Source organism: Salinithrix halophila (assembly GCF_042650125.1).
Lineage (GTDB): Bacteria > Bacillota > Bacilli > Thermoactinomycetales > DSM-45169 > Salinithrix > Salinithrix halophila.
In genome coordinates this window covers 766,358-820,435 of record NZ_JBHSAP010000007.1, presented here as the reverse complement: position 1 = coordinate 820,435, position 54,078 = coordinate 766,358, and the positions used below count along the sequence as shown (strand labels likewise).

General features: G+C 52.5%; 54 protein-coding genes, 3 pseudogenes and 1 riboswitch (1 of these 58 running past the window's edge). Of the genes and pseudogenes, 36 read left to right on the top strand and 21 right to left on the bottom strand.

All coding sequences use genetic code 11. The features are described from left to right. Positions 1 to 86: 86 nt before the first annotated feature. A pseudogene (locus ACFOUO_RS06155) lies at positions 87 to 692 on the top strand (DUF2797 domain-containing protein); the annotation flags it as partial. 231 nt (positions 693 to 923) lie between these two features. Here ACFOUO_RS06155 and ACFOUO_RS06150 read toward each other — a convergent pair. Then, entirely contained in the window at positions 924 to 1,265 is a 342-nt protein-coding gene (locus ACFOUO_RS06150) for a hypothetical protein (RefSeq protein ID WP_380703209.1), read from the bottom strand. A 534-nt stretch (positions 1,266 to 1,799) separates the two neighbouring features. Here ACFOUO_RS06150 and ACFOUO_RS06145 point away from each other — a divergent pair. Continuing rightward, positions 1,800 to 2,720, top strand: a complete 921-nt coding sequence (locus ACFOUO_RS06145) for a cation diffusion facilitator family transporter (protein WP_380703207.1) — start codon at positions 1,800 to 1,802, stop codon at positions 2,718 to 2,720. 96 nt (positions 2,721 to 2,816) lie between these two features. Here the strand turns inward: ACFOUO_RS06145 and ACFOUO_RS06140 are convergent, their stop codons facing one another. Beyond that, positions 2,817 to 3,095, bottom strand: a complete 279-nt coding sequence (locus ACFOUO_RS06140) for a hypothetical protein (RefSeq protein ID WP_380703205.1) — start codon at positions 3,093 to 3,095, stop codon at positions 2,817 to 2,819. Between the two features lie 270 nt (positions 3,096 to 3,365). Between ACFOUO_RS06140 and ACFOUO_RS06135 the strand changes: the two genes are divergently transcribed. From ACFOUO_RS06135 to ACFOUO_RS06120, 4 genes are all read left to right on the top strand, one after another. After that, positions 3,366 to 4,505: an aromatic ring-hydroxylating oxygenase subunit alpha gene (locus ACFOUO_RS06135; RefSeq protein ID WP_380703203.1), complete on the top strand. Its 1,140-nt coding sequence runs from the start codon at positions 3,366 to 3,368 to the stop codon at positions 4,503 to 4,505. 47 nt (positions 4,506 to 4,552) lie between these two features. After that, the gene (locus ACFOUO_RS06130) at positions 4,553 to 5,857 is read left to right on the top strand and encodes an MFS transporter (RefSeq protein ID WP_380703201.1); all 1,305 of its coding nucleotides are present in this window, start codon (positions 4,553 to 4,555) and stop codon (positions 5,855 to 5,857) included. 150 nt (positions 5,858 to 6,007) lie between these two features. Then, complete coding sequence (locus ACFOUO_RS06125; RefSeq protein WP_380703199.1) at positions 6,008 to 8,410, top strand: heavy metal translocating P-type ATPase; 2,403 nt, start codon at positions 6,008 to 6,010, stop codon at positions 8,408 to 8,410. 146 nt (positions 8,411 to 8,556) lie between these two features. Continuing rightward, positions 8,557 to 9,234 (top strand): DUF421 domain-containing protein, encoded by a 678-nt coding sequence (locus ACFOUO_RS06120; RefSeq protein WP_380703197.1) that lies wholly within the window; start codon positions 8,557 to 8,559, stop codon positions 9,232 to 9,234. An 826-nt stretch (positions 9,235 to 10,060) separates the two neighbouring features. Here ACFOUO_RS06120 and ACFOUO_RS06115 read toward each other — a convergent pair. Then, positions 10,061 to 10,900: an alpha/beta hydrolase family protein gene (locus ACFOUO_RS06115; protein ID WP_380703195.1), complete on the bottom strand. Its 840-nt coding sequence runs from the start codon at positions 10,898 to 10,900 to the stop codon at positions 10,061 to 10,063. A 149-nt stretch (positions 10,901 to 11,049) separates the two neighbouring features. Then, a riboswitch (cobalamin riboswitch) is annotated at positions 11,050 to 11,237 on the top strand. On the opposite strand from ACFOUO_RS06115, the gene ACFOUO_RS06110 reads away from it, so the two are divergent. The 5 genes from ACFOUO_RS06110 (at position 11,202) to ACFOUO_RS06090 (ending at position 15,241) form a co-directional block, all read left to right on the top strand. Continuing rightward, positions 11,202 to 12,332: an ABC transporter substrate-binding protein gene (locus ACFOUO_RS06110; RefSeq protein ID WP_380703193.1), complete on the top strand. Its 1,131-nt coding sequence runs from the start codon at positions 11,202 to 11,204 to the stop codon at positions 12,330 to 12,332. Its footprint overlaps the riboswitch before it by 36 nt. A 56-nt stretch (positions 12,333 to 12,388) precedes the next feature. Continuing rightward, entirely contained in the window at positions 12,389 to 13,372 is a 984-nt protein-coding gene (locus ACFOUO_RS06105; RefSeq protein ID WP_380703191.1) for a FecCD family ABC transporter permease, read from the top strand. Between the two features lie 19 nt (positions 13,373 to 13,391). Further along, on the top strand, positions 13,392 to 14,219 hold the full coding sequence (locus ACFOUO_RS06100; protein ID WP_380703189.1) for a heme ABC transporter ATP-binding protein: 828 nt from the start codon (positions 13,392 to 13,394) through the stop codon (positions 14,217 to 14,219). A 33-nt stretch (positions 14,220 to 14,252) separates the two neighbouring features. After that, positions 14,253 to 14,810: a cob(I)yrinic acid a,c-diamide adenosyltransferase gene (locus ACFOUO_RS06095; protein ID WP_380703187.1), complete on the top strand. Its 558-nt coding sequence runs from the start codon at positions 14,253 to 14,255 to the stop codon at positions 14,808 to 14,810. A 65-nt stretch (positions 14,811 to 14,875) separates the two neighbouring features. Then, positions 14,876 to 15,241, top strand: a complete 366-nt coding sequence (locus tag ACFOUO_RS06090; protein ID WP_380703185.1) for an arsenate reductase family protein — start codon at positions 14,876 to 14,878, stop codon at positions 15,239 to 15,241. An 85-nt stretch (positions 15,242 to 15,326) separates the two neighbouring features. Here ACFOUO_RS06090 and ACFOUO_RS06085 read toward each other — a convergent pair whose 3' ends face one another. The 4 genes from ACFOUO_RS06085 to nagA are packed head-to-tail and all read right to left on the bottom strand — an operon-like array spanning position 15,327 to position 18,770. Beyond that, positions 15,327 to 16,055, bottom strand: coding sequence for an SIS domain-containing protein (locus tag ACFOUO_RS06085; protein ID WP_380703183.1), 729 nt, complete (start codon positions 16,053 to 16,055; stop codon positions 15,327 to 15,329). A 31-nt stretch (positions 16,056 to 16,086) separates the two neighbouring features. Next, the gene (locus ACFOUO_RS06080; RefSeq protein ID WP_380703181.1) at positions 16,087 to 16,809 is read right to left on the bottom strand and encodes a GntR family transcriptional regulator; all 723 of its coding nucleotides are present in this window, start codon (positions 16,807 to 16,809) and stop codon (positions 16,087 to 16,089) included. An 18-nt stretch (positions 16,810 to 16,827) separates the two neighbouring features. After that, complete coding sequence (nagB, locus tag ACFOUO_RS06075) at positions 16,828 to 17,568, bottom strand: glucosamine-6-phosphate deaminase (RefSeq protein ID WP_380703179.1); 741 nt, start codon at positions 17,566 to 17,568, stop codon at positions 16,828 to 16,830. Beyond that, positions 17,565 to 18,770: an N-acetylglucosamine-6-phosphate deacetylase gene (gene nagA, locus ACFOUO_RS06070; protein ID WP_380703177.1), complete on the bottom strand. Its 1,206-nt coding sequence runs from the start codon at positions 18,768 to 18,770 to the stop codon at positions 17,565 to 17,567. The genes nagB and nagA overlap by 4 nt, the downstream gene beginning before the upstream one ends. Positions 18,771 to 18,997: 227 nt before the next feature. On the opposite strand from nagA, the gene nagE reads away from it, so the two are divergent. The 4 genes from nagE (at position 18,998) to ACFOUO_RS06050 (ending at position 23,646) form a co-directional block, all read left to right on the top strand. Further along, a complete protein-coding gene (nagE, locus tag ACFOUO_RS06065; protein WP_380703175.1) occupies positions 18,998 to 20,377 on the top strand; it encodes an N-acetylglucosamine-specific PTS transporter subunit IIBC in 1,380 nt (459 codons plus the stop codon). Between the two features lie 120 nt (positions 20,378 to 20,497). Then, positions 20,498 to 22,141: a thiamine pyrophosphate-binding protein gene (locus ACFOUO_RS06060; RefSeq protein ID WP_380703173.1), complete on the top strand. Its 1,644-nt coding sequence runs from the start codon at positions 20,498 to 20,500 to the stop codon at positions 22,139 to 22,141. Between the two features lie 127 nt (positions 22,142 to 22,268). Beyond that, entirely contained in the window at positions 22,269 to 22,958 is a 690-nt protein-coding gene (locus tag ACFOUO_RS06055) for an SOS response-associated peptidase (RefSeq protein WP_380703170.1), read from the top strand. A gap of 130 nt (positions 22,959 to 23,088) precedes the next feature. Continuing rightward, a complete protein-coding gene (locus tag ACFOUO_RS06050) occupies positions 23,089 to 23,646 on the top strand; it encodes a hypothetical protein (protein ID WP_380703168.1) in 558 nt (185 codons plus the stop codon). Between the two features lie 74 nt (positions 23,647 to 23,720). Here ACFOUO_RS06050 and ACFOUO_RS06045 read toward each other — a convergent pair whose 3' ends face one another. After that, positions 23,721 to 25,325, bottom strand: coding sequence for a bifunctional metallophosphatase/5'-nucleotidase (locus ACFOUO_RS06045; protein ID WP_380703166.1), 1,605 nt, complete (start codon positions 25,323 to 25,325; stop codon positions 23,721 to 23,723). 319 nt (positions 25,326 to 25,644) lie between these two features. On the opposite strand from ACFOUO_RS06045, the gene ACFOUO_RS06040 reads away from it, so the two are divergent. The 4 genes from ACFOUO_RS06040 (at position 25,645) to ACFOUO_RS06025 (ending at position 27,811) form a co-directional block, all read left to right on the top strand. Beyond that, a complete protein-coding gene (locus ACFOUO_RS06040; RefSeq protein ID WP_380703164.1) occupies positions 25,645 to 26,184 on the top strand; it encodes a peroxiredoxin in 540 nt (179 codons plus the stop codon). 135 nt (positions 26,185 to 26,319) lie between these two features. Continuing rightward, the gene (locus tag ACFOUO_RS06035) at positions 26,320 to 26,772 is read left to right on the top strand and encodes a redoxin domain-containing protein (RefSeq protein WP_380703162.1); all 453 of its coding nucleotides are present in this window, start codon (positions 26,320 to 26,322) and stop codon (positions 26,770 to 26,772) included. Positions 26,773 to 26,786: 14 nt separating this feature from the next. Then, positions 26,787 to 27,173: a glycine cleavage system protein GcvH gene (gcvH, locus tag ACFOUO_RS06030; protein ID WP_380703160.1), complete on the top strand. Its 387-nt coding sequence runs from the start codon at positions 26,787 to 26,789 to the stop codon at positions 27,171 to 27,173. 221 nt (positions 27,174 to 27,394) lie between these two features. Further along, positions 27,395 to 27,811 (top strand): hypothetical protein, encoded by a 417-nt coding sequence (locus tag ACFOUO_RS06025; RefSeq protein ID WP_380703158.1) that lies wholly within the window; start codon positions 27,395 to 27,397, stop codon positions 27,809 to 27,811. Between the two features lie 106 nt (positions 27,812 to 27,917). Here ACFOUO_RS06025 and ACFOUO_RS06020 read toward each other — a convergent pair whose 3' ends face one another. Further along, the gene (locus ACFOUO_RS06020) at positions 27,918 to 28,793 is read right to left on the bottom strand and encodes a GNAT family N-acetyltransferase (RefSeq protein ID WP_380703156.1); all 876 of its coding nucleotides are present in this window, start codon (positions 28,791 to 28,793) and stop codon (positions 27,918 to 27,920) included. A 154-nt stretch (positions 28,794 to 28,947) separates the two neighbouring features. Between ACFOUO_RS06020 and ACFOUO_RS06015 the strand changes: the two genes are divergently transcribed. Further along, on the top strand, positions 28,948 to 29,880 hold the full coding sequence (locus tag ACFOUO_RS06015) for a ketopantoate reductase family protein (RefSeq protein ID WP_380703154.1): 933 nt from the start codon (positions 28,948 to 28,950) through the stop codon (positions 29,878 to 29,880). Between the two features lie 292 nt (positions 29,881 to 30,172). On the opposite strand, the gene udk is transcribed toward ACFOUO_RS06015, so the two are convergent. The 6 genes and pseudogenes from udk to pckA form a co-directional block, all read right to left on the bottom strand. After that, a complete protein-coding gene (gene udk / locus ACFOUO_RS06010; RefSeq protein WP_380703289.1) occupies positions 30,173 to 30,799 on the bottom strand; it encodes a uridine kinase in 627 nt (208 codons plus the stop codon). Between the two features lie 238 nt (positions 30,800 to 31,037). Then, positions 31,038 to 31,793: pseudogene (locus ACFOUO_RS06005) on the bottom strand (SDR family oxidoreductase); the annotation flags it as partial. A 144-nt stretch (positions 31,794 to 31,937) separates the two neighbouring features. Continuing rightward, entirely contained in the window at positions 31,938 to 32,201 is a 264-nt protein-coding gene (locus ACFOUO_RS06000; RefSeq protein ID WP_380703287.1) for a YjzC family protein, read from the bottom strand. 42 nt (positions 32,202 to 32,243) lie between these two features. Beyond that, positions 32,244 to 32,603: pseudogene (locus tag ACFOUO_RS05995) on the bottom strand (general stress protein); the annotation flags it as partial. A gap of 142 nt (positions 32,604 to 32,745) precedes the next feature. Then, positions 32,746 to 33,228 (bottom strand): hypothetical protein, encoded by a 483-nt coding sequence (locus tag ACFOUO_RS05990; protein ID WP_380703153.1) that lies wholly within the window; start codon positions 33,226 to 33,228, stop codon positions 32,746 to 32,748. A gap of 252 nt (positions 33,229 to 33,480) precedes the next feature. After that, positions 33,481 to 35,061 (bottom strand): phosphoenolpyruvate carboxykinase (ATP), encoded by a 1,581-nt coding sequence (gene pckA, locus ACFOUO_RS05985; protein ID WP_380703151.1) that lies wholly within the window; start codon positions 35,059 to 35,061, stop codon positions 33,481 to 33,483. Positions 35,062 to 35,278: 217 nt separating this feature from the next. Between pckA and ACFOUO_RS05980 the strand changes: the two genes are divergently transcribed. From ACFOUO_RS05980 to nadE, 4 genes are all read left to right on the top strand, one after another. Beyond that, a complete protein-coding gene (locus ACFOUO_RS05980; RefSeq protein WP_380703149.1) occupies positions 35,279 to 35,662 on the top strand; it encodes a S1 RNA-binding domain-containing protein in 384 nt (127 codons plus the stop codon). 223 nt (positions 35,663 to 35,885) lie between these two features. Further along, entirely contained in the window at positions 35,886 to 37,481 is a 1,596-nt protein-coding gene (locus ACFOUO_RS05975; RefSeq protein ID WP_380703147.1) for a protein kinase domain-containing protein, read from the top strand. A gap of 189 nt (positions 37,482 to 37,670) precedes the next feature. Further along, complete coding sequence (locus ACFOUO_RS05970) at positions 37,671 to 39,281, top strand: protein kinase domain-containing protein (protein ID WP_380703144.1); 1,611 nt, start codon at positions 37,671 to 37,673, stop codon at positions 39,279 to 39,281. A 109-nt stretch (positions 39,282 to 39,390) separates the two neighbouring features. After that, positions 39,391 to 40,218 carry an ammonia-dependent NAD(+) synthetase gene (nadE, locus tag ACFOUO_RS05965; RefSeq protein ID WP_380703142.1) on the top strand — a complete coding sequence of 276 codons (828 nt, stop codon included), beginning with the start codon at positions 39,391 to 39,393 and terminating at the stop codon, positions 40,216 to 40,218. A gap of 356 nt (positions 40,219 to 40,574) precedes the next feature. Here the strand turns inward: nadE and ACFOUO_RS05960 are convergent, their stop codons facing one another. Both ACFOUO_RS05960 and ACFOUO_RS05955 read right to left on the bottom strand, forming a co-directional pair. Then, a complete protein-coding gene (locus tag ACFOUO_RS05960) occupies positions 40,575 to 41,147 on the bottom strand; it encodes a class I SAM-dependent methyltransferase (RefSeq protein WP_380703140.1) in 573 nt (190 codons plus the stop codon). Beyond that, positions 41,144 to 42,157, bottom strand: coding sequence for a TIGR01212 family radical SAM protein (locus ACFOUO_RS05955; protein ID WP_380703139.1), 1,014 nt, complete (start codon positions 42,155 to 42,157; stop codon positions 41,144 to 41,146). Before ACFOUO_RS05955 ends, ACFOUO_RS05960 begins: the two co-directional genes overlap by 4 nt. Positions 42,158 to 42,358: 201 nt before the next feature. Between ACFOUO_RS05955 and ACFOUO_RS05950 the strand changes: the two genes are divergently transcribed. The 6 genes from ACFOUO_RS05950 to lpdA all read left to right on the top strand — a co-directional run bounded on the left by ACFOUO_RS05950 (position 42,359) and on the right by lpdA (position 49,128). Next, positions 42,359 to 42,793 carry a ferritin-like domain-containing protein gene (locus ACFOUO_RS05950; protein WP_380703137.1) on the top strand — a complete coding sequence of 145 codons (435 nt, stop codon included), beginning with the start codon at positions 42,359 to 42,361 and terminating at the stop codon, positions 42,791 to 42,793. A gap of 205 nt (positions 42,794 to 42,998) precedes the next feature. Next, positions 42,999 to 43,880 (top strand): DUF6612 family protein, encoded by an 882-nt coding sequence (locus ACFOUO_RS05945; RefSeq protein ID WP_380703135.1) that lies wholly within the window; start codon positions 42,999 to 43,001, stop codon positions 43,878 to 43,880. A gap of 443 nt (positions 43,881 to 44,323) precedes the next feature. Next, a complete protein-coding gene (gene pdhA / locus ACFOUO_RS05940; protein ID WP_380703285.1) occupies positions 44,324 to 45,397 on the top strand; it encodes a pyruvate dehydrogenase (acetyl-transferring) E1 component subunit alpha in 1,074 nt (357 codons plus the stop codon). Between the two features lie 2 nt (positions 45,398 to 45,399). After that, positions 45,400 to 46,380 carry an alpha-ketoacid dehydrogenase subunit beta gene (locus tag ACFOUO_RS05935; protein ID WP_380703133.1) on the top strand — a complete coding sequence of 327 codons (981 nt, stop codon included), beginning with the start codon at positions 45,400 to 45,402 and terminating at the stop codon, positions 46,378 to 46,380. A 32-nt stretch (positions 46,381 to 46,412) separates the two neighbouring features. Continuing rightward, positions 46,413 to 47,711 (top strand): dihydrolipoamide acetyltransferase family protein, encoded by a 1,299-nt coding sequence (locus tag ACFOUO_RS05930; protein WP_380703131.1) that lies wholly within the window; start codon positions 46,413 to 46,415, stop codon positions 47,709 to 47,711. A gap of 1 nt (position 47,712) precedes the next feature. Next, entirely contained in the window at positions 47,713 to 49,128 is a 1,416-nt protein-coding gene (gene lpdA / locus ACFOUO_RS05925; protein WP_380703129.1) for a dihydrolipoyl dehydrogenase, read from the top strand. A 186-nt stretch (positions 49,129 to 49,314) separates the two neighbouring features. Here the strand turns inward: lpdA and ACFOUO_RS05920 are convergent, their stop codons facing one another. Continuing rightward, positions 49,315 to 49,464, bottom strand: coding sequence for a hypothetical protein (locus tag ACFOUO_RS05920; RefSeq protein WP_380703127.1), 150 nt, complete (start codon positions 49,462 to 49,464; stop codon positions 49,315 to 49,317). Between the two features lie 305 nt (positions 49,465 to 49,769). Here ACFOUO_RS05920 and ACFOUO_RS05915 point away from each other — a divergent pair, with 305 nt between their 5' ends. After that, positions 49,770 to 50,162, top strand: a complete 393-nt coding sequence (locus ACFOUO_RS05915; protein ID WP_380703125.1) for an acyl-CoA thioesterase — start codon at positions 49,770 to 49,772, stop codon at positions 50,160 to 50,162. A gap of 72 nt (positions 50,163 to 50,234) precedes the next feature. Here ACFOUO_RS05915 and ACFOUO_RS05910 read toward each other — a convergent pair whose 3' ends face one another. Continuing rightward, on the bottom strand, positions 50,235 to 50,468 hold the full coding sequence (locus tag ACFOUO_RS05910; RefSeq protein ID WP_380703123.1) for a DUF1128 domain-containing protein: 234 nt from the start codon (positions 50,466 to 50,468) through the stop codon (positions 50,235 to 50,237). A 108-nt stretch (positions 50,469 to 50,576) separates the two neighbouring features. Between ACFOUO_RS05910 and ACFOUO_RS05905 the strand changes: the two genes are divergently transcribed. Genes ACFOUO_RS05905 through ACFOUO_RS05895 form a run of 3 tightly spaced genes read left to right on the top strand, consistent with a single transcriptional unit; the run spans position 50,577 to position 52,283 of the window. After that, the gene (locus ACFOUO_RS05905) at positions 50,577 to 51,017 is read left to right on the top strand and encodes a DUF309 domain-containing protein (RefSeq protein ID WP_380703121.1); all 441 of its coding nucleotides are present in this window, start codon (positions 50,577 to 50,579) and stop codon (positions 51,015 to 51,017) included. Positions 51,018 to 51,033: 16 nt separating this feature from the next. Next, complete coding sequence (locus ACFOUO_RS05900) at positions 51,034 to 51,819, top strand: TatD family hydrolase (RefSeq protein ID WP_380703119.1); 786 nt, start codon at positions 51,034 to 51,036, stop codon at positions 51,817 to 51,819. Positions 51,820 to 51,866: 47 nt separating this feature from the next. Next, positions 51,867 to 52,283 (top strand): DUF2203 domain-containing protein, encoded by a 417-nt coding sequence (locus tag ACFOUO_RS05895; RefSeq protein WP_380703117.1) that lies wholly within the window; start codon positions 51,867 to 51,869, stop codon positions 52,281 to 52,283. 106 nt (positions 52,284 to 52,389) lie between these two features. Here ACFOUO_RS05895 and ACFOUO_RS05890 read toward each other — a convergent pair whose 3' ends face one another. Continuing rightward, on the bottom strand, positions 52,390 to 52,953 hold the full coding sequence (locus ACFOUO_RS05890) for a YdcF family protein (protein ID WP_380703114.1): 564 nt from the start codon (positions 52,951 to 52,953) through the stop codon (positions 52,390 to 52,392). Positions 52,954 to 52,993: 40 nt separating this feature from the next. Then, positions 52,994 to 53,311, bottom strand: coding sequence for an iron-sulfur cluster biosynthesis family protein (locus ACFOUO_RS05885; RefSeq protein ID WP_380703112.1), 318 nt, complete (start codon positions 53,309 to 53,311; stop codon positions 52,994 to 52,996). Between the two features lie 99 nt (positions 53,312 to 53,410). Between ACFOUO_RS05885 and ACFOUO_RS05880 the strand changes: the two genes are divergently transcribed. Both ACFOUO_RS05880 and ACFOUO_RS05875 read left to right on the top strand, forming a co-directional pair. Beyond that, a complete protein-coding gene (locus ACFOUO_RS05880; RefSeq protein ID WP_380703110.1) occupies positions 53,411 to 53,599 on the top strand; it encodes a hypothetical protein in 189 nt (62 codons plus the stop codon). Continuing rightward, positions 53,596 to 54,078, top strand: the start of a protein-coding gene (locus ACFOUO_RS05875) for a sodium:solute symporter family protein (RefSeq protein WP_380703108.1). Its footprint extends 993 nt past the window's final position; 483 of the gene's 1,476 nt are visible here — the first part of the coding sequence; its start codon is at positions 53,596 to 53,598; its stop codon lies off the right edge, out of view. Before ACFOUO_RS05880 ends, ACFOUO_RS05875 begins: the two co-directional genes overlap by 4 nt.

The window sequence follows — 54,078 nt, the reverse complement described above, 5'->3', positions numbered from 1 at the left end:
CCTATTAGACAAAGGCGAGATCACCAAGGGTGAATACGAGTGGGCCAAGGCCAAAATTCAGGGCGGGATACATATAAGAAGTTAAGGGCTATTGTTACCCTTGTTTCAAAAAGCTGGCCGAGTGTGACCTCTGTATCGTAAAACCGGAATTGTGCCATTACGACAAGGGCACCTGCCGTGACAACGCCTTCGGGGAGTCCCACTGTATGCAGCCTCATTATGTCTATCTGGCTATCAGCAGTGATGTTAAAGTGGGCATTACCCGGAAAACCAACGCTATCAAACGTTGGGTGGATCAGGGTGCTGTCGCTGCCCTACCTCTCGCCGAAGTGCCGACCCGGAAAGCAGCCGGTGAGTTGGAAGTCTACCTCTCCCAATACCTCACGGATAAAACCAACTGGCGCCGTATGCTGAAAAACGAGATTGCCGACCGCGATCTGAGGGAAGTGCGGGAAGGGCTTCTCGATAAAATCCCGGACGTTCACCGTCCCCATCTCTTAAAGGAGACGGAGATCCGCCGCTTCCGGTATCCCCACCTCTCCGTTCCAGAGAAGGTGAAGGCCTGGAACCTGGACAAGCACCCCGAGGTAGAAGGAAAGCTCATCGGCATCAAGGGACAGTATTTGATCCTGGACACGGGCGTGCTGAACGTGCGGAAATTTTCGGGGTACAAAGTGGCGTTGGCGGTGTGAGGGGGTGTAGGAGTAGATGTACATAAAAGGTCGGGTGGAACTTCACCTCGACCCCTAACGAAAAGAAGATTATTATTAAAGTGGAACGTGAATGAAAGCAGGTTTGAAACTACTGAAGTTGGATGGGGATAGAATTCCGTCCGGCTTTTTTATTTTATCTTTTTCTTGATCACTGGATCATGTCCCAATAATTAAAAATGCGCCAGCCTTCTACACTACTTATGCACAATGTTACTTTCCATCATAGACGTATCGACATTCCGTGTTATTTTCCTCCTCTTTTAACAAAAGTTTTCGTTCCTCAGGGCGTCTAAAACGATATATCTTCGTTTTTCCTGATAAATCCACCCTTACTCTATTATCATCTAACATCGAATAGTGACCCTGAGTAACGGAATCCACTTGAGCTTTAGATACAAATACCACCCATTTGTCAGCTTCCCAGTCTTCATGAAAAATCATGGTAGTAAAACATCCTGACTGGTTTTTGGGATATAGTAACCATGATCCCTCAACCTTATCGCATCCTGTAAACACTAGTAGAATAAGTACTCCTAATCCATATTTTTTCATTACCTAAGACTCCTTTATAAAGTTTATTCATGTAACATTACAATTTGTCAAACCATTCTGAGTCATTTTAAGGTAACACAATATAACTGATGGGGCCAGCGCTTTACCCAGAATAAGTGGGAGCTGGGAAGCAAACCTTACTTTAGAGGGAAGGGGGTGGAGGAGAATGCCCACCTTCGTCAATACCAATGTTCAGTAATACCAACCTTGCATTCAGATGCTCCAGAACTGTGCAGAGATTTGCTCCATCGCCTCTCGGTATATATCTCGAAATAGCATGTACGCCACACAAATCTGTGGTGTATGTGCGACGATTTGCGAGGCATGTGCACAGGATTGGGGTATTCTGAATTAGAAAGTCGGTCTACAAGTTCCTTATTAGGGATTTGATGGGGTAGTTATCTAAGGAGGTTGGGTCTGATATTTCGGATATTCTCCTTGAAAAAGATTTCGTAAATCGTTACCATTTATATATGAACATATGTTCATGTTAAAGATGAACCTTTCCCTCATAACACGCGAGGAGGAATAATGATGCACCATCATCACGGTCATGGAAATTCCCCTCATTCTTTGGGTCGACAGCGTCAACAGAACCGTATGGGACTCTCCATCGCTTTGGGGATCACTTTTGGGATTATGTTACTGGAGTTCATTGGAGGACTTCTCACCAACAGTCTGGCCCTTCTCGCGGACTCCGGTCACATGTTGAGCGATACGGGGTCGATCGCCCTGAGTCTGGTCGCCATGTGGTACGCAACCAAGCCTTCTTCTCCGAGGAAAACCTACGGTTATTTCCGGTTCGAAATATTAGCCGCCTTATTCAACGCTGTTACGTTATTCGTTATTGCGGGATTTATTGTCCGTGAAGCTATTGCTCGCTTCCTCGAACCGCCAAAGGTGGCCGGTGGATCGATGATGATGATCGCAGCCATCGGGTTAGTGGCGAATATAGCCAGCGCGTTCTTTCTGATGCGCAAGGGGGATGTCAAAGAGAACGTCAACCTGCGTAGCGCCTATCTCCATATCCTCGGGGACGCGCTGGGCTCGGTGGGTGCGATTGTCGCCGGTTTGCTGATGATGCTTTTTTCCTGGTACGTGGCGGATCCGATTATCAGCGTACTGGTCGCCCTCCTGATTCTGCGCAGCGCTTGGGGTGTATTGCGTCAGTCCATCCACATCCTGATGGAAGGCACCCCGATTACGGTCGACCAGCAGAAAGTGGAGGACTCCCTAAAAGCCATCCCGGGGGTAATCGATGTTCATGATCTCCATATTTGGACGATCACTTCCGGTTTGGATTCCCTGGCCTGTCACCTGTGGGTCTCGGAAGAATCGGACGAACAGCACATCCTGCAGGAAGCCATTCGACGCGTGGAGGAAGAGTTTCAAATCAGACACACCACTATTCAGGTGGAAAAGTCTCAACTTCAACATATGGATTGTGAGTTTTGAACGGAAGGAACCCATGAGTTGCAGGAAAAGTATTTCAGCTCATGGGCTTATTATTAACGAAAATTTCGAATAAAATCAGCCGGTGTATTGATGAGTTCAAAGTCCGATCAACTCAAAAGACGCTCCCACACGGCTTGAACTTTTGGGAACCGTTCTTCGATGATTCGAAATACCTGGTCGATAGGGATGGGGCTGGATGCGGATGACCACAGGGAATCTCACACTCCACAACTCCTTCCGAACCTGCTTTAAATCTTCCCTCAATTGCTCTTCCGTTATCCTCTTCTCCTCAGCCATACGAGCGATTTCATTGGCTAGGCTGTTAAAATCAATGGTGCTGGCTTTGGTGAGCGTGACTTTTCCTTCCTTTTCCATAAAGGCGGCCTTATTCCCCTATTTTTTAAATATTAATCGGCCATAATGGGTTGACTTTTGCTTTTATTGGGGGGCTTTGTTGGTTTTTGAAAATATACCACCCTGTCAAACTTATGATTTAGGTGATAATGGCAGGTTAGTTTAGTTTAAAGTTGTTTGTTGGCGTTATTTGACCCCCCTCATATATTGTAGAATTCGTAGCAATTTGCTAATGGTAACATTCATTGCTATATTGGGAAAAGTCTTAATCCTGTTTATAGGAGTGGTTAAATGGCTGTCCAGACTACGCAACAAGGAGCCAAAAACATCTTTTCTTCGGAGCTTTATCAGTCTGTTCGTTTGCCTTGTACCCAGGCAGAAACCTTGCCGGCCTGGTGCTATACCTCTCGGGAATGGTATCAACGGGAATTGGAAAGGATTTTCCTCCCCGCATGGCATTTTTTAGGTCGTTCAGAACAGATACCCACTCCTGGTGATTATCTAACCGAATCTTTTTTCGGTAAGTCGATTATCCTCATTCGAGGAAAAGATCACCAAATTCGTGCCTTTTATAACAGTTGTCGACACCGCGGCTCTAAGTTATTGACGGATAAAGGGAACTGTAAGTTTATTCAGTGTCAATACCATAACTGGACATATCAATTAGACGGTTCCTTATGTGGTACCCCATATATGGAAAAAGTAGAGAACTTCGATAAATGTGATTATGGTCTAGATTCCGTTCGTTGTGAGACAATGGAAGGGCTCATTTTCATCACCTTTAACAGTTTCGCTCCAAGTCTGGATGATTATTTGGGTGACTACCGAGAATTGGTAGCCCAACCTTACCAGTTAAAAGATATGGTTTGTGTAAGAGAGTTTGAATACAAACTAAAATCTAACTGGAAATTTTATGTTGAAGTAGATATGGAAACGATCCATACTCCGAATATCCATAAAAGCTCGATCGGTGTTCAAGAGGTTGAACGGCCTCTTACATGGATTAGCGTTTATCATGAATCGGAAGAAACGGTGGCGCTTCATCCAGGCAAACGGCACTTAGGTTTCCCTCATATGGAGGGTTTGACAGGAAAAGCGGCAAAGGGAACGTACTTTTCTATTTTATATCCGGGGTTTTTTATTGTTACTACCAAGGATGCTATGTGGTGGATACATAAGATCCCTGAGGGACCGGAAGAGACCCGTGTCAAAGTGGGCTTCTGTTTTCCGCTAAAGACTGTAGAGCGACAAGATTTTAAGGAAGTAGCCCAGCGTTATTATGCACGTTGGGGTCAAGTGATTGAGGAAGACAATTGGATTACGGAATTTCAACATGAAGTGATTCATTCCAGTCGGCCAGGCCGCTATTCACACAAAGAGTTTGTCGTTCATGAGTTGGACAACTGGATTTTAGATAAAGTACTAGATTAAAAGAGGGTGTCGCCGATGGCGACACCCTCCATTCGAAAGGAGTTACTATGACAGATCTCTCAAAATTCGGCTTTAATAAGATTCGATGGACCATCTTTACTTTATTGACGTTGTCGTTTATCTTAGGGTTTTTTCATCGGTTTGCGCCTGGGGCCTTCGCGGAGGCGGTGAGGGGAGAGTTTCACATCTCGGCGGCGGCGCTGGGGACTCTGGCGTCGATGCATTTCTATACGTATACCGTGATGCAGATTCCTTCCGGGATTCTCATTGATCGTTTTGGGGCGCGGTTGAATGTGAGCATCGGAGCCGTCATTGCCGGTTTGGGTTCCATCGTGTTTGGGTTGGCTCCCACCTTTGCTGTTGCCAGTCTGGGTCCGTTTATCGTCGGATTAGGGGTTTCCACGATTTTTGTCGGCATTATGAAAAGCAACAGTTTGTGGTTTCGGGAAAATCAATACGGATGGATCAGCGGGATCACCATGTTACTGGGGAATGTGGGATCCGTTTTGGCGGCGGGACCTTTGGCGGTGCTCTTGCAATGGTTTTCTTGGCGAAGCATCTTCGTCGTGGCGGGAATCCTATCGGTGGTGCTCTCTCTCTTAACCTATTGGTTGGTTCGGGATACCCCGCAAGAGGCGGGCTTTCAGCCAGGGAAGGGGTACCTTCCATCCCAAGGCCCCGTTTCACCCAACCATTGGTTGCAAGATTTGAAAACGGTCCTATCCAACAAAACGATTGGGTTCACCCTATGGGCGGGTGTCGGAACCAACGCCACTTTTTATGCCTTTGCCGGGCTCTGGGGTATTCCGGTGTTGCGGGACGGTTTCCATCTCTCTAACAACGAAGCGTCTCTGTATACGACCGTTGCCCTTGCCGCCTATGGAGCAGCCTCTTTGGCCATCGGGTGGTTTTCCGATAAAATCGGTTTGCGCAAGCCGTTGATCATTCTGGGAAATGCGCTTTCTTCAGTGGGCTGGCTGGGCCTGGCCCTTCTACCCTGGAACCCGGGATGGAGCGCATGGCTCCTGTACCTGCTCGTAGGAATCGCTGCTTCTCAGATTGTCGTCACGTTTGCAGTGGTGAAAGAGGTGGTACCCTCTTCGATTTGCGGCATGGCTTTAGCCTTTTTGAATGCCGGCATCTTTTTGGGCGTGGCCCTGTTGCAATCCTGTTTTGGGTGGATAATGGATTTGAGCTGGAGTGGCGCTATGGCAAACGGGGCACCGCAGTACACCTTTCCTGATTATATCGGGGGCCTGTTGTTATTTGCGGCGGTCAGTATGGTGGGGCTGGTGTCCAGTTTTTTTGTCACCGAAACCTATTGTCAAAGTGTCAAAGAGAAAGCCGCTTAAATTCCTTCCGTCCGGAACACCCGGGCGGTTTTATTTGATTCATCCGACGGGTTATTTACATACCTACCGGGGGTATAGTATATTGAGATGGAAGAAAGTCGGGAATAACCAACGTTTAGGGAAGCGTTAGTGCAAGAGGAGGTGACAGGTGTGGAAAAGAAGGCTGTTCTGCAAATCAGCGGCATGACGTGCGCGGCTTGTGCCAGCCGGATTGAGAAGGGGTTAAACCGGTTGGAAGGGGTCCAGTCTGCCTCGGTGAACGTTGCCATGGAAAAAGCCTCGGTTACCTATGATCCCGACCGGACAGACCGATCTCATTTGGAGCAACGGATCAAGGATTTGGGTTATGACACGGTGAAGGAGGAGGCCGATCTTCGCATTGAGGGGATGACCTGCGCCGCCTGTGCCAGCCGAATTGAAAAAGGGCTGAACCGGCTGGAGGGTGTCAGCGAGGCCCATGTCAACTTGGCGTTGGAATCAGGCCGGGTTCAATACAGCCCCGGTCAGGTATCGGTGGAGGCGATCATCCGCAAGGTGGAGCAATTGGGTTACCGGGCTGCGCCCAAGGAGGAACAGGGACCCGAAACGGATCACCGACAAAAAGAGATCGCGGCGCGACAGCGGACCTTTTGGCTTTCTGCGTTGCTTTCCTTTCCGCTGCTGTGGTCGATGGTCGGCCATTTTTCCTTCCTATCCTTCCTGTGGGCACCTGAGTTATTGATGAATCCATGGTTTCAACTGGCATTGGCGACACCGGTCCAATTTATCATCGGTAAGCCCTTCTATACAGGGGCCTATCAAGCGTTACGCCATGGAAGTGCCAACATGGATGTCCTGGTGGCGTTGGGGACTTCCGCCGCGTATTTCTATAGCCTTTGGCTGACGCTTTCCTTCGGAAATCATCCCGGACACGGGGTGGAATTGTACTACGAAACCAGCGCGATCCTGATCACCCTGATCTTGCTGGGCAAACTCTTCGAGGCCAAGGCTAAAGGGCGAACCTCGGAAGCGATCCGCAAGCTGATGAGCCTAGGGGCTAAGAAAGCGCTTGTCCTCCGAGATGGGGAAGAGGTTGAGATCCCGGTGGAGGAAGTGGTGACTGGGGATCTCGTACTCGTGAAGCCAGGGGGGAAAGTTCCCGTGGACGGTGACGTGCTGGAAGGCACGTCGGCGGTCGACGAATCGATGTTGACCGGTGAGAGTATCCCAGTAGATAAACAGCCGGGGGACCACGTGATCGGGGCTACAATCAACAAGAATGGGCATCTGAAAATCCGAGCGACCCGTGTCGGAAAGGATACCGCACTGGCACAGATCATCCAGGTGGTGGAAGAAGCCCAAGGCTCCAAGGCCCCGATTCAGCGGATTGCCGACCGGATTTCTGGGGTGTTCGTCCCAATCGTGGTAGGAATTGCTCTGGTGACGTTTTTGGTCTGGTATCTGGTAGCGAATCCGGAAGATTTCGCTTCCGCTTTGGAAAACGCCATCGCGGTTCTGGTCATTGCCTGTCCCTGTGCCCTGGGTTTGGCTACACCGACCTCGATCATGGCTGGTTCCGGGCGCGCCGCGGAACGGGGCGTTTTGTTCAAAGGTGGAGAGCACCTCGAGATTGCTCATCGGGTGGATACGGTCGTGTTGGATAAGACGGGGACTGTGACACGAGGGGAACCGGTGCTGACTGATATCCTCTCCTTGGACAGCGATGAAAAGGAATGGCTGCCTTTGGTGGGCGCCGCTGAAAAAAAATCGGAACACCCACTGGCGGAAGCCATCGTCAACGGAATCAGAGAAAAAGGGACGGAGCTCCCTCCGGCAGAGGCGTTTACATCCATACCCGGTCATGGGATCCGGGCGGCTGTGGAGGGAAAAGAAGTCCTGGTCGGTACCCGAAAACTGATGCATCATTATGAAGTCAAAGGCCCATCAACCGATGAAACCATGAGCCGCCTTGAACAGGCGGGCAAGACGGCGATGTTGGCTGCCGTGGAGGGCCGGATCGTCGGAGTGGTAGCGGTCGCGGATCCGATTAAGGAGACTTCCGGGGAGGCGATCCGCCGTCTCAAACAGAAGGGGCTGGATGTGATTCTGCTGACGGGAGACAACGAACGGACCGCACGGGCGATTGCTAAAGAAGCAGGGATCGACCGGGTGATCGCAGAGGTGCTTCCAGAAGAAAAGGCGGAAGAAATCAAGAAACTCCAGGCTGCCAGCAAAAAAGTAGCCATGGTCGGCGACGGGATCAATGATGCCCCGGCCCTGGCGACAGCGGATATCGGGATGGCGATCGGTACCGGCACCGACGTGGCCATGGAAGCCGCGGACATTACCTTGATGCGAGGGGATCTGAACAGCATTGTCGATGCCGTTTCCCTCAGCCGTTATACCGTACGCAACATCCGCCAGAATCTGTTCTGGGCACTGGCGTACAACGTGATCGGCATCCCAGTAGCAGCCGCCGGTTTTCTAGCCCCTTGGCTGGCCGGAGCCGCCATGGCCTTCAGCTCCGTCTCCGTGGTCCTCAACGCCTTGCGTCTGCAACGGATCAAGCTGTAGAGTTGTCCCCAACCCCCACTTTGTCAATAACCTGAAAGCCTCCTTGGTGAGGCTTTCTTTTTTATGAGTTCAAACTTTTTCAGTTTGAATCAAAGACTTCTGGAAAAAATACAGGAGGCAGGTTCCGGGGAAGGAGGGGATCAAGCGTGGTGGTTTATAGCCTGAAGGTTTTCGTTTTATTTACATCGGCCATTGTCGGGCTTCATCTAATGGGCAAATCGGCGAGGTTGAAGGTCACCCCCCACGATTTGGTGGCCATTGTGATGATTGCCGCTTTGGCGACGAATCCGATCCTGGTGAAGAATGATATAAAAAAGACGCTGCTGGCGATCATTCTCATCGCCCTCATCCACCTCATATACGCGAAGCTGACATTATATCGACGAACGAACCAATGGCTGATCGGGGAGCCGACGATTCTCGTTAAGCATGGGAAAATCGTTAAGGAAAGTCTTCGGCGTTGTGAGATCTCTCTTGCTGAGCTGTTGTCCCATATTCGTGCCAAAGGTTACCCCGATATTCGGGAAATCCAATACGGGATCCTTGAGCCCACAGGGGAACTGACGGTGTTGCCCAGAGAGGAGCTCTACCCCGTGACACCAAAGGATCTCCAGTTGGAAACCGAGTACCGAGGGGTGGCCCTCTCTTTGATCGTGGATGGAAGGATCCAGCATCATAATCTTCGTCTGATCGGCAAGGATGTTTCCTGGCTGAAGGATCAACTGCGGCGAAAAGGTTGGTCTGATACGGAGAAGGTTCTTTATGCGGCAAAAATGAACGATCAAACTGATATTTTTATCGATAATGGAGAAGGGAGCCGGTGAAACTCGCTGCCTTGCAAAGCCCTAAAGGGGGATTTGTTTGCCTTCCGGGAACATCCTAGGGCTTCGCCTCGTTATTAGGGATAAGCGGGAACTCGTTAAACCGATGGAGTATTTGGGGTAGGCATAAATGGGTTCTGGCCACTTGTTGAGGAACTTGAAAAAGGCTTGTGTTGAGACTCCACACGGCTGAAGCCATGGGATTTTTGGGTAGTTAGCGCCCTCAGTCCATTTCTGTTTCGGACAACTCCCAAGTTCAGGGCTGTCTCATCAGCCCATCCCATGCAGTTAGAGTGTACCCACATGGGCGGAACGCCTGTTACCAGCGTTCTAGTTCCTGATCGCTCACTCTTATGGTTTTACCCAGCGGGAGAGATTCGTTCGCCGCTGGAACCCCATACCATAACGTTTTCAAGGAACAACCCACTACCAGTGGGATGAGCACCGCTCATATGTTCGATTATACTAGGAATTGGTTGATCTTGCCACCCCCAAAGGGGGTTCCGATCAACGCCGTCTTTCATCCCACGATTGAAACCGTGGGCTTTCAAACGGCAACTTACTGTAAATTGGTAATCATCGGCTAACATTTTCCTGTAAAATTGAAGGCTTAAGGGCCTATAATTTATCATTTTATTAATTGACATGTATTTTTAAATCGATTAAAATGAGAGTACTTGAAACGGGAGATGCATCCCGTTCCTAACTCCCCGATCCCTATTCGGAGGAGATGAATGATCGCGATTCCTTCCCTATAATCGATAAATAGGTTTGACCCCCTTGAGACGAAAAGGCCGGCCCATAGGCCGGCCTTTTCGTGTCCAAAAAATCAATTGAAATTTTCCCGAAAGAAGCGGCTGGTTATTTCCAGTACGCGATTGAAATGAGGAGTAGAACCTGCGAAAGGGTGGATGGTGCCGAAAGTGTGGTCGGCGCCAGGGAGAATGTGAAGTTCTGCCTGCTTGGCTCGCTCTTTCAGGGATTCTGCCGTCTCGACGGGGACTGCTTGGTCCGCATCCCCCTGGATAATCAATAGGGGTCGGTTGAAGGACGGAAGACGACCGAGGATATCAAATCGATCCCGGTTGGCCTCCAGATCCTCCAACACCTCCCGATTGATCGGCATGTTTTGTCCGGTGCGGGCGTTGGGGATGAAGGCCCGTCCTTTCTCCCGCAGCTCGGCCTTAAAGTTGTCGGAAAACAGGTCGAGCCGGGCGATGCTGTTCCAGAGGGCAACCCCTTGGATGCGGGATTCATCCAAGGCAAACAGAAGGCTTTCGGCTCCGCCGCGGCTGTGGCCGATGATTCCCAGCCGTTCGGGGTCCATCGCTTCGGCGAGGGGAAGTTCACCGGCGGTGATCTTCTCTAGGAGGAAGGTGAGATCCTCCTGGCCCCGGCTATAGGTGTTTTGGGCAAACTTTTCTAACTCTGTGAACGCTTCAGGGTCTTCCCCCACGCCGTTCATTGAGAAGTTGAAGGTGAGGACGGCAAACCCGATACGAGCCAGGGTGTCGGCAGCGTAGGGAAACATCCCCCAGTCTTTAAAGCCCTTGAACCCATGGCAGAGAATCAGGACGGGATGGGGCCGATCCGTTGCCGGAACGCGCACGTCCCCCCGAATGATCCGGTTCTCTTTTCCAAGACCCAGTTGGAATGTCTGGTGTTTCATCGTCGTCCTCCTCGTAAGGTAATGGGGTTCTGTGAACCCTTCTCCTCCATTGTAGCGGGAGGAAAGGGGAAGGGAAAAGAGTGAGTCTATGAATTTGCCAGAATCCTCCGTGATTGAAGCTTTTTTGACATTCGGATATAATGAAGCCACAAGTAGATAGGTGGAAAGGTCTTTTGCCCACGGGCGAAAGTGAAAAGGGAAGCCGGTGTGAATCCGGCGCGGTCCCGCCACTGTGAATGGGGAGCGAATCCACGATAAGCCACTGTCCGACAGACGGGAAGGTGTGGAGGAGTGTCGATCCATGAGCCAGGAGACCTGCCTTTCCTCCGCGACGCTTGCCGTCTCCTTCGAGGCAGAGGAGCGCAAGGAAGGGTCTTCCCGGCGGTTTTTACCGCCTAGAAAAGGGAACTCGGCCATGCCTTTTGTCTCGTTGGAGCAAGAGGTTTTTTTCGTGCCTGATTATAGAGACGGGAGAGGAACGTGGATGAAGATGCATAAGCGTGTATGGATGGGGTTATTAGCCTTCCTGTTGGTGTTTGGGCTGGCCGGGTGCGGGACGGCACCGGATGCCGGACAACAGGGGCATGAGACTGAGAAGTCGGCGGAAGGGTTTCCCGTCAAACTGAAGGATGACACCGGTAAGGAAGTTACCATCGAGAAGAAGCCAAAGCGAATTGTCTCCCTAATCCCCAGCATGACCGAGACGATCTATGCACTGGGTCAGGGGAAAAAAGTGGTCGGCGTCACGGCCAATGACGACTACCCTGCTGAAGTGAAAAAGGTAGAGAAGGTAGGGGATATGAATATTAACGCTGAAAAGGTCGTCTCGCTGAAGCCGGACCTGGTTCTCGCCTCCCCGATGGTGAAGCAGGAAACGATCGACAAATTGCGGAAGCTGGGATTGACGGTCCTCGCTTATGAGCCCCATGACCTGGCTGGGGTTTACAAGCAGATCCGTGATGTGGGCAAGGCAGCCGGAGCTGAGAAGAAAGCAGAAGAAGTAATCGAAAGGATGGAGAAAGAGAAGAAGGTGGCCGAGAAAGTGGCTGCCAAAGTGTCGGACGAGGAGAAGGCCAAAGTGTGGGTGGAAGTCTCCCCCGACTTGTATACCACGGGTAAAGGAACGTTTATGGACGAGCTCATCACCTTGGCAGGCGGAAAGAATGTGGCGAAAGGCCAGAAAGGCTGGGTGCAGCTTTCCGCCGAAAAGGTCGTGAAATATGACCCGGACGTCATCCTTTATACTCATGGGGCCAAGGCGAAAAAAATCGCCTCCCGCAGCGGATGGAAGAAAATCGATGCCGTGGAGGATGACCGGATCGAAGCATTGGACGGTAATCTCGTCAGCCGACCGGGTCCCCGGGTTACCAAGGGGCTGCTCCATATCTCCAAATCCCTTTACCCGGACGCTTACGCTAAAGTCGCCCAATGAGGGCTGGGAGTTGGGCGGGTCGGCTGACAGGCTGGTCCGCCTTTTGGCTGTCCTTGTTGCTAGTATCCTTGGCTGCTGCGGTCTCCGTGGGGAGCGCGGATATTCGTTTTACCGACGTCTGGCGGGTCGTGGGCTTCCACCTCATGGGAGTGGGCGGGTCGGTCGATCCGGCGACGGACGCCATCGTCTGGCAGTTACGGCTGCCTCGGGTCTTGTTGGCTGCTTTGGTCGGGGCGGCTCTGGCTGGCTCAGGGGCAGTATTCCAGGGGTTACTGAAAAACCCACTGGCTGACCCCTATATTCTGGGAGTTTCATCCGGGGCTGGCCTCGGGGCGGCGATTGCCATCTTCACCGGCTGGGGTGTCGCCTGGCTCGGCGAGTGGGCTGTGCCGGTTTGGGCCTTCCTCCTGGGGAGTTGCGCCCTGGTATCCGTGTTGCAGCTGGCCCGGCTGGGTGGGGCGATGCGGACGGATACCTTGATTCTCGCTGGGGTCGTGGTGCAGGCTTTTTTCGGCGCGATGCTCACCTACGTGATCGCCATGGCATCGGCGGTGGAAATTCAACGTATTCAGTATTGGTTGATGGGCAGTGTCGCTTTACGGGAATGGAAAGATGCTTTGGTCGTTCTCCCCTTTCTGTTCGGGGGGATGGCGGTGGTATGGTTGTTGAGTAAGCCGCTAAACTTGTTTGCTCTCGGGGAGCGGTCCGCCGCTCACCTGGGGGTGTCTGTGGAGCGCACACGGCTATTGCTGCTGTTGGCCGCTACTCTGATGACGGCAGCAGCTGTCTCGGTATCCGGGACGATCGGGTTCGTCGGGTTAATCATCCCCCACATCATTCGGATGATGACCGGGCCCGATCATCGGGTGTTGCTTCCGATTTCGGCATTGGCGGGTGCGGTCTTCCTGGTCTGGGCGGACACCCTGGCCCGGACGGTAATGGACCCCCGGGAGCTGCCGATCGGGGTGATCACCGCGATGGTTGGGGGGCCATTTTTCGCTTGGCAGCTGAAACGATATGCGTTGGGACGCAGGGACTAGGGAAGGGGGGGGAGCGGCGATGCTGGAAGCGGAAGGGCTGAAAAAAACCTACCAAGGCCGGGACGTTGTGAAAGGGATCTCCCTTTCTGTCGCCAAAGGGGAGATTGTCGGCCTGATCGGGCCAAACGGGAGTGGCAAGACGACACTGGTCCGCCTCTTATCCGGCGAGGAGGTCCCCGATGAAGGAACCGTCCGGCTGGAAGGACGCCCGATGGCGGAATGGACCGGGCGGGAGAGGGCCAAGCGGGTTGCCGTCCTCCCTCAGGAAGGGTTGCCGCCGGTCCCGTTTACGGTGGAGGAAGTCGTGGCGATGGGTCGCCATCCCCACCAGAGTTTCTGGCCATGGGCGGACAGAGCCGACCGGCAGACGGTGGATCACGTGCTCCTTCAGACGGGCTTGGAAAAGGACCGGGATCGCCCGGTCCAGACCCTCTCCGGCGGAGAACGGCAACGGGTTGCCATCGCCAAAGCGATGGCCCAGGAGCCTCGCCTCCTGTTCCTGGATGAGCCGACCACGTATCTGGACATCGCTCATCAACTGGCGATTTTGGATCGGATTCGAAGTTGGCAGTGGGAGTGCGGCCTAGCGGTGTTGGTCGTTTTCCACGACCTCAATCTGGCGGCCCAGTATTGTGACCGGCTGGCGATCATGAAAGAGGGGGTCCTGATACGTACAGGCCGACCGGAAGAGGTGATCCAAGCCCCGGTGATCCATCAAGTATACGGGGTGGAACCCCTGATTACCAAACATCCGGTTACCCGTGTTCCTCAGGTACTTCTCCAGCCGGGCGAGCAGGAAAGTCGGAGAGAAGAGGCTTTTGGCAAAACGGTGCCCTTTTCCCTTTGACAGCGGTATACTTCCATAAAGGGGGTTGGATGGATGCGTATCTATACACGGACGGGTGATGAGGGTCAAACTGGCGTCATCGGCGGCCGGGTCGACAAGGATGATATCCGTGTGGCAGCCTATGGGACAACGGACGAGGTGAACGCGTTTGTCGGCGAGGCGATTTTACGGATGGATGCAGAAAAGCATAAAGATATGATCCAGGACCTGACAGAGATCCAGCATGAACTGTTCGATGCCGGGGGGGACCTCGCCCAGGCGGGGAAAAAACGGCAGTACAAAGTGACGGCGGATATGGTGAAACGGCTGGAAGAATGGATTGACCGCTATGACGCCGAAGCACCGCCAATCCAGCGTTTTATCTTGCCCGGGGGCTCAGAGATATCCTCTGCGCTTCATGTGTGCCGGGTACTGACCAGGCGGGCGGAGCGGTTGGTCGTTACATTGGCTCGGGAGCAGGAGACCAACGAGGAAGTCCGCCGCTATCTTAACCGCCTCTCTGACTTTTTCTTTGCCATCGCCCGGGCTGCCAATGCCAGGGAAGGATGCCCTGACGTGGAATACAAACGAGGCGGCCAGGTTTTCCGGTAGGCCTTTCGTGAACCGAACGGAGTTGGGTATACTGGGAATGACCAACCCACGGGAGGATGTAAACGATGCGACACCTAACCGTCTATCTGTACCCGGCCTGCGGAACGTGCAAAAAAGCCAAGAAGTATCTGGAGCAACACGGGATCCCCTTTGAGGAAAAGCACATCGTTAAAGAACCCCCCTCAAAGGACGAGTTGAAGGGTTTCGTGGTCAAAAGCGGCCTGCCGCTGCAGAAATTTTTTAATATCAGCGGGAAGAAATACCGGGAGCTCAACTTAAAAGAGCGGCTGAAAACGATGGATGACGAAGAAAAACTGGAACTCCTCGCCTCCGATGGAATGCTGATCAAACGGCCCATCGCCACCGACGGCGACCAGGTAACCGTTGGTTTTAAAGAAGAAACCTTTGACGACACCTGGAGGAACGAATAGGTTTCCACCTGTTGATAAAAATAAGGCTCTTCCTTTGGGGAACAGTTCTCCGAAGGAAGAGCCTTATTAATAGAATGATCTTGTTTCAAAAGGGGATGCGGTCTCCGTATCGTTCCATCAGGGCTTGGTTGTGGGAATCTGCTCCTTCCAGGTTTCCGCTTTTGAAAATGGGAGGTTCCATGCCGTTTTCCGCGAGCAACCGGACGGTCTCCGCTAGGATACCGTTTAACAGGGCGGCTGCCAGGACGGTGGAACCGGGCCCGAAGGAGACAGGGATTTGCTCAGTTGATAGGAGGCTGTCCCCGGCTGCGGTGCCGTTATCGATGGCCAAATCAACGCAGTCCCATAGGCGAAGGCCGCTGGAGTGGCGGGAAGGCTGTATACGAGAATACGCCAGGGCGGTGACCCCAATGACGAAGGCACCTTTTTCCCTGCCGAATAAGGCCACATCCACCGGAACAGGATTGCGGCCGGAGGTAGAGAAGACGAACAGCACCTCACCGGGTCGGATATCCTGGCTGGTGAGGAAGGAAGCGGCGTAACCTTCTTTCCGTTCAAAGAAGGAGCAACGGCTTCCTCCACGGGAAAGGAGCAGATCTTCCGCCACGATCGGGCGTACCGGGGCCAGTCCCCCCGCCCGGTAATAGCCCTCTTCTGACAGCAGATGGGAATGACCGCTCCCGAAAAGATGCAAGATACCTCCTTCTTGAATACAGCGGACGCATTCGGCGGCGGCTTTTTTCATGCTGGTTGCTTGTTCCTGCTCTAGATTGTCCAATCGCTTTCGGATCTCTTGGAAATATCGGTGCAGCATGGGTGCCTCTCCTCTGTAACGGTACGTATTTTTAGCGACGGATGGTGGTCACAAATTTGTAGCGGTCTGCTCGGTAAGCGGATTTGACGGTTTCGATCGGAGTTCCGTCTTTCAAAAACGTATCCCGTTGGATCAGCAGGATGGGGCAGCCGGCGGGAATGGACAGATGGCGGCTTTCCATCTCCCCTGCGGCGGCTGACTCGATCACCTGGTTAGAGTGGTCGATGGGATAGCGCAACCGCTCTTCGATATATTGATATAACGAGCCAGCCACGATATCCGGGGTAAGCCCCGGAACTAAATTGGCGGGGATGTGGCTGGTCTCTAGAGCCATCGGTTTCCCGTCGGCCAGTCGGATGCGCCGGATACGGTAGACAGGCTCATGTTGACCAACCGACAGGAGTTGTGCGATCGACTCAGGAGCAGGTACGATTTCAAAATGGAGCAATGTACTGCTGGGCTCCATTCCTCTGGCTTTCATGTCTTCCGTAAAGCTGGTTAACCCCTGAAGCTGTTGTTCCAGCTTCTTTTCTGCTACATAAGTACCTTTTCCTTTTTCTCTGCGTAGATAGCCGTCATTCACCAGGTTATTGATTGCCTGACGGACAGTCATCCGGCTAATCCCATAACGCTCGCAGTATTCCCGTTCAGAAGGCAGACCGTCGCCCGGTTTCAAGTTGCCGCTTTCGATCCGTTCCTTGATCTGCTCTTCCAACTGGGCGTAAATCGGGAGGGGCGAATTTTTGTCGATCATCGAGGTCAGAGACTCCTTTCAGGATGGGACCAAGGTGGCCCCGGAAAGCGCTTCGTTGTCTGCAACAATGGTAACACGGGGATGGTGAATCAGGGCGGAAGCAGGAAAATCAGGATTCGGTTTCCCCTCCAATAAATGCTGGATGGCGGGGGCTTTATCTTCTCCAGATGCCAGGAGAAGGATTTGCCGACTGTCTAGAATAGTGGCAATCCCCATGGTGATGGCCTGGGTGGGCATCTCCTCTTCCGAGGGGAAGTAGCGGGCATTGGCCTGTCGTGTCGAGGAAGTCAGGGTAACGACATGGGTACGGGAATGAAGGGGGGTTCCCGGTTCATTGAATCCGATGTGTCCGTTTCGCCCAATGCCCAGTACTTGTAAATCGATGCCCCCAACTTTCCGAATAAGTGTTTCATAGCGTTGACATTCGGCGGCGAGATCTTCTGCTCTCCCGTCGGGCAGGTAGGTTTGGTGTCTATCGATGTCGATCTCCCGGAATAGATGGTTCTCCATATAGTAACGGTAGCTGTTGGGGTGGTCCTCCTCCAAGCCGACGTATTCATCCAGATTGACTGTGGTCACCCCGCGGTAGGAGGTGCCCTGTTCCCGGTGATCCTTGACCAGTTCCCGGTAGGTACCGATGGGAGTTCCGCCTGTGGCCAGTCCGAGGGTCGTTCGGGGAGATTGGCGGATGTGTTGGATAAGGAAGGCGGCAGCTTTTTGACTCATATCTTGGTAGTTATCCGCTCGGATTACGTTCATGGAAGAGGGGCCTCCTTCTTTTCATAGGATAGTTGTCCACGGCAAAACGTGGCGGCAACCGAGAAATTCGGATCGAGGATTACCAGATCGGCATCTTTCCCCGGTGCGATACTGCCCTTGCGGTCGAAGACACCCAGTTGGCGGGCCGGATTGACAGCGGTCATATACGAGATATCTTCTAGGGTGCAACCGGCGTAGCGTATCATATTTTTTACGGCGTCTCCCATCTTCAGGATACTGCCGGCCAACGTTCCATCAGGCAACGTGGCTTTTCCGTCCTCCACAAGGACAGACTGACCGCCCAGATCATAGGTGCCGTTTTTTAGGCATTTGGCACGCATGGCATCCGTGATTAGAATCAACCGCTCTCGTGTCTTCATACGGAAGGCTAGTTCTATCATCTCCTGACGACAATGGATGCCATCTGCGATCAGTTCTGCAGTCAGTTCATCCCGTAGGAGGGCCGCTCCCGCTACGCCCGGTTCTCGATGGTGAATCCCTCGCATCCCGTTATAGAGATGGGTGACGTGGAGGGCTCCAGCCCGTACCGCTTCGTCCATTTCAGCCAATGTGGCATCGGAATGGCCGATGGAAGGGAGAATATCGGCTTCCCGCAGCCAATGGATCAGCGCCAAAGCACCAGGCTCTTCCGGGGCGAGGGTGACGATCCGAATGGCTCCTTCTGCGAGAGCTTGCCACTGTTTCAGGATGGATAAGTCGGGGGGATGTATGTGAGTCGTGGGCTGCGCACCAGCCCGTTTTTTCGAGATAAAGGGGCCTTCCAAATGGATTCCCAGCATTTCTGCTTTTCCGGGGGCGGGTTCTTTTTTTCGATAAGCCGCTGCATTGGACAAGGCTTGTTCGATGCGGTGAGGGGCTTGGGTGAGGGTGGTAGCCAAAAAGGAGGTCGTCCCCTCCCGGGGAAGGGCAGAGGCGATGGTCTCCAGGGCGGTGGGGGTAGCATCCATCACATCTGCGCCGTCCGCTCCATGGATATGGATATCGATCATGCCGGGAACCAGATGATACCCAGGGAGGGAAAGAACCCGGGCACCGGCGGTCCCCGCCCCTTTCCACTCATCAGTCCGGCCCAGTGCTCGGATGGTTCCCCCGGTGAGGATTACATAGCCGGTTTCGATCCGGTCGCTTTCCGTATGGACGGTCAAGTCGCGAAGAACCGTGGTAGCGGGTTGGTTAGACATAGGGACGTCTCTCCTTCTGATTCCTACTCATCCTCTAGTGTACCACCAGCCCGTATAGAGGTCTATACATGTGAGGACCTTTTTTTCGAGTTTTAAGGCTTATAAACGCCGAATGGAAAGATATATGTCTAGACATCTAGTCAAAAAGGTGCTAGCATCGAGAAAACGCCTTCATGATTTCTTTATGGCCTTCACGCCAAAAATCCACATGTAAGGAGAGAAGATGGATGTTCGATTTCTTTCAGCGGATTGGAAAATCCCTGATGTTGCCGATCGCTGTCCTCCCAGCAGCGGCCTTGTTGCTGCGGTTGGGGCAGGATGACTTGCTCGACATTCCTTTCATCGCGGCAGCAGGTAAGGGGATTTTTGATAATCTGCCTTTGATCTTTGCGATCGGCCTGGCCATCGGATTTTCCCGAGACGGAAGTGGTACAGCGGCTCTGGCAGGTGTCATCGGTTATCTGGTCCTGGATCATTCGGTTACGGCGATCAACAAGGAGATTGACATGGGTGTCTTGGGAGGGATTGTTACTGGGCTGGTGGCCGGTCTTCTTTACAACCGCTTTCATTATATCAAATTACCCGAATGGTTGGCTTTCTTTGGGGGTCGCCGTTTTGTTCCGATCGTGACTGCTGCTTCGATGGTGATCCTCGGCGGCCTGTTCGGCCTCATCTGGCCGCCGATCCAGGATGCGATCCATTCCCTTGGGCAATGGATTATTGGTGCAGGTGCTGTAGGGGTGGGTGTATACGGATTCCTGAACCGACTTTTGATTCCCATGGGCCTGCACCATGTGCTGAACAGTCTGGTTTGGTTCGTCTTTGGTGATTTTGGTGGAGCCAAAGGGGATCTAAACCGGTTCTTTGCCGGGGACCCATCCGCTGGAACCTTTATGGCCGGATTTTTCCCCGTCATGATGTTCGGGTTACCCGCCGCCGCTCTGGCCATGATTTTGGCTGCGCCCAAGAAGAGGCGGAAGCAGGTGGCAGGTTTGTTGGGTAGTATTGCCTTCACCTCCTTCCTGACGGGGATTACGGAACCCATCGAGTTTACCTTTATGTTCTTATCTCCGCTGCTCTATGGGATTCATGCGTTGTTAACGGCTAGTTCCTTCGTAGTGACCTACTTATTGGATATCCACCACGGATTTGGGTTTTCAGCAGGAGCGATCGATTTCTTCCTCAACCTCGGGTTGGCCAAAGGGGCGTGGTTGCTCCTCGCGGTCGGTCTCGCTTACGGGGGGATCTATTTTACACTCTTTTATCTTCTGATCCGAACACTGGATCTGAAGACGCCAGGGAGGGGAGACGAGGAGACGGAAGTGACCGAGGTCGTGAAGACGTCCAGCGATGATCCTCGCGGGTCGTTGTTCCTTGAAGATCTGGGAGGACGAGATAATATTCTCTCCCTAGATTATTGTGCGACCCGGCTCCGGCTTCGCGTGGATGATATGGGGAAAGTGGAAGAGACGAATCTAAAGAAACACGGAGCGAGAGGTGTGATACGCACAGGTGGCTCCAGCATACAGGTAATCGTCGGTACGGATGTGCAATTTGTGGCTGATGCGATGAAAAGAGCAATGGAGGAAGGTAAGCGGGACCAATAAGGCCCCTGAAATCGATCTAATAAATGTTTTCTACGAAATGGAGAGCGATAGCCGCTCTCTTTTTTTGCGTACTGTGGATTACATCGATTTCGGTGAATCAGACTAAGCAACGAAAAGGAGATGACTCGATTGGATATCACAATGACAAAACCTGCGCTTATCTCCCGAATGGCTGCCCAGTATCTGGTTGAGCAACTAGCGGTATGGGGAGTGGAAAGAATCTACGGGGTAATCGGGGATGCCACCCTTCCCCTGATGGACGCAATCGACAGGCAGGGGGAGATTCGGTATGTAGGATGCCGGTTGGAGATGACGGCGGCGTTGATGGCGTCAGCGGAGGCGAAGCTGACGGGCCGAATGGCTGTCTGTACCGCTACCAGTGGTCCTGGAATTACTTCCCTTCTGAACGGGTTGGGGGATGCCCATATGGATCGGGTGCCGGTTCTCGCCCTCACGGGCCAAGTGGAAAGGAAAGAGATCGGAACAGGAACCAAGCAGGAGGTGGATCAGCAGCGATTGATCCAGCCGCTGGCCGTATTCTCTTCGTTGGTCGCGGATCCTCAAGCCCTTCCTGTGCTTCTTAACAAAGCGATGCGACAGGCAACCGCCTCAGGAGGGGTAGCGCACCTTTCGGTTCCGAAGGAACTGTGGATGCAAACCGTCGATCACTCCCTCTTTCCTCCGTTTCCGAGTCAGCCGGCTCCATTACCCCGGCAGGAGGATGTTAGTCAGGCAGCAGCCCTCTTGAATGGTTCCAGCCGACCGGTGATCCTCGCTGGCCGAGGGGTGAAAGGAGCGGAGGAAGCGCTCCTGCAACTGGCTGAAAGGATGGGGGCACCGATTGTGACCACGATGCCGTCTCGTTCCGCCGTCCCTAACGACCATCCCCTGTTCATCGGCGGATTGGGACAGGCAGGGAGCGATATCGCTTCGGATCTCTTGAAGGAGTCGGACTGCTGTCTCATCCTGGGTTCGACTTGGTGGCCGGAGGATTATGTCCCTTCCACTGTTCCGATTGTCCAGGTAGACGCCGTTGCCGAACATATCGGTGAGCGTGTGCCGGTGACCGTCCCGGTCACGGGAGAAATGAGGGCTGTCCTTTCCCAATTAACCCCGATGGTTCAGGCAAGAGCAGAGACAGATTGGAATCGCCGTGTGAATCAAATGCGCCAGGGGTGGAAAGAGCAGATTGAAACCGAGGCAACGGCAGAGGAGCGCCCGATTCCTCCCCAGCGTGTCATCGCCGCCCTCAATCGGTGCGTGGCCGATGATGCCGTCATCGCTCTGGACGTCGGCGACCACGTCTTATGGTTCAATCGGATTTTCCAGGCAGTCCGCCAAGACATTCTCCTCTCCGGACGCTGGCGGACCTTAGGGTTCGGTCTGCCAGCAGCTATGGCAGCCAAACTGGCCTATCCCGACAGGCAAGTGATCGCTCTTGTCGGGGATGGTGGTTTCGGCACCACGCTCTCCGATCTGCTCACGGCAGTCAGTTGTGGACTGCCCCTCACCATCCTGTGTATGAATAACGGCACCTATGCAATGGAACAGAACCGGATGATTACCGCCGGGCTGTCCTCCCTAGGAAGTGATCTCCATAATCCGGATTTTGTTCGGATGGCGGAATCTTTCGGGGCCGAAGGACTCCGGGTGAAGGATCCTGCACAACTAGAACCCGTCCTTCAGTCAGCGCTGGCATCCGATAGGGTCACCTTGGTAGATGTGCTGTGTGATGACACCGTGGTCCCTCATACCCAGCTTTAGTTCGGGATAAGGCGGGAGTTTTCACCGTGAAAAAAAGGAAATAACGGATTTTACGAGAAAATATTACGGTAATAGACAAGAGAGAACTCAGGGTCATGATAAAGAAAAAAGAAAGCGGGGAATGCACATGTGCGGCCGTTTTACTTTAACTGCCGGTCTTGGGGAGATCGTGGAGCGGTTCCAGGTGGATGAACACCAGGGCGTAGAACATGCCCCCCGCTACAACATTGCCCCGAGTCAGGAGGTTCCTGTGGTGATCGTGGCAAAGGAGAAGCGACAATTGTTGATGATGCGCTGGGGGCTGATTCCTCGTTGGGCGAAAGATCCATCCATCGGAAACCGGCTGATTAATGCAAGGAGTGAAACCTTAACACAAAAGCCGGCCTTCCGCCGTTCATTCCAGCGTCACCGTTGCTTGGTTCCGGCGGATGGCTTCTACGAATGGAAGAAAAGCGACACCGGTACAAAACAGCCGATGCGAGTGATCATCGACAACGGTTCCCTCTTCGCCTTTGCGGGCTTGTGGGATCAATGGTCGGATGATTCAGGGGAGACCCGCTACTCTTTCACCATCGTCACCACTCGACCCAATGAGAAGATGCAAGAGATCCATAACCGGATGCCGGTCATCCTGCATCAGGCTGAAGAGGAAGCATGGATGGATCCGCAGATGGGAGACCCGGCGCTTCTGGCACCGTTCCTGGAACCCTACGAGCCGGAAGAAATGGCGATCTATCCGGTTTCCAAAGCGGTTAATTCATCGAAGAGTGACCGGCCTGAAATGATTCGGCCCCTTGGCGGAGCCCGGGCGGGATAAGCTTTCTTTCTATATTCGACCAGCGACATGATCCCGCTCTCATGCGGGTTTTTTTGTGTTGACACCTCCATGAGGGCTTGGGTAGCTTTAAGAATATGTATGTCTATTTATTCGATCATGGAGGTTTTCAATGACGAAGAAATGGTTCTTATTCGTATTCATTGCACTTATGATGATGATCTTGGCAGGTTGTTCCCTTTTGTTGAGCCAGGCGGATAAAAAAAGCGGGAATCAAGAAGTACAATCGGAAGAGAAGAAAGATACTGGCAAATCCAAGGAAGATGACGGCGTCGAGGGCGCTCAGTCGGTTAACGAATCCTATGAGGAAATTCCTTTCCAGGCGGTGAATTGGATCGGAGGTTCCCCTGACCGCCAAGCCCGCGGTGGGATTTGGGTTTACACAAAAGAAAAGCACCCGGGAAATATCGATGACAGCTTTGATTGGGATAATGAAGATGTCCTTTTAGTTCAGGTGAGTGACAAAGAGTACGAGGGATATGAAATGAACCCCAAAGGTCTTCAATTCTTGGATAACGATGTCATCAGGGTAGTTGTGCAGCTGAAAAAGGACGACCTCAGTTCCAAGGATGAAGCCCCCCGTCGGTACATCAAAGTGGAGAAAGGTTCCCTCGACGGCAAGAAGTTTATTGTTGAAACGGAAGAGGGCGACCGTCTTAAGACCAACTAAGATGGATGCAAAAAGAGCCGTACGAGAGCACGGCTCTTTTTTACTCCGGAAATGTAGCCGGAATCAAGGGGAGATCAGTTCCCTGCTTTCTTGATTCTTCCCTCGATGTCGGCAGAAAAAGGCTGAGGCAATTGTTTGATATACTCCACCAGGGCATCCAGATCCACCGGTCCGACCACTTTGTCCGTTCCTTCTTTAAAGACAGTGAAAGCGTCGCCGCCGGATGCGATGAAGCTGTTGGCGGTCACGGAATAGGTCTCACCGTCGGTGATCGGGGTGCCATCCGTTTTTTTCAGCTCCGTGACACGGTCGCCGAGAGGGCGGGAGGGATCCCAGGTATAGGAGAGCCCGGAAATCTGAAGGAGGCGTGTTCTGTCAGCTTGCCATTGCTGGTTGAGGAGACGTTTCAGCTGCTCTCCGGTCAGTTTCATCGTTACGAGGTCATTGTTGAAGGGCTGCATCGTATAGAGGTCACCCCAAGTTACCTTGCCCGCTTCAAGATCGGACCGAATGCCGCCGGGGTTCATGAAGGCGAAGTCGGTTTTCATCTTCCAACGCTGGGCATCGGCCACCAGGTTTCCGAGGGGAGATTCTCCGGCAGGGGTGGGCTCCCGGGTAAGGGTTTTAGCCGCTGTACCGACTTCTTCGTTGATGATCGGGGCCACTTTTTTCTCATAACGAGAAACGATTTCCGCCACAGCGGGGTCTGGTTTCCATCCTTCTTGGAAAGTGGTGACCACTTCCGCTTTTTTCTTTACGATATCCCGTGTACGGCGGTCCAGGGTGAGGTCGATATCGGAGAAAGCCGCGCCGGAGCTGTAGGATTGCACCACGAGTTTGCCGTCTACAGTCCCGTTTAGATAGGAGTGGCTATGGCCTGCCACAATGACATCCACTTCGTCGTTGACATCTTTGGCAATCCGGACGATGGGTCCTTCCATTTGGTTGGTTTGCTGATCCTGGAACCCTCCTTCATGGGCCAAGACGACGATCGCCCGGACGCCTTTTTTCTTTAGCTTTTTCACTTCACGGTTGATCGCTTTCGTTTCATCCGTGAACTTTACCCCTTTGACCCCGTCGGGGGTGACGATTGAGGGGGTTTCCTTGGTGACGACTCCGATAAACCCGATTGGTACCCCTTTCACCCGTTTGATCACATGGGGCGGGAGGATCGGGGATTTCGTCTTGGCAGAGACAACATTGGCTGCGGTGTAAGGGAAGTCGGCCCCTTTGAAGTAGCCGGTTTTCTCGTGGCGGCCGCCGTAAATGAGGCGCATCATCTCTTTAACGCCCTCATCGAATTCATGGTTGCCTACGGTACCTACATCGAAGTCCAATTTGTTCAGAACCTCAATTGTGGGCTCATCTTGCATTAACGCCGATACCGGGGCGCTGGCCCCCACCATATCCCCGGCATGGACCATTAAGGTGTTTTTGTTTTCCGCCTCTCGCTGTTTCAGATGGGAGGCTAGGTAGTCGGCTCGGCCAGCTGGTTTTCCGTTGACGGTTTTACTGACATTGAGTTGTCCGTGAAAATCATTAAGCGCCAGGAGTTGTACGTTCACCGGCTTAGGGTGTTTTTTTGTCGATGCATCCACAGCCCCCGTCGGGGCGGCGACCGCGACAGCACACAAAAGGGCGCCTAGAGAGGCGCGCATCCATTTCCATTTGATTCTCATCCGTCGATCCCTCTCTCCGGTTTGTATAAAACCAAAATAGTGCTGGAAGGTGAAGCAAAGATTGAACCAATATTAATGTTTTGACAAAAATCGCCGTATTCCTTTTTTCTGAGGAAAACTTTTCATCCCGTCGGTCAATCATGGTGAGAATCATTCCCACCTAGTAAACAGTTCAATTTTGTATTGACTTTGATTTTGAACATGTTATTTTAATAAGTGTGCAGGATACATAGGGGTTCCCCTCTCATGTTTACCTCCCAGCTTGCCTGGGAAGAGTAGAGAAGTGGATTATGAAATCATCGCAAGGAGGAAGGATCATATGGCGACTCGTTTGGTAGGATTGCCCGCACCGAATTTCGAAATGGAAAGCACCAAAAACCTCGAAACTCTGGACGAGAAGGTGAAGCTTTCCGACTATGAAGGGAAATGGCTGCTCCTCTTCTTCTATCCATTGGATTTCACCTTCGTCTGCCCGACGGAGATCACGGCGCTCTCCGACCGCTATGAGGAATTCCAAGATCTAGACTGTGACATCATCGGTGTCAGCACCGACAGCAAGTTCTCCCATCGGGCCTGGATCAACACCCCGCGGGATGAAAACGGCCTGGGTGACATCAAATACCCGCTCGGTGCGGACACGACCCATAAAGTAGCCCGCGACTACGGCGTCCTCCTCGAAGACGAAGGGATTGCTCTGCGCGGTCTGTTCATCATCGACCCGGAAGGGGTTGTCCGTTACCAAGTCGTGACCGACAACAATGTCGGCCGCAGCGTAGATGAGACCCTGCGTGTCCTGCAGGCCTTGCAAACCGGGGGTCTGTGTCCCTCCGACTGGAAACCGGGTCAAAAAACCCTCTGATCGGACAGGCGATCCAAAGGGCCTAACCTTGCCGTTAGGTCCTTTTTCAACAGGGGGATAAGTCGATAAGACCGGTTCATACTAGGGTGGACAGAATGTATCCGCATGGTTGACAATGGAGGAGGTTCTTGCACCATGGCTTTGCGTTTACGTACCGAAATGCCTGAGCTGAAAGGCGCTACCGAATGGGTGAACGGCGAGGTCAGCAAAGAGGATTTGGCCGGTAAGCCGATTCTTATCCACTTTTGGTCTGTCAGTTGCGGTCTGTGCAAACAGAGTATGCCTGATGTCCTGAAAATCCGGGACGAATACAAGGATAAGGGCCTCCGAGTGGTCGGTATCCACATGCCCCGCTCCGAGAAAGATTTAGAAGCGGGTCCGGTCAAAGAGACTATCGAAAAATACGAAATGACCCATCCCCAGGCGATTGACAACCAACATACCATTGTCGATGCCTTCGAGAACGAATTTGTTCCAGCGTACTACCTTTTCGATGAAGAGGGCCAGTTGCGCCATCGCTCTGCCGGTGAAAAGGCTCTCTCGATGATGAAAAAGCCCCTGGAACGCGTCCTGGGGACTAACGAGTAAGCGGAGGGATCTGGATGAACCTGCCCAAAGAACTTCGATACAGCGAGGAACACGAGTGGGTAAAGGATGAAGGGGGCAACAAAGTACGGATCGGGATCACCGATTTTGCACAGTCGGAGCTGGGTGACATCGTCTTCGTCGAGTTACCGGAAGTGGGGGACGAACTAGAAGCCAACGCCCCCTTTGGGAGCGTTGAATCTGTTAAAACGGTCTCTGAACTATATGCTCCTGTAAGCGGAAAAGTCGTGGAAGTGAATGGCGACCTGGAAGACTCCCCAGAGAACGTCAATGAAACCCCCTATGAAGGTGGCTGGATGATCGTCCTTGAAGTATCCGACTCCTCGGAGCTGGAAAAATTGATGGATGCGGACAAGTATCAGGCGATGGTCTCTGAAGACTGATCCTCGGAAAACCGGCAGCGAATGCCGGTTTTTTTTTATTCAATTAGAGGGCGTAAAAAGCAGGATTTCCCGTCGAATCATGGCGAAGAATGACGTGAGAGAGAATAACAAAACGGGTTTTCACAGCGACTGAATGTGGTACAATACACCTAAATCACGTGTTTGTGCATCGCTAAACCCGATATAGATTGAAATTTCCGAAAGGGGAGGCGGGGGAAACCATGGGTTTTTGCTGCGGGGCTGCAATGGTGGGGGCGGTTGGAACGTTGCGACAAGGTTCGACATTGGTGCATAATGTTCCCCTGCTGTATTGCCCGGTCTGTCATCAGGTGGAAGTTCACCATGCGGTGAAAGAAGAGTTTGAGCTGTTGATGGAATATGCTCAGGGAGATAGAGCCCGGGAAGTCAATCTGAAGGAGTATATCGATGATTCGATGATCGCCGAATGGAAGGAATGCTGTACCAGTTTTCAACAAGGGCAACCGGAATCGGTGCTTCGGGAGCAGATTGACATGGCCCTCGATTTAATGGGTGTCGCCAAACAGATGCAAGATAAAGAGTGGGAACGAGCGTTAAAAAGCCGGCTTCAGGTTCTCGGGGATCGGTTTAAACGTTATCAAAAGACAAACGCACAATAGAGGGTTCACGACTCCCGCCGGAAACGGCGGTTTTTTTGTTGTTTACGACAAACAGCTCCCCTTTTACAAGGTTGGGAGCTGTTTGGTTCAATCCTTGTGCGGCATTTTATTCTTCCAGATCCATTGCAAAAGCGACTTGTTCAACCAAGGGTTGGAATCCGGCTTCTTTTAACAGACCGAGAAGAAAGTCATTGGAGGTGGGCAGGTTAAAAGCGGAACGGGACAGACTTCCGGGCAGGAAGAGGGGGCGGAGGGCTGCTTTCATCACCCCTTCTCCGTCCGGATGGTCGGGAAGGACATTCGCTTGGAGAAGTGTAACAGCCTGTAAGTATCCCTCGGAATTCGTCCCGGTCCGGTATAGGGCATAACCTACCGTTTCACGGTGTTCGTTCTCCACGATCCAGCCCTCCACACCGGCGGGGTTGGACCACTGGCACTGCCATGGAGCTTCCCAGCGGTAGAAGGAAAGGCCGGCAGCTTCTCTTGGCGGAGCGGGCCGGCAGAAATAATCGGTGTCGGATGGGAAGTTAGGGGGAGCATCCGGGTTTTCCCACCGCAGGGTGATCAGGCGGTCTGTCTCCTGGTATCCCAGTTCCCGGTAAAGGCGGAGTGCCCGTTCGTTTTGTGTGATGGCTTCAACCTGGGCGGTGGAAACACCCTCTTTCCGGTACTGTTCCAGGGCCGCTTCCATCAAGACCCTAGCGATACCCCGGCGGCGAAAACGGGGGACGATCCCGGTGCCGCCATTCCAGGCGATAAGTTGTCCCTTTTGCTCTCGTTTACCGCTCATGACAAACCCGGCGGGTTCGTTCTCTTCGAAAGCGGCGAGGGAGAGGGATGGGGAAAGCCCTTCGAGGGCGAATCGAGCTGTATATAGGTCAGGAGTAAGGGTCATATCCAGGGCATAGCCCTGAAACCCTTCATTCCAGAGCGCCGTCCCCTCCTCGGGGGACAAGCGGCTGACGGGTTTAATCCGAATCAAGGAGATCGCCTCCAAACACAGGGTGGTCAAACTTTTCTCTTCGGCATGGAACCTTGTCATTTCCTGCTCTTTCGACAGAATCCCTTGGAAGTGTTAGACTGTTGGAAAAAAGCAGCCTTTCCCGAGGGAGAGATGGTGCAAGGGAGGTCTTCGGTTGCGTATTCTCATACTGGGTGCGGGAGCGGTCGGCGGTTATTTCGGCGGACGCCTGCTGGAGAAAGGGGAGGATGTCACTTTCCTCGTCCGACCTCGAAGGAAACAGCAATTGGAAGAGTCCGGTCTGGTTATCCGCAGCGTCCATGGGGACTACAAGGCTTCGGTAAAAGCAATCACGTCGGGAGAAGACGCGGGAACGTTCGATGCCGTGGTGTTAGGTGTGAAAGCCTACCATCTTGAACGGTCTCTGGCGGATCTTCGTTCCTATGTGGGCGAAAAGACGCTGATTCTTCCCCTCTTGAATGGGGTTACCCACCTGGACCGGCTGCAAGAAGTCTTCAAACCGGAGCAAGTCGTAGGCGGGCTCTGTTTTATCGAAACGACGTTAAATGAAAAGGGAGAAATCGAACAGTACAGCCATCGACATGATGTGTATATGGGGGAGCTGGACGGATCCGACTCGGAACGGATCAACCGCCTCTTCCAAGTGTTTGACGGCGCCCGTATGACAGTGAAAAAGAGCAAGTGCATCCTGGCGGACATGTGGCAAAAGTACACCTTTATCTCCACGTTCAGCGGGATTACCTCCCTAATGAACAGCAGCATCGGCCCTGTGATGGCAGCTCCCGGCGGTCGGGAAACCGTCCGCCGCCTACTGGATGAGATTGTCGAGGTAGCCAGAAGCAAAGAGCCCGCCTTGGATGTCGAGTTGGCAGAGAGGGTCTTCACTACTCTGGAGAGTCTGGAACCAACCATGAAGTCCTCCATGTTGCGAGATATCGAGAAAGGGGGAGCCGTGGAAGCGGACCACCTCCACGGCTCCCTGATTCATATGGCCCCTGCCGGTACGGATCTCCCGCTTTTGAAGGCCGTGTATGCTTACCTCAAAACCTATGAGTTCCACCGGGTCATCGAGGGTGCTCGTTCATAACTGCCCCAAAAAAAACCTGGCTCCTAACGGAAGGAGACGGGTTTTGTCAGGACTGAAGGATGCGCAGGTAGCTTAGGCTAGGGGTGATGGATCTCGCTTTGGTTTTTTTAATGCATATGGAAAAAGGCACCTAACGGTACGTGTTGCCCGTAGAGTGCCCGGAGATACCAACCGGTTAGCTACCACTGGTTTGGACGAAAAGGTGTGCAGCTGGGCCGTTAGGTGGCTGAGTTTCCTACCGCAGAAGTTCCTCCTCGCGTTCGCCATGGGCGATAATTTCCTCTGTAGAAAGTTAGTTGGCGATAATCGTCTGGATTTGGTTAATTAACAGGTTGACGGCAACCTGGTTGTAACCGCCTTCGGGAATAATCAGGTCGGCATATCGTTTGCTGGGTTCGATGAACTGTAGGTGCATCGGGCGAACGACGGTGAGATACTGCTCGATGACCGAATCCAAGGTGCGACCCCGGCTTTTCATATCCCGTTCCAACCGGCGGAGGATGCGGACATCCGCATCGGTGTCGACAAACACCTTAATGTCCATCAGTTCACGCAGATGCTCATCCTCCAGGATGAGGATTCCTTCCAGGATGATGACATCCTTGGGGAAAATGGTGACACTCTCGGAAGCGCGGGTGTGGATGGAGTAGTCGTAGGTTGGTTTTTGGATCGGCTCCTGCCGGAGGAGCTTTTTCAAGTGTTCGATCAACAAATCGTTGTCAAAGGCGAGAGGGTGATCATAATTGGTCTTCACCCGTTCTTCCATCGGAAGGTGGGATTGATCCTTATAGTAGGCATCCTGTTCGATCAGAGCCACCGAATCGGAAAAACGCTCGCAGATATTGCGGGCGACGGTTGTTTTTCCTGATCCGCTTCCGCCGGCCACACCAATGATAATCGGTCTTTTCATGGGGATGATTCCTTCCTGTCTCTCCGCTGGGATAGGTACAATAAACCTCCGCTGATGATAGCAATTTAAGGGGATTTTTTCAAGGCAAACCCTACAGCAAACCTTATTTTCCTCCAAAGACAAAAAAAATAGGCCCTCCAGCGGAAAGCCGTTTTGAAATCATGTCTATTTGCATGGCTTCAGTGGGCTTGGACTCTAACCTATCGATAGACGGGTGTTCCCAGAATCCCCGGCCTATGACAGAGTGTCAACCGTTAATCACATCCCCGCCGTTGGGGTGAATGACTTGCCCCGTAATGTAGCTGGAGTCGGTGGAAGCCAGAAAAACGTAACTGGGGGCCACTTCAGCGGGTTCCCCTGGACGTCCCATCGGAGTTTCCTTGCCAAAGTGTTCCACATGATTCTTTGAGAATGTCGCGGGAATGAGCGGAGTCCATATGGGCCCGGGCGCCACTCCATTCACCCGAATTCCTTGGGAGACGAGGGATTGGGACAGGGAGCGAGTAAAGGAAACGATTGCTCCCTTTGTAGCAGAATAGTCGATTAACAAAGGGTTCCCTCGGTAGGCAACCACCGAAGTGGTGTTAATAATGCTGTCACCTGCCTGGAGATAGGGCAGTGCCGCCCGGGTTAGATAAAACACCGAGTAGATATTGGTTTGAAAGGTACGCTGGAGTTGCTTTGCATCGATGTTTTTCAACCCTTCTTCATCGGGATGTTGTTCCGCTGCATTGTTGACTAGAATATTGAGCTTTCCCAATTCCTCTACGGTTTGTTTAACCGCATCTTGGCAGAACTCTTCTTTTCCCACATCTCCGGCCAACAAGAGACATTGGCGTCCTTCCTGTTTCACAAGGGATTGGGTTTCTTCTGCATCATCATGTTCGTCGAGGTAGACGATGGCGATATCCGCTCCCTCTTTCGCAAAAGCAACAGCTACCGCTCGGCCAATGCCGCTATCTCCGCCTGTAATCAGAGCGACCTTATCCTTAAGCTTTCCGCTTCTGTTTCTGTGGAGGTTGAAGAGTGTCCTTTTCAGAAGCCATGGTAACCCTCCTGCTGGGTTGTAGTCCTTAACTTTGGAATAGCCTGCATTCGCAGGCTATTCCCAGGATCTCGTGAGGATTCAGTTAACCCAAATTTGATCTCAAGAAGCTTTCACCCAATACGCCGCTTCATTACTGGCGGGATCCGGTGGAAACTGTTCATTTTTCTCAAGTTTAATGGTCTCTTCACCTTGTGCTGACTTTGAGGTGTCATGGACCAAACCGGCCAGTTCATACTTAGCCGTTTCGGGGGCTTTTTCCCCGGTTTTAAACCGTTCCGATCCGGAGTTCCTTCCGGAACTCCCACTCCCTGTTGCAGGGTTGCTTCGCTGGGAGGCTCTTTTTTCCCCACCTTTTTGTCCGATGTCCTGATAGAACTCTTTGCCTCGTTCTTGGGAAACGGTTTCCCCGCCCTTTTGCCCAATATTCTGGTAAAACTCCTTGTCATGCTCTTGAGAGGTGGTTTCCCCGCCTTTTTGTCCGATGTCCTGATAGAACTCTTTGCCTCGTTCTTGGGAAACGGTTTCCCCGCCCTTTTGCCCAATATTCTGGTAAAACTCCTTGTCATGCTCTTGAGAGGTGGTTTCCCCACCTTTTTGTCCGATGTCCTGATAGAACTCTTTGCCTCGTTCTTGGGAAACGGTTTCCCCGCCTTTTTGCCCAATATTGTGGTAAAACTCCTTATCGTGAGTCTCGGAGGTTTTCTCTCCGCCTTTGCGCCCGGCTTCTTCCAGGCTCATCCTCTTTTTACGATCGTTTTTTGCCATCCTTAATCTCTCCCCTCTTTGTTTTCTAGTATTCACTTATCACGGTTCTTTTGGCTTTAAACGCCTTTTTGCTAGAAAGATAAAATTCATCTTTTTTTCTGCTTTTGGATAAGGATTTAGCATGGGGATGGGGGCGCTTTTTTCAGCTTTTTATTCTTTTCAGTTTACCTTTTCGGTACCAATCCAGCACGGCTTGACCGTCGCTGGGTTCTCCATCGGGATACTCGATTGGAACCAAAGCGAAAAAAGCATAGTAGAAGGAAAAGTAGGCGAACTGATAAAAGGCGTTATGGGTTCCCAGAATTCCTGTCCAGATCAAGGTATTCAGCAGCACGATACTCAAAAGGTTGAAAAGCGCTCCGCCTAGATAAATCCATAGGGCTTTGTGGCGGCGGGGGGTGGGCAAGTCTTCAAAATCGCAGGTTCCGTACCAGAAGTAAATCTTCCGGATTTCAACCATTCCCAACCGCCCCAGGACTGATCCGCATCCGACGATAATCCGGGCGTTTTTCGCCCCGAAAAGCCAAGCAAAAAAGAGGTGGCCTAGCCCGTGAATCAAGGTGACCAGGGGGAGCACGACGAAAAACGCTAGGAAGAACGTACCGAGATCTGTCCAGTCAAACAACAAATCCCCGCCTTTCTATTTTTGTTTGATCATAAAAACAAACCTTTGAAAGTCTCCCCCCAAAAAGGGTAGAGATTCTAAGGTTTGTTTGAAAGCAATGAATCCTTATGGACCAAATTCATTCCCTAATCGACCGATGCTAAACCAGGGTTCTTGTGTATGTAGGAAGAGCCATTTTTCCCTATCAAACGGTCATAACGAAACCGCACAGATTTCTGTGCGGTTTCCGTTAGCATATTCCCAGGCGTAACGTTACTTTGCCTGAGGTCCGGCGTTCCGGATTGCTTCGCTGATATGGGTGAATTTTGTGAAGTTCTCCTGGAAACGATGAGCGAGCTCCTTCGCTTTGTTGTCATAGGCGGAAGGGTCGGACCAGGTGTTTCGGGGAAGAAGAAGTTCCACCGGGACGTCGGGACAATAGTTGGGAACCTGAAGCCCGAAAGCTGGATCTGGGGAAAAGGCCGCCTCTTCTAGACTGCCGTCCAAGGCGGCTTTCACCAATGCTCGGGTGTGTACCAGTTTCATCCGGCTGCCTGTTCCGTAGGGTCCGCCGGACCATCCGGTGTTGACCAAATAGACGCGGGCATGGTGACGCTCAATCTTTTTCCCCAGCATTTCCGCGTAGATCCTTGCTGGCCGAGGTAAGAAAGGTGCACCAAAGCAAGTCGAGAAGGTGGCTTCCGGTTTGGTAACCCCCCGTTCAGTTCCTGCCAACTTGCTGGTATAGCCGGACAGGAAGTGGTACATCGCCTGTTCCGAAGTAAGGCGGGCAATTGGGGGCAGGACACCGAAGGCGTCGGCGGTCAGGAAGAGGATAACATCCGGATGGCCGCCAACACCGGGGATACGGGCACCGGGGATGTGCTCGATGGGATAGGCGGCTCGGGTATTTTCTGTTAACAAGGTGTCATCAAAAAGGGGAGTCCGCTGGTCATCGACGGCGACGTTTTCCAGGACGGCACCAAAACGGATCGCATTCCAAATTTGGGGTTCCTTTTCCCGGGAAAGGCCAATGCATTTGGCATAACAACCGCCTTCGATGTTAAAGATGCCGTTATCCGACCAGCCGTGTTCGTCATCGCCGATGAGGCTGCGACCGGGATCGGCGGACAGCGTGGTTTTCCCGGTGCCGGACAAGCCAAAGAACAAGGCGGTGCTTCCATCGCCTCCCATGTTGGCGGAACAATGCATCGGGAGAACGTCGCGATCCGGGAGAAGATAGTTCATGACACTAAAGACGGATTTTTTTATTTCCCCCGCGTATTGGGTTCCCCCGATCAGAATGACGCGGCGTTCCAGGCTGACGACGATAAAGGTTTCCGAATGCGTCCCATCTCTTTCTGGATCCGCTTTCAAGCCGGGGGCGCTGATAATGGTGAACTGGGGTGAGAATCCTTCTAAATCGGAGGGTTCGGGGCGGATAAAGAGTTGTCGGGTAAAGAGGTTGTGCCAAGCGTATTCATTAACCACGCGGATGGGTAGCCGATATTCTCTGTCGGCACCAGCAAAGCCATCAAAGACAAAGACATCCCGGTTGCGGAGGTAGTCCAGAACTTTTCCGTACAGGTCTTCAAATACGTTCGGATCCATCGGCTGATTAACCGGTCCCCAATCTATGGTGTCTGACAGGGAAGGTTCCTTTACTAGAAACTTATCTTTGGGAGAACGACCGGTGTACTTTCCGGTGAGTGCACGGAATGCACCGGAAGAGGTAAGAATGCCTTCTCCCCTTTGTACGGCTTTCTCCACCAATTGCGAAGTGGATAAATTTTGGTAAACCGGACCCTCCAGTGTGTACTTCATCCAGTTACTCACATCCGCTTGGGTTTTCATCGGTCCATCCTTTCCCTATAGTTATAACATATCATATCATTGAGTTCCGTTAGTGGTGAAGCTGACGGGAAAAGTATAACACATTTCGTGTTTTCAGGGGAATGGTATGTTTGATAAAAAAGGGTGGAGGAGTGGATATTGGACTCCTGCCCCATTGACTTCACCCAAAATAAGTGGTATCTTCATACAGAATGAATATGATTTCGGGAGTGTTTGAATGAGTCAGCTAGCGGAAGGATCCGTCGTGAGCGGAGAAGTGGTCGCCATTAAACCCTTCGGGGCCTTCGTCAAATTGGAAACCGGAGAGACGGGTCTTGTCCATATCTCTCAAATCTCCGCGAAGTTCGTTGAAAAGGTGGAGGACGAACTCACTGTCGGGGATACCATCAAGGCGAAAGTGCTCTCCATCGACTCTTCAGGGAAGATTTCTCTGTCCATCAAAGCGTTGACGGATGACCGTCCGCGTGGCGGAGGACGGGGGCGTCGAGGTGGAGACCGTCGGGGTGGACCCGGTGACTTCGAGGATATGATGAAAAAATGGATGAAGAGCAGTGAAGAACGCCTGAGCGCGTTGGCGGCCAAGCAGAAGAAGGGTCGCTAAGATATAGATCACCGACACCTTCCGGTCCCCGGAAGGTGTTTTTTTATACGGCATGGGCCAACTTCAGGTCGTTCATCTAGGCGGAAAGTTGCCGAGAATAAGCGGACAGTTAGGGAAAAGGAGTTTTTTGAAAACTACTATAATGGTAGAATCAATAAAGTGTGGTTCGCATTCCCGGGATGGCTTGGGATCCGATCCGTATCTTAAAGAGGGAGAAAAGGTGATGTCCTTGGAAGGGAAAACATTGGGAGGACGTTATGACATCCTTGGACGTCTTGGCGGCGGGGGAATGGCTAGCGTCTACTTGGCCCAGGACCAGCTCCTTAAACGTCGGGTAGCGGTGAAAGTGATGAATGCTTCCCTTGGCTATAACGGAGAATTTGTCCGCCGTTTTAATCGGGAGGCCAAAGCGGCTGCCAGCATGTCCCACCCCAATGTGGTGAATGTTTACGATGCAGGGAAAGACGGGTCCACTCATTACATGATCATGGAATATATGGAAGGTGCTTCGCTGATGGATCTCATTCAGGAACGGGGATCCCTTTCGCCAGAAGAAGCGATCGCCATCGCGATCCAAATTTGTAATGGTCTTGCCCATGCCCATCAGCATGGAATTGTCCATCGAGACATTAAGCCCCACAATATTATGTCTACCGCGGACGGACAGTTCAAAGTGGGTGATTTCGGAATCTCCCGCCCAACCGATGCGACCGCGATCACCAGAACAGGCTTTGTGATGGGCTCCGTTCATTACTTCTCTCCGGAGCAAGCGAAAGGCGGGGATGTTGGCCCGCAGAGCGATTTGTACTCCCTGGGCGTGGTTCTCTATTACATGGTGACGGGGAGGCTTCCCTTCGATGGGACAGAAGCGATCGCCATCGCCCTCAAGCATCTCCAGGAAACGGTTCCCGATCCCCGGAGGTGGAACGCATCTCTGGGCGAAGGGCTCTGTCGGGTGATTCGTCGGTCCATGGCCAAGTCAGTTAGAGATCGGTACCGCACTGCGGAGATGATGAAAGAGGATTTGCAGCGGGCTCTGGAAGACGACGGTGTTGGAGAAATACCCTTCGTTCCGCCCTCCGATCAGGAACTTGACAAGAGGGGGAGCCGGAGGCGAATAGCCCTTCATAATCGGATAAAGTCCATAGGAGCCATGGTAAAACCGGGCTGGGATCGGCTGTTCGCAAGCTTTTTCCAAAAGAAACGGTTGAGATGGGGAGTAGGGGGGCTGGCCGCTTTCCTATTTCTAATGGTGGTAATCGGTGGGTTCCTGTTAAATCAGGACAATGGAGGCACCGCTTCCGACGGGCAAATGGTCACGGGGAACCATGAAGGCTATGCGGCAGATGATAGGGAGAACAAGGACAAGAAAGAGAAGCCTAGCTCTGAACAAAAAGAAGAGGAGAAACCTGAGCGGGAGAAGCCGGCCCAACCTCTCAAGCAGAAAAATTCGGGAGGGGGTAACCATGACTGGCGGAAGGAAATCCCTCCCTCCACTGACGGCAATGATACCTTTAGTAATTTCGTTCATACAGGGAGAGGCGGGGACTACACCGTCAATATGGATGTCAAATCACCGCCGGGTCAAGTTTTTTACAATCTCTATGTGGTGGATAAGTACGGGAGCGAAAAAGTATTGGATAGAGAAGCAATCCCACACAACGGAACCGAAGAGGAATTCACCCCGGTCCAATTTTCCGTCCATTCCCCCCGGATTCTAAGGGAAGAGGGGATGGTCAAGATCACGCTGTTTCGAGAGGACCTCGAATCTGGCCGTTCGGACATCATCAGTTATGTTTTGGAAATGAACGAAGGGTAAAAAGGGTTCCTCATGATAAGATGATCCAAAACCCCGCTGGGTAGAATTTCTTTATCCAGCGGGGTTTTCTCATCGTGGAGGCCTTTTTCATCCTACTTCACGTAAAAGCATTTTTGAAAAACTGGTAAAATGATAGAATCAGAAGCGTGGATCGGTTTTTTCCAACGTCATAATGAGGGAGAAAAGGTGATGCCCTTGGAAGGGAAGATATTGGGAGGGCGTTATGAGATCCTTCGGCGCCTAGGCGGCGGAGGGATGGCTACCGTCTACTTGGCTCAGGATCAATTTCTCCAACGCCAGGTGGCAGTGAAGGTGATGAATGAATCCCTCAGCCATGACCGGGATTTTGTCCGCCGTTTTGCTCGGGAAGCCAAGGCGGCTGCCATCATGTCCCATTCCAACGTCGTTAACGTTTATGATGTAGGCAGAGAAGGTTCTGTCCATTACATGGTGATGGAATATATGGAGGGCGCTTCACTGATAGATCTCATTGAAGGACGGGGGGCTTTGTCGGAGAAAGAAGCGGTGTCCGTTACCATCCAGATCTGTGACGGCCTTGCCCATGCCCATGAAAAGGGGATTGTCCACCGGGATATTAAGCCCCATAATATCATGTCCACGGCAGGCGGGCAGTTTAAGTTGGGGGATTTTGGGATTTCCCGGCTGAACGGAGCTTCCACGATTACCCAGACAGGCTTTGTGATGGGTTCAGTTCACTACTTCTCTCCGGAACAGGCGAAAGGGCGGAATATCAGCCATCAAAGCGACCTGTACTCTTTGGGTGTGGTTCTCTTTTACATGGTGACGGGGAAGCTACCCTATGACGGGGAAGAAGCGATTGCCATCGCCCTGAAACACCTACAAGAACCGATCCCCGATCCACGTCTTTGGAAGCCGGAGCTATCCGAGGGGCTATGCCATGTCATTACCCGTTCGATGGCTAAGTCCACCGATGAGCGCTACCAGACAGCGGAAGAAATGAAAGCAGACCTGGAAAGGGCTCTAACAGGCTTTTGGCAGGGAACTCAGCCCTTCGCTATACCACCTGAACCGGAAATAACAAAGTATGGATTATCCGAGGGAGAATCTTCGTACTCTTCGGGCTCCATTCCAAGCCGGATGAAGAAATCTGGCAGAAATGCGTCTAGGGCCCGCCGCCCCTGGCAGAGGAAACGGTTGTGGTTCGCGATTGGAATAGCACTCCTTTTGTTTATATTCGTTGTCAATGCAATTCAGGGAGCTGGAAACGATCCGATAGAAGCTTATCGGGATCCCGTCACGGAGCAGCAGCAAGCCGATACCGGGGACAGCGAGGGACCTGAAGAAGAAATTCAAACGGAAGAGCCGGAGCCGGATCGGGAAAAAGCGGACAAAAAGCCGGAGGAAGAATCAGCTCAGGGAAATCCGGCCCAACCTCCAGAGGAGGAAAAGCCGGAGAATGAAGGATACAATTGGCAACAAGACCGGCCTTCCGGCGCGGATAACAGCAGCTTTCGCTCCTTTTCGCGCAGCGGGTCCGGCGGATCTTACGATGTCCAGGTGGATGTGAATGTACCACCAGAGCAACAAGTCAGGTATGATGTCTATCTGTCGGACCGAAACGGCAAACAGACGGTTAGCCGTAATAATCCGGTACAGGTCGACGGCGACGGACAGAATTTTACCAGGGTCTCTTTTCCCGTTTCCTCTGATATGCCCGATGGGGACGGCATCATAAAAATACGCCTTTACCGGATTGATCCCGGCTCGGACTCGGAAGTGGATGCCACAGAATATCTCCTTGAACAAATCGGGGGATAATCATAGAGGTCAGACGTTCGGTTTTGAAATCAGACCCTGCCACTGGGTCCTCCCTCTGGGGGTATGATATAACTGAAAGGGATACGAAAACGGGATGAGGAGGAGGAGTATGGATCGATTGCAAAGGGAAATCATCGAAGAGATGGGCGTTCAGCCTACTATCGACCGGGATGGGGAAACCCGGAAACGAATCGACTTCATCAAAGGGTATCTGAAGCGGACTGGGGCCAACGGATTGGTGTTAGGGATTTCCGGTGGACAGGATTCTTCCCTTGCTGGTCGCCTTTCTCAAATGGCGGTAGAGGAGCTTCGGCAGGAGACGGGTGGGAATTATACCTTTATTGCCATGCGTCTTCCCTATGGTGTGCAGAAGGACGAGGAAGACGCTCAGCGAGCCCTCCGTTTCATCGCGCCGGACCGAACCCTTACTGTTAACATTAAGGAAGCGGTGGACGCCTCCGTGAAAGCCTTCCGGGAAGGCACGGGAGAACCGTTGTCCGATTACGTGAAGGGGAACGCCAAAGCCCGGGAACGGATGATAGCCCAGTATAACGTAGCTGGCCAATACGGCCTGCTTGTGGTGGGAACGGACCATGCCGCTGAGGCAGTGACCGGCTTTTTCACCAAATATGGCGACGGAGGCGCCGATCTGGTTCCCCTTTTCGGCCTTAATAAGCGGCAGGGGAAAGAACTCCTAAAGCATCTGGGAGCAGAACCGGCCATTTACCAAAAGCTCCCTACCGCCGATCTATTGGATGAAAATCCAGGGCAGGCGGATGAGGCGGAACTAGAGCTCACCTATGAAGAGATCGACGACTATCTGGAAGGAAAAGAAGTCGGTAAAGAAGCCGTCCGCAAGATTGAGGGGAGGTTTCTTGCCACCCGCCATAAGCGGACGGTTCCGGTATCCGTGTTGGATGACTGGTGGACCGAGTGAGGGAATAAGGCCCACAAGGGGCTTGAAACTGCTGACAAAGTCCTTCTGCACAAAAAGGTGAGCCGGTTTCCGGTGAAGCGCCTGTTAGCCCGACAACCCAGTGGAGTGTCCGGAAGCTTCAACCGTTTTTCGGCCACACACGCTTTTCCTTTGGCCGATGGTTGAAGCCGGAGGATACGGAGCGGACAGACCTAACATCTGCGGGAGGAACATCTGGCGCGGAGTCGGAAATCCGGCTCGCCCCTCTTCTGTGGGGTTTGTCAACAACCTTAGGGCCCGCAAGGGCCTTTTTTGTTTCTCTCGTATCAAAAAACCCCTGCTTCCACCAAACGGAGCAGGGGTTTTCGAGCTTTCGACTATTTTTTTTTCCTCACAATAACAAGCGAGGGAGCACGATTCCGGTTGAGGAGGCGGTAATGGGCCGAATCGAAGAAACGGGGATCCAGGGTAGTGAGGCGCTCCAAAACGGCGGAGGCTTCCTCTTCTCCGCCGGGGTGACCGGTATAAAGAACAAGGGTGAGTGTTCCTCCCGTAGCTATTAGGTTGAGCGATTGGTCGACGGCGGTAAGGGTGGTTTCCGGGAGTGTAGTGATGGAGGGGTCTCCTTGCGGGAGGTAGCCCAAATTAAACATTACTGCTTGAACGGATGGCACATTTGTCTCGGCAAGGGTTTCCGCCAGGCGGTGGTGGCCTCGCTGAAAGAGAGAAACTCGGCTTTCTACACCGGCTTCGATGAGGAGAGAGCGGGTTTGGTTCAGGGCCTGTGCCTGAATGTCGAAGCCGAAAACCCGACCTTTAGCTCCCACCGCTTTCGCCAGAAACAGGGTATCGTTTCCGTTGCCGACGGTGGCATCAACGGCAACCGCCCCTTCAAATAAAGACTCCTTCACCCAGGCTTTGGTGAAGGAGAGGATAGAAGAGAGGTTCATCCGACAGAGGTCCTCCCCACAGGTCCGGTACGCACAGGCAGGGGGGTGGTCATGGATGGGTTCCACTGTTTCCCCTGCCAAGAAGCCCGGTGTTTCAGCTCACTGTCGATGGCGTGGAGAGACTCCCACTTTTTCGTACTCCACAAGGGTCCGATCATCAGGTCGGGGGGGCCATCGCCGGTGACCCGATGGATGATGACCGAGGGATGAAGCATTTCCAACGTATCCACTACCAGGTTGACATAAGTTTCCCGGTCGAGGAATTGAAGAAGTCCTTCCTTGTACTGCTTCACCATCTGCGTTTTTTTCAGAAGGTGGAGAGAATGGATCTTGATTCCCTGAATGTCCATGGCGGCACAGGCACGAGCCGTTTCCAGCATCATCTCCGTGGTTTCCTGGGGAAGGCCGAAGATGATGTGAGCGCAGACCCGGATGCCCCGGGCACGAAGCTTGGTTACAGCATCCAGGAAGCAAGCGTAGTCATGGGCCCGATTGATCAGATCGGAAGTAGACTCATGGATCGTTTGCAGGCCCAGTTCCACCCACAGATAGGTCCGTTGGTTGATCTCTTCGAGGAGATCTAAAACCTCATCGGGGAGACAATCGGGACGGGTGGCGATGGAGAGTCCGACGACACCGGGTTGTTTCATAATCACTTCATACATGGGACGCAGCTCCTCAGCAGGTGCGTAAGTGTTACTGAAGGCCTGGAAATAACCGATATACTTTGCCTTCGGCCATTTCCGGTGCATCCGTTCCTTCACCTTGTTGAACTGCTCCACCAGGTCATCCCGGCGTCGACCGGCAAAATCCCCGGAACCGAGGGGACTGCAGAAGGTACATCCCCCGACTTTACCAATAGTGCCGTCCCGGTTTGGACATGAGAAGCCGCCGTCTAGCGGAACTTTAAAGATCTTCTCTCCGAAAGTGCTTCGGAGATGGTGATTCCAAGTATGATACCGCTTCTCCCCCCAGAGGAGAGGGATCGCTTGCGGTTGATTGGCATTCATGGATATCCATCCTTTTCACTGCAAGTTCACCCCCTATTATATCATTGCGACGAGAAAACCCCTAAATCCATTTATGGGGATGAAAGCGAGCGTCGAAGGAGGGAGGGCAGATTGAATCCCATGTTTGATTCTTTGCCTTTCGGGAAATCCAATACTAGTTCAGAAGGCGATTCCCTAACAATGAAAGGAGTCGATTTCTCGATGGAACAAGACATTAAAACCTTGATCGACGGACTGAACGAGGACCTCGCTTACGAATATGCCGCTGCCATCACTTACACCTATAACGCAGCGACGGTTTCAGGCTTAGCTCGTCCCATGCTGAAAAGTTTTTTTGAAGGGGAAATTCAGGATGAAATGAAACACGCCAGCTACCTTTCTGAAAAGATTGCTTCATTGGGAGGTACCCCTGTCGTCAAACCAGCCGAAGTGAAACAAGCGAGTGATGTAAGGGGCATGCTGGAATACGCCATTGCTGAAGAGGACGCAACGATCAAGCGTTATATCAAACGGATCGAACAGGCCGAAGCAGCTGGTCAGCACGGCCTCAAGATTGAACTGGAAGGCATGGTGGCTGACGAATCGAATCACAAGGAAGAAATGCAACGCCTGCTGAAAGATCCCCGTCTTTCCTGAAATGAATACCCTTATCCGAGGGAGGTCGTATCCAATACGGCCTCCCTCGTTTTTTCTGTTCACGGAAAGGTATAGCCGCTGTCGGAAAGGGGTGATACACTGGACAGACAGGGAATTTCGACAAAAGATTTCCTAGTTCGGTGTAACCATGCAGCAATTTGCCCGTATGACTGAATGAATCGATTACCGAAAGGGGTTTCTTATGGTGAAAAAGCTCTTATCTTTTACGTTTATCGCCCTTCTATCGCTTGGCCTCGTAGCATGCGGCAGTCTGACCGGAGCCGGTTCCGACAATAAGGAAGCCAACCCCGAGGAAAAAAAGGACTGGACGGTCGGTGAAGTAATCGCCCAAGTAGAAAAGAAGAGCCAGGAAGAAAAGGGTATCAGTTATGACATGAACGGAAATCAGATGTTTACGGTAAAGGTGAACGGAGACGAAGAGAACATTGCCATGAACTACGGCATGAAAATGGATTACCTAAACGATCCCCCATCCATGCATATGAAGGGGACCATGAAGACGGAGGAGCAAAAGCTTCCGGTGGAGATGTACCTCGTGGATAACACTCTTTACCAGAAAGCAGGACCCGAGAAATGGTTGAAATCGAAAGCCACAGGCATGGAAGCCGTGCAGGGTGCGGGCCAGGTTCAACAACCTTCAGAATCCGTAAAGCAATTTCAGAAAGTATTGGATAAACTGACAGGTGGCAAGGAAGCTGGCCCGATATCGATGAAGGAACAATCTGATGGCTTCCTACTGAAGATGGATCTGAAAGGCGAGGACATGAAAAAAGTCATGAATGACTTGGTGAAGCAGATGAAAGCCAGCCTGGAACCCCAATTCCAGCAAAGTGGATTGCCAATTAATTCTAAGGACATCAAGATCACTCATTTTTCCCAAAGCGTCCTGATCGACAAAAAAACCTTCAAACAGAAAAAAATTAATCAGGTTACCTTCATGGAAATCCTGATTAAGGATAAAGGCAGCATTGAAGTAGAACAGACGATGCAAATGAAGGATGCCGGTAAGTTTGAGGGGACGATTACGGTCCCGAAAGAGGTAAAAAGCAAAGCTGAGGAAATGTGATGCATTAACCCGTTCCAAAAACCCCGTCCTTGAAAGGACGGGGTTTTTACCCTGCAAAAACATCTGTACCATTATATTCTTCTCTTCTGTTTCAATGCTGTATTATTGCATTTAGCTCGGTATTTCCAAAGTGTTGACGGATAAAATTCCGAGGTGTATCATTTCAGTTGTAAACCTGTTGTCACAGGTGGAAGAGACAGAAAAAAGACACCAGATACAAGCAGGATTGGTTGGTCGCTGCTTTGTTCGACAGGTTTTTTGCAAGGTCAGGTCGGGTAGTGTTTCAATTGGAGTTTTTCGAAAGGGACTTCGGGGCGATTTGCCCGCTTTTCGCATGTCTTGTGCCAGAAAAGAGAAGTCTAACGGAATGGAAACCACTGCCTGGCCTTCCCGCCCGAAAGGGACCACCAAAGAAGTGAGGTGTATCCATCGTGCCTAAAGTGATGGAGTTAAAACAGGGAACGGAAATGTTCCAAATCCTGAACGAAAACGGCGAAATCGTCAATGATCAAAAGGCACCTGACCTTTCCGACGACGAGCTGAAGGACATCTACAGTTGGATGTTGCGCATCCGTACCTTCGACGGACGTGCGATCAAGCTGAACCGCCAGGGGCGGCTCGGTTTTTATGCACCGATGGCCGGTCAGGAAGCATGTCAGATCGCTTCCATGGCAGCCCTGAAGAAGAGCGATATGCTGTACCCCAGCTATCGGGATGTAGGAACCGCGATGTATCACGGCCTTCCGATGGAGAATGTCTTCCTGAATTCCCGCGGCCAGATCACGGGGATGAAGACACCAGATGACGTGAATGCTTACCCACCGCAGATTATCATCGCCGCTCATGTCCTCCATTGTGCCGGGTCTGGCTGGGCGTTCCGGCTGAGAGAGGAGGATCATGTGGCAATCGCTTTCTTTGGTGATGGGGCCACCTCCGAAGGGGATTTCCACGAAGGTCTCAATTTTGCCGGTGTCTATGACGCCAATTCTATTTTCTTCTGTCAGAACAACCAATACGCCATCAGTGTGCCCTTCCATAAGCAGACGCGGGCAGAGACGATCGCTCAGAAAGCTGTGGCCTATGGCATCGCCGGTATCCGTGTCGACGGTAATGATGCACTGGCTGTCTACCAGGCGACCAAGGATGCTGCCGACCGTGCCCGTAAAGGAGAAGGCCCGACTCTCATCGAAGCCGTCACATACCGCGTCGGCCCCCACACCATGGCTGGCGACGATCCGGGTCGGTATCGGACCAAGGAAGAGGAAGAAGGATGGACTTCTAAGAAAGATCCTCTCAAGCGTCTTCGCCAATACCTGGATTCGAAGAACCTGTGGTCCGATGAAGAGGAAGAGCGCGTGAAAGAAGAAGTCCTCAACGAAATGAACGAAGCGATCAAGAAGGTAGAGAAAGCGCCGAAGGGAACAGTCTCCGAACTGATCGACGATCTCTACGCTGAAACGCCGGCAATCCTCAAAAAACAAAAAGATGAATACCTCTCCTGGAAGGAGGGCAAATAATCATGGCCACCATGACGTTAATTAAAGCTATCAACGATGGTCTCCGCGCGGAGATGGAACAAGATGAAAATGTGATCGTACTCGGTGAAGACGTAGGGGTCAATGGTGGCGTGTTCCGGGCGACTGCCGATTTGTATCAGAATTTCGGCGAAAAACGCTCTTTCGATACCCCCCTCGCTGAATCCGCCATCATCGGAGCGGCGATTGGCCTGGCAAACCACGGCTTCCGCCCGGTACCCGAAATCCAGTTTGCCGGTTTTGTTTACGAGTGCATGGATCAAATCGCCACACAGGCTGCGCGAATCCGGATGCGTTCCGGCGGTCGATTTACGGCTCCAATCACGATTCGCATCCCTTATGGCGGCGGTGTGAAGACGCCGGAAATGCACTCTGACAGCCTGGAAGCCCTCTTCATGCACAGCCCGGGGGTAAAGGTGGTTGTTCCCTCCAACCCCTACGATGCGAAAGGGCTTCTGATCTCCGCTATCCGCGATGAGGATCCGGTGATCTTCTATGAACCGATGAAACTGTATCGCTCCATCAAGGCGGATGTACCGGAGGAAGCCTATACGGTTCCCCTGGGTAAAGCTAATGTGGTCAAAGAAGGATCCGACGTCACGCTGATTGCCTATGGTTCCATGGTTCATGTGGCGGAAAAGGCGGCTGCTCAGGCAGAAAAAGAACGCGGTGTGAAAGCGGAAGTCATTGACCTTCGGACGATCTCTCCCTTCGATCTGGAGACGATCATCGGCTCCGTGAAGAAGACCCATCGGGCCGTGGTCATCCACGAAGCCCCTCAGACCGGCGGTGTTGGTGCAGAGCTGACTGCACGCATCAACGAAGAAGCGATCCTTTCTCTGGAGGCCCCGGTGGTCCGTGTGACCGGCTTTGATACTCCGTACCCGCTGACCGCGATCGAAGATGAATACTTACCCTCAGTGGAACGAGTCTGCGCCGGGATCTATAAAACACTCGACTTTTGATCGGATATCCAATCTGAAAGGGGGTTCCAACCTTGGCATTTGAATTTAAATTGCCTGATGTGGGTGAAGGTATCCACGAAGGTGAAATCGTCAAGTTCCATGTCAAAGAAGGCGACTCGATCAATGAAGACGATGTGCTGGCGGAAGTTCAGACAGACAAGGCAGTCGTCGAAATTCCTTCTCCAGTGACAGGAACGGTGAAGAAGCTGAACGCTGGTGAAGGGGAAGTTGTGGAAGTGGGTTCTGTCCTAGCCGTGTTCGAGACCGATGATGCTGGAGCCGATGAAGGCGGCGAAGAACAGCAGGAAGAGAAGGAAGAGCCTAAGACAGAGGATAAGCCGGAGAGTAAGAAGGAAGAAACTACAGCCAAGCAAACCGAGGCACCGAAAGCTGCCGGTCGCGATGTATTGGCTATGCCCTCCGTGCGGAAAAAAGCGCGGGAGATGGGTATTGATATCGGAGAAGTGGAAGGTTCCGGTAAAAACGGTCGCGTAACCTTAGAAGACCTGGAGAATTTCAAGGACGGAGGCGCGAAGAAAGAAGCCCCGGCCCCTGAGATTTCCAAAGATGAAGAGAAGCAGGAAGCCGCCAAGGAAGAGAAAAAGGCAGCCGCACCCATTGCCCAAGGTGATGAAGAGCGGATGCCGCTTCGGGGAATGCGCCGAACCATCGCAAAGCGGATGGCTCAAAGCGTGTACACGGCACCTCATGTTACCGTGATGGAAGAAATCGACGCTTCCGAATTGATCGAGGTGCGGAAGTGGGCCAAACCGGTGGCCGAGCAAAAGGGAATTAAGCTGACCTACCTTCCTTTCGTGGTGAAGGCGCTCACCGCAGCTCTGCATGAATTCCCGACCTTGAATGCTTCGATCGATGACGAGAAGGAAGAAATCGTCATCAAGAAGTACTACAACATGGGGATTGCCACCGCAACGGAAGACGGCCTGGTGGTACCCGTGGTTAAAAATGTGGACCGCAAGTCGATCTTTACCCTGGCCGATGAAATCCGGGAAGTCGTTGACCGGACCCGCAACCGGAAAGCTGGTGTCGATGAACTGAAGGGTAGCACCTTTACTATCACGAACATTGGTTCCTTCGGCGGTCAGTATTTCACACCAATCATCAACTATCCGGAAGTAGCGATCTTTGGTATGGGTAAGATGGCGGATCGTCCGGTTGCGATCGACGGTGAGGTTGTCATCCGACCGATGATGAACGTCTCCCTGTCCATCGATCACCGCTTGATCGACGGCGACGTGGCTGCGCGCTTCCTCAACCGTGTCAAAGAGTTGCTGGAAAACCCGAAACTCTTGATGATGGAGATGAATTAATATGGTAGTAGGAGATTTCGCGAACGAAGTCGACGTCTTGGTCGTCGGGGGCGGCCCTGGCGGATATGTCGCCGCCATCCGTGCTGCTCAGCTGGGGAAAAAAGTGACGCTTGTGGATAAAGCCGAGCTTGGCGGGGTTTGCCTTAATCGGGGTTGCATCCCTTCTAAAGCTCTGATCCACGCCGCGGACGAAGTGAATAAAATGAAGAACTCCTCCCATATGGGGATTGAAGTAGACGGAGTCAAGATCAATTTCCCCGACATGATCAAGTGGAAGGACAGTGTAGTCAAAAAACTGACCGGTGGCGTCGGGTCTCTATTGAAAGGAAACAAGGTGGAAGTGGTTCAGGGTGAGGTATACTTCACCGGCGAGGATACCTGTAAGGTGGCTACCGAGAGCAACAGCACCACCTATCAGTTTAACCACTGCATTCTGGCGACGGGTTCCCGCCCGACCCAAATCAAAGCGTTGCCTTTCGACGGAAAGAAAATTATTTCCTCCACCGAAGCCCTTAACCTCACGGAACAACCTGCCAAGATGATCGTTGTCGGCGGGGGCTATATCGGCCTGGAGCTGGGAATCGCTTATGCTAAGCTGGGTACCGAAGTGACCATTCTGGAGGGAATGGACTCCATTCTTCCCGGTGTGGATCCTTCCATGTCCCGTATGGTGAAACGGAATCTGAAGAAGCTGGGCGTCGAAGTGGTCACCAATGCGATGGTCCAGAAGGCTGACAAGTCCGGGGATGGTGTCACGGTCCACGCTGAAGTGAAAGGTGAAGAGAAGTCCTGGAGTGCGGACAAAGTGCTGGTTTCCATCGGTCGCACTCCCAACACCGACGAACTGGGCCTGGACCAAGCTGGCCTTGAGGTAGATGAGCGTGGCTTTATCGCCCATGACGAGCAAATGCGAACTAAGAATGAAAAAGTCTTTGTCATCGGTGACATCGCTGGCCAACCCATGTTGGCCCATAAAGCCAGCTATGAGGGTAAAGTGGCTGCCGAAGCCATCGCCGGTGAGCCCAGTGTGGTTGATTACCGTGCGATGCCCTATGTCATCTTCTCTGACCCAGAATTGGCCTATACTGGCATGACCGAGCAGGAAGCCAAAGAAGCGGGCTATGAGGTGGCCGTCAGCCGCTTTTCCTTCGCCGCCAATGGCCGTGCCCTTTCCCTGGATGCAGCTGACGGCTTCTTCCAGGTCGTGGCCGACAAGGAGACGAAACAAATCCTGGGCGCGCAAATCGTTGGCCCTGAAGCTGCTAGCCTGATTGCTGAAGTGGTTCTGGCTATTGAGATGGGCGCTAACGCCGAGGATATCGCCCTTACCATTCACGCTCACCCCTCTCTTCCGGAAACCTTCATGGAAGCAGCAGAAGGCATTATGGGCAATGCGATTCATATGGTGAACAAATAACCAACCAGATTCATACTCGGGGCTACGGCCCCGGGTATTTTTTTGTGTGTAGAAAAACCAAACGGCTTTTCCTCCCGTCAAACATGGGGAAAAGCCGTCATAAAGGGTACGTTTTTTTTATTGTCTGCTCGACAAGTGAGCCAGCCGGCGGTGGCTTTGTCATTTGTCTTTTTTTTTGATAAGGTATCAATGGATCTTGTTTTTGACAGCCGTCCCGGCTTGCATGGCCGGGGCGGTTTTTTTCTTGCGCTTGAGCAGGAAGTGGGGGATGATTCCTGGCGGCACCGGCAGTTCTTCCCTGCTCTTGGCGGCAGAGAGCAATGATTTCTTAGACATGATGAGCCCTCCTTTCGGGGGTATAAGGGTGATATCAGGAGAAAGATCTCCCTACTACAAAGATAAACCCTTCTCACGTGGTGTCAATAGCCAATTTAGCCAAATATGGCGGATGATTCGTGTTCGTGCTTTTACACACGCCACTTTGCGCCGGAAAACGAGTTTCTTATTGACAAATAACCCCTTTTTTGCGGTTAGAAACTTTTTTTGTGGAGATCTATGCATGAATTCGGGCAGGAGCATGGGGCGGGGGTGTGGAAAAGAAAGCCGTGGAAGGAAGACCACGGGCAGGAGGTAGAATTTCATTGCAAACGTCCATCACCATCGAAGTACGACCCACAGAAATTGACGTAATGGGTCATGTTAACAATGCCAAATACCTGGAGTACATGGAATGGAGCCGAGAGGATTGGTATAACAAGGTGAACCTCCCTTTCGATACATTGACGGAGATGAATGTGGGGACGGTCACTGTTAACATCGACATCAATTATCGAAAGGAAGCCCTACTGGGCGAACACTTGACGGTTACAACTGAACCGGTTAGAAAAGGACGGACCAGTTATGTGTTGAAGCACGTTATCCACAACGGGGAGGGGGAGCGGGTGGCCGATGCCGAGGTAACCAGTGTTACGATTGATCTCAAGGCGCGAAAGAGCGTACCGATTCCGGCAGAATTGGGAAAGGCCTTTGAATGAAAGCCGCTGGATAGAAAAAACGAGTACCTCCCTGGTTGTTCGCGGGGGTACTCGTTTTTCCCTTCGGGTACATTATCCTTGATTGGATTTTAGCTCTCTCAGTTCTTCGAGTATGCCTTCCAATTCCATCATGGTTAGGTTTCCCTGTTTTTTTTCGACCATGCGATACAAGTCGAGTACTTCATCGTAGGCGTCCAGGCTGTAGTCTTCTGGTTTAATCAGGCCGGCATTGACCAGCTTCAGGTGGGTTTTGATCCCGTTGATCATGAAATCGAGGTTTTCCCGGCTTGGGTTTTCCAGGTTCATCGGTTGGCTCCTTTCCCGTCACTCTTCCTGTACTATTGTAAAGGAAACAGCGTTAAAATCCCACCGCCACGACTAAGCATGTAGGAACTTTCCCGAGGAGGTGGTTTTGTGAAGGAGAAGCGGAAAGGGTTTCATTCTCCCCTCTTTATACAGTTTCTTTATCATTTCAATCGGGATCGGGATTATTACGAATGTCATGAGGTGCTGGAAGAACTATGGATGGAGGAAGGGCGCAACCCTCTGTATCAGGGCCTCCTCCAGGTGGCTGTCGGGCTGTATCACCACCGGAACGGCAATGTGAATGGTGCCCGTAAACTGTTCCGAGGGGCTTTGTCCAAGCTTGAACCCTTTCCTGAGGATGCTTTGGGCATCGATCTCAGCAGATTGCAGAGACAGGCGAAGGAATACCTGGAAAGATTGGAACGCTTCGATGATGCTCCATTTGGCTTGGATGTGTTCACGATCACGATCGTGGATCCCGTCCTGGATGAAGCGGTGGAGGCTGTGGCGAGAAGGGTAGGCGAGGGAAAAGGAAGACAGGAAGGCTGAAAAAGGAGGGAATGCCATGTACACGTTGGAATTGGTGGATACCCATGTACACTGGGATCGTCTTCGGGAGAAAGCGATGGACGAGATCGTGGACCGTGCTCGCAGGGCGGGGGTGAACCGGGTTATCGCCGTAGCAACAGACCCGGAGTCCTGCATGGCACTCCTCCAACACCGCCGACGATACGAAGGGTTCCTGGATATCGCCTTTGGGCTTCATCCAGAAGAGGGAAAGGGATGGGACGAAGCGGAAACGATCTTCCGCCTGATTCGGGAAAACCGCCACACTATCGTCGCGGTCGGTGAAGTGGGCCTTCCCTGGTATTCCCTGGCGGAAGGCGAACGGAAAAAGCCGCCGTCATCGGATGCGAAGGGCATCCTGGAGGGGTTTCTGCGCCTGGCTGTAGAGTTGGATCTGCCGGTGATTCTCCATGCGATCCACGGCGGAGCGGAATGGGCCCTCGACATGCTGCGGCAACATGAGGTGAAGCGGGCGGTTTTTCATTGGTTAAAGGCGCCGCCCCAAGTGACAGAAGCCATCGTCGGGGCGGGTTATTTCGTTTCAGTGACGCCGGAAGTGTGTTATCGAAAGCGAGATCGGGAATGTATTGAACGAGTGCCTTTATCGTCTCTCTTGTTGGAGACCGACTCCCCCTGGCCGTATCGGGGGCCTTTTGCGGACAAGCCCTCTGAGCCTGCCTGGGTTCGGCGGACGGCGGAGGCAGTATCCCAGATCAAAGGGATATCCCTCATGGAGACGGCGAGGCAGACCACCCAGAACGCCGTTCAGTTGTTCCGTCTATGACAAGCATCATAGAACCTATGTCCCATCCAAAAAGGAGAGGAGCTAGGATGAGGAAGCTGTTCACGGTGAAGGAGGCCAACGCGATGATTCCCGGCCTGCGTGATGCACTGAAGCAGCTTCAAAAATTGAAGCGAGATTTCGAAGTTCAGTATGGGGAGTTGCAAAAAATGCGTTCCCACATCTCCAACGGCCCGCTCCTTAAAGAAGATCCCTTCTTTGAAATGGAGGCCCGGCTGGAGTTTCTCAATCTTCAGGCCCGCAGTTCGATGGAACGCATCCGCGAGACCGGTGTACTGCTGAAGGATATCGAGAAGGGGCTGATCGATTTTCCGGCCAGGCGCAATGGTCGCGACGTGCTTCTGTGCTGGCGGATGGAAGAGGATGAGGTATCCCATTGGCATCATCCGTGGGAGGGGTATCACTACCGCAAAGAAGTGGATGAATTCTTCGGGGAGACTCTGTAAATAGAAAAGGAGGGGAGGTGTTTCGTTTGGCACCAGCTCCCCTCCTTTTTCGTTTTCTTTGACGCCGATCCGGGGTAAGATAAGCGGGGATCCGCTCGTACGCCCTTCACCTGCTGAGGTAGAATTTCAGGAGGGCGAGGCATTCCCGTATATAGTGGTAAGGCATCTGTAAGCGTTCTGTTGCGAAAGGAGCCGGTTTTACCGCTATATCCGCCTTTTCCGCGCTGCGCATGGCCCGGTACATATGGTAATCATGGGTGATGAGATAAACCTCCCCGATCTCCTGTTCTTGCAGAATCTTCCTGGTTTTAAGCAGGTTTTCCCGGGTGTTGGAAGACTGGTCCTCAAGGAGGATTGCCTCTTCCGGAACACCATGTTCAATCAGAACCCGTTTCATCACTTCCGCTTCGCTCACATGACGGTGATTGGCACCGCCGGAACAGATGAACCGGTCAATCCATCCGTTGGCATAGAGATGAAGCGCCTGATTCAGTCGCTCTCGGAGGGCGGAGCTGGGCTTCTCTCCGTGCAGGGCGGCACCCAGGATGATCGCGCTCCGACGGCGATCAGGTTCAAAGACGGTTCCCCGGAAGCGGGATACACGACTCCACAGGAACCTTCCGATGAAAGCGGCGAAAAGAAAACCCGCCAATAAAACATATCCCATCATTCGGTTCGGTTCGTCCTCTCTGATCCATGGATTTTCCTTTTTAACGCTGTGGTAGGTGACAATCAGAAAGGAAGGGGGGATCCGGGTGCAAAAGAGAAAATTTCCCGCTGGTCCGGTCCAGTTCGATCACCAGGCCGTCCAGCCAGTCGGTTTCTTCTTCCGGACAAGTGAAGGGGACCCCCTCCGCTTCAACGATGCGGAATCCTGGACGGGCTTCCGTTAGTTCTAGGGCGAAAGACGGGGTGCTGCACCCGGAAGTGAGGGGAACGACGCGCACAAGAAGTGCCTCCTCGGTTTCTTCCGCGGCCAGGAGGGCTCTCAGCCTTGCCGCCGCTAGCGGACTGATTCGGATGTTCATGGCAAACCCTTCTTTTTTTCAATGTGATGACATGGTTACTATAGCATGATTATCGCACACGACAAAAGGTGTTTGATCTTCCTAGGTGAGGTGAAAGTGATGTTCCGATCGCGTTTTTTGGGGGTAGGTGCCGCCTTGCTGCTGATCCTGGCGGCTTTTATCATCCCCTTCACGTTGCTGGATGACGTCCGATCTTGGACGGGAGCGTTTCTTTTCTGGATCCTGTTTGCTCTGACAGCAGTGCTTCTCAATGCCTGGATTGCATCGAAATGGAGGGATCCAAGGTGAACGAAATTTACGTATGGTGGGGGATTGCTATTTATCTGGTGGCCTCTCTCCTCATCGCTTGGCTGGCCCGGACCGGAAAATCCGAGTCCTTGTCCGATTATTTCTTGGCACGGCGCTCTCTAGGAGGGGTGGTGGCTGCCCTCAGTTACAGTGCAACCACCTACAGCGCTTTTATGTTGGTGGGATTGGCGGGTCTTACCTATCAGGGGGGAATTGGAGCCCTCGGCTTTGAATTCATCTATCTTTCCGGTATGGTCCTCGTTGTGTTTTTTGGGCCGCGTTTTTGGCTGGTCGGAAAAACATTCGGGTATGTGACACCCTCTGAACTGCTAGGAGATCGGTACGGGAGTCGCGCCGTGGCTGTTGTCACTGCTGTAGCTTCCTGTCTCTTTCTGATCCCCTACTGTGCGGTTCAACTGGCTGGGGTCGGCCTGCTGATGGAGGGAATGACCAAGGGGGCGATCTCTTTTACCACCGGG

Bases quoted from the DNA above. Each gene is read 5' to 3' on its own strand.
- ACFOUO_RS06150 (WP_380703209.1), bottom strand. From the start codon at position 1,265: ATGAAAAAATATGGATTAGGAGTACTTATTCTACTAGTGTTTACAGGA.
- ACFOUO_RS06145 (WP_380703207.1), top strand. From the start codon at position 1,800: ATGCACCATCATCACGGTCATGGAAATTCCCCTCATTCTTTGGGTCGA.
- ACFOUO_RS06140 (WP_380703205.1), bottom strand. From the start codon at position 3,095: ATGGAAAAGGAAGGAAAAGTCACGCTCACCAAAGCCAGCACCATTGAT.
- ACFOUO_RS06135 (WP_380703203.1), top strand. From the start codon at position 3,366: ATGGCTGTCCAGACTACGCAACAAGGAGCCAAAAACATCTTTTCTTCG.
- ACFOUO_RS06130 (WP_380703201.1), top strand. From the start codon at position 4,553: ATGACAGATCTCTCAAAATTCGGCTTTAATAAGATTCGATGGACCATC.
- ACFOUO_RS06115 (WP_380703195.1), bottom strand. From the start codon at position 10,900: ATGAAACACCAGACATTCCAACTGGGTCTTGGAAAAGAGAACCGGATC.
- ACFOUO_RS06110 (WP_380703193.1), top strand. From the start codon at position 11,202: ATGAGCCAGGAGACCTGCCTTTCCTCCGCGACGCTTGCCGTCTCCTTC.
- ACFOUO_RS06100 (WP_380703189.1), top strand. From the start codon at position 13,392: ATGCTGGAAGCGGAAGGGCTGAAAAAAACCTACCAAGGCCGGGACGTT.
- ACFOUO_RS06095 (WP_380703187.1), top strand. From the start codon at position 14,253: ATGCGTATCTATACACGGACGGGTGATGAGGGTCAAACTGGCGTCATC.
- ACFOUO_RS06090 (WP_380703185.1), top strand. From the start codon at position 14,876: ATGCGACACCTAACCGTCTATCTGTACCCGGCCTGCGGAACGTGCAAA.
- ACFOUO_RS06085 (WP_380703183.1), bottom strand. From the start codon at position 16,055: ATGCTGCACCGATATTTCCAAGAGATCCGAAAGCGATTGGACAATCTA.
- ACFOUO_RS06080 (WP_380703181.1), bottom strand. From the start codon at position 16,809: ATGATCGACAAAAATTCGCCCCTCCCGATTTACGCCCAGTTGGAAGAG.
- nagB (WP_380703179.1), bottom strand. From the start codon at position 17,568: ATGAACGTAATCCGAGCGGATAACTACCAAGATATGAGTCAAAAAGCT.
- nagA (WP_380703177.1), bottom strand. From the start codon at position 18,770: ATGTCTAACCAACCCGCTACCACGGTTCTTCGCGACTTGACCGTCCAT.
- nagE (WP_380703175.1), top strand. From the start codon at position 18,998: ATGTTCGATTTCTTTCAGCGGATTGGAAAATCCCTGATGTTGCCGATC.
- ACFOUO_RS06060 (WP_380703173.1), top strand. From the start codon at position 20,498: ATGACTCGATTGGATATCACAATGACAAAACCTGCGCTTATCTCCCGA.
- ACFOUO_RS06055 (WP_380703170.1), top strand. From the start codon at position 22,269: ATGTGCGGCCGTTTTACTTTAACTGCCGGTCTTGGGGAGATCGTGGAG.
- ACFOUO_RS06050 (WP_380703168.1), top strand. From the start codon at position 23,089: ATGACGAAGAAATGGTTCTTATTCGTATTCATTGCACTTATGATGATG.
- ACFOUO_RS06045 (WP_380703166.1), bottom strand. From the start codon at position 25,325: ATGAGAATCAAATGGAAATGGATGCGCGCCTCTCTAGGCGCCCTTTTG.
- ACFOUO_RS06040 (WP_380703164.1), top strand. From the start codon at position 25,645: ATGGCGACTCGTTTGGTAGGATTGCCCGCACCGAATTTCGAAATGGAA.
- ACFOUO_RS06035 (WP_380703162.1), top strand. From the start codon at position 26,320: ATGGCTTTGCGTTTACGTACCGAAATGCCTGAGCTGAAAGGCGCTACC.
- gcvH (WP_380703160.1), top strand. From the start codon at position 26,787: ATGAACCTGCCCAAAGAACTTCGATACAGCGAGGAACACGAGTGGGTA.
- ACFOUO_RS06025 (WP_380703158.1), top strand. From the start codon at position 27,395: ATGGGTTTTTGCTGCGGGGCTGCAATGGTGGGGGCGGTTGGAACGTTG.
- pckA (WP_380703151.1), bottom strand. From the start codon at position 35,061: ATGAAAACCCAAGCGGATGTGAGTAACTGGATGAAGTACACACTGGAG.
- ACFOUO_RS05980 (WP_380703149.1), top strand. From the start codon at position 35,279: ATGAGTCAGCTAGCGGAAGGATCCGTCGTGAGCGGAGAAGTGGTCGCC.
- ACFOUO_RS05975 (WP_380703147.1), top strand. From the start codon at position 35,886: ATGTCCTTGGAAGGGAAAACATTGGGAGGACGTTATGACATCCTTGGA.
- ACFOUO_RS05970 (WP_380703144.1), top strand. From the start codon at position 37,671: ATGCCCTTGGAAGGGAAGATATTGGGAGGGCGTTATGAGATCCTTCGG.
- nadE (WP_380703142.1), top strand. From the start codon at position 39,391: ATGGATCGATTGCAAAGGGAAATCATCGAAGAGATGGGCGTTCAGCCT.
- ACFOUO_RS05960 (WP_380703140.1), bottom strand. From the start codon at position 41,147: ATGAACCTCTCTTCTATCCTCTCCTTCACCAAAGCCTGGGTGAAGGAG.
- ACFOUO_RS05955 (WP_380703139.1), bottom strand. From the start codon at position 42,157: ATGAATGCCAATCAACCGCAAGCGATCCCTCTCCTCTGGGGGGAGAAG.
- ACFOUO_RS05950 (WP_380703137.1), top strand. From the start codon at position 42,359: ATGGAACAAGACATTAAAACCTTGATCGACGGACTGAACGAGGACCTC.
- pdhA (WP_380703285.1), top strand. From the start codon at position 44,324: ATGGAGTTAAAACAGGGAACGGAAATGTTCCAAATCCTGAACGAAAAC.
- ACFOUO_RS05935 (WP_380703133.1), top strand. From the start codon at position 45,400: ATGGCCACCATGACGTTAATTAAAGCTATCAACGATGGTCTCCGCGCG.
- lpdA (WP_380703129.1), top strand. From the start codon at position 47,713: ATGGTAGTAGGAGATTTCGCGAACGAAGTCGACGTCTTGGTCGTCGGG.
- ACFOUO_RS05920 (WP_380703127.1), bottom strand. From the start codon at position 49,464: ATGTCTAAGAAATCATTGCTCTCTGCCGCCAAGAGCAGGGAAGAACTG.
- ACFOUO_RS05910 (WP_380703123.1), bottom strand. From the start codon at position 50,468: ATGAACCTGGAAAACCCAAGCCGGGAAAACCTCGATTTCATGATCAAC.
- ACFOUO_RS05900 (WP_380703119.1), top strand. From the start codon at position 51,034: ATGTACACGTTGGAATTGGTGGATACCCATGTACACTGGGATCGTCTT.
- ACFOUO_RS05895 (WP_380703117.1), top strand. From the start codon at position 51,867: ATGAGGAAGCTGTTCACGGTGAAGGAGGCCAACGCGATGATTCCCGGC.
- ACFOUO_RS05890 (WP_380703114.1), bottom strand. From the start codon at position 52,953: ATGATGGGATATGTTTTATTGGCGGGTTTTCTTTTCGCCGCTTTCATC.
- ACFOUO_RS05885 (WP_380703112.1), bottom strand. From the start codon at position 53,311: ATGAACATCCGAATCAGTCCGCTAGCGGCGGCAAGGCTGAGAGCCCTC.
- ACFOUO_RS05880 (WP_380703110.1), top strand. From the start codon at position 53,411: ATGTTCCGATCGCGTTTTTTGGGGGTAGGTGCCGCCTTGCTGCTGATC.